At 69.6% G+C, this 57671-nt stretch carries 30 protein-coding genes (1 of these 30 running past the window's edge); 17 read left to right on the top strand and 13 right to left on the bottom strand.

Features of this window, described 5'->3' with window-relative positions:
* Nucleotides 1-41, bottom strand: the start of a protein-coding gene (locus tag KEG57_RS45430; protein WP_272422966.1) for a M16 family metallopeptidase. 1414 nt of this gene lie to the left of the window's left edge; 41 of the gene's 1455 nt are visible here — the first part of the coding sequence; it begins with the start codon at nucleotides 39-41; its stop codon lies beyond the left edge, outside the window.
* A 138-nt stretch (nucleotides 42-179) separates the two neighbouring features.
* Between KEG57_RS45430 and KEG57_RS45425 the strand changes: the two genes are divergently transcribed.
* Both KEG57_RS45425 and KEG57_RS45420 read left to right on the top strand, forming a co-directional pair.
* Nucleotides 180-1886, top strand: coding sequence for a hypothetical protein (locus KEG57_RS45425; RefSeq protein ID WP_272422967.1), 1707 nt, complete (start codon nucleotides 180-182; stop codon nucleotides 1884-1886).
* Nucleotides 1887-2113: 227 nt separating this feature from the next.
* Nucleotides 2114-6361 (top strand): GAF domain-containing protein, encoded by a 4248-nt coding sequence (locus KEG57_RS45420; protein ID WP_272459686.1) that lies wholly within the window; start codon nucleotides 2114-2116, stop codon nucleotides 6359-6361.
* A gap of 340 nt (nucleotides 6362-6701) precedes the next feature.
* On the opposite strand, the gene KEG57_RS45415 is transcribed toward KEG57_RS45420, so the two are convergent.
* On the bottom strand, nucleotides 6702-10226 hold the full coding sequence (locus tag KEG57_RS45415; RefSeq protein WP_272422969.1) for a WD40 repeat domain-containing serine/threonine protein kinase: 3525 nt from the start codon (nucleotides 10224-10226) through the stop codon (nucleotides 6702-6704).
* 182 nt (nucleotides 10227-10408) lie between these two features.
* Here KEG57_RS45415 and KEG57_RS45410 point away from each other — a divergent pair, with 182 nt between their 5' ends.
* A complete protein-coding gene (locus KEG57_RS45410) occupies nucleotides 10409-11764 on the top strand; it encodes a dicarboxylate/amino acid:cation symporter (RefSeq protein WP_272422970.1) in 1356 nt (451 codons plus the stop codon).
* Here the strand turns inward: KEG57_RS45410 and KEG57_RS45405 are convergent.
* Nucleotides 11669-12103 carry an acyl-CoA thioesterase gene (locus tag KEG57_RS45405; RefSeq protein WP_272422971.1) on the bottom strand — a complete coding sequence of 145 codons (435 nt, stop codon included), beginning with the start codon at nucleotides 12101-12103 and terminating at the stop codon, nucleotides 11669-11671. The genes KEG57_RS45410 and KEG57_RS45405 overlap by 96 nt on opposite strands.
* A gap of 144 nt (nucleotides 12104-12247) precedes the next feature.
* Between KEG57_RS45405 and KEG57_RS45400 the strand changes: the two genes are divergently transcribed.
* Nucleotides 12248-12757 carry a MerC family mercury resistance protein gene (locus KEG57_RS45400; RefSeq protein WP_272422972.1) on the top strand — a complete coding sequence of 170 codons (510 nt, stop codon included), beginning with the start codon at nucleotides 12248-12250 and terminating at the stop codon, nucleotides 12755-12757.
* A gap of 314 nt (nucleotides 12758-13071) precedes the next feature.
* On the opposite strand, the gene KEG57_RS45395 is transcribed toward KEG57_RS45400, so the two are convergent.
* Together KEG57_RS45395 and KEG57_RS45390 are read right to left on the bottom strand one after the other, a co-directional pair.
* Nucleotides 13072-13788 carry a hypothetical protein gene (locus KEG57_RS45395; protein ID WP_272422973.1) on the bottom strand — a complete coding sequence of 239 codons (717 nt, stop codon included), beginning with the start codon at nucleotides 13786-13788 and terminating at the stop codon, nucleotides 13072-13074.
* A 440-nt stretch (nucleotides 13789-14228) separates the two neighbouring features.
* Nucleotides 14229-16478 carry a DUF4215 domain-containing protein gene (locus KEG57_RS45390; protein ID WP_272422974.1) on the bottom strand — a complete coding sequence of 750 codons (2250 nt, stop codon included), beginning with the start codon at nucleotides 16476-16478 and terminating at the stop codon, nucleotides 14229-14231.
* Nucleotides 16479-16985: 507 nt separating this feature from the next.
* Between KEG57_RS45390 and KEG57_RS45385 the strand changes: the two genes are divergently transcribed.
* The 8 genes from KEG57_RS45385 (at nucleotide 16986) to KEG57_RS45350 (ending at nucleotide 33890) form a co-directional block, all read left to right on the top strand.
* Nucleotides 16986-20957: an acyltransferase domain-containing protein gene (locus KEG57_RS45385; RefSeq protein WP_272422975.1), complete on the top strand. Its 3972-nt coding sequence runs from the start codon at nucleotides 16986-16988 to the stop codon at nucleotides 20955-20957.
* Complete coding sequence (locus tag KEG57_RS45380) at nucleotides 20954-21259, top strand: acyl carrier protein (protein ID WP_272422977.1); 306 nt, start codon at nucleotides 20954-20956, stop codon at nucleotides 21257-21259. The genes KEG57_RS45385 and KEG57_RS45380 overlap by 4 nt, the downstream gene beginning before the upstream one ends.
* Nucleotides 21260-21266: 7 nt before the next feature.
* Nucleotides 21267-22349 (top strand): glycosyltransferase family 4 protein, encoded by a 1083-nt coding sequence (locus KEG57_RS45375; protein ID WP_272422978.1) that lies wholly within the window; start codon nucleotides 21267-21269, stop codon nucleotides 22347-22349.
* Nucleotides 22350-22358: 9 nt separating this feature from the next.
* On the top strand, nucleotides 22359-23312 hold the full coding sequence (locus KEG57_RS45370) for a polysaccharide deacetylase family protein (RefSeq protein ID WP_272422979.1): 954 nt from the start codon (nucleotides 22359-22361) through the stop codon (nucleotides 23310-23312).
* Nucleotides 23309-30886 (top strand): type I polyketide synthase, encoded by a 7578-nt coding sequence (locus KEG57_RS45365; protein ID WP_272422980.1) that lies wholly within the window; start codon nucleotides 23309-23311, stop codon nucleotides 30884-30886. The genes KEG57_RS45370 and KEG57_RS45365 overlap by 4 nt, the downstream gene beginning before the upstream one ends.
* Nucleotides 30887-31035: 149 nt before the next feature.
* On the top strand, nucleotides 31036-31323 hold the full coding sequence (locus KEG57_RS45360; protein WP_272422982.1) for a hypothetical protein: 288 nt from the start codon (nucleotides 31036-31038) through the stop codon (nucleotides 31321-31323).
* A gap of 59 nt (nucleotides 31324-31382) precedes the next feature.
* Complete coding sequence (locus KEG57_RS45355) at nucleotides 31383-31712, top strand: hypothetical protein (protein WP_272422983.1); 330 nt, start codon at nucleotides 31383-31385, stop codon at nucleotides 31710-31712.
* Between the two features lie 132 nt (nucleotides 31713-31844).
* Nucleotides 31845-33890, top strand: coding sequence for an ABC transporter ATP-binding protein (locus KEG57_RS45350; protein WP_272422984.1), 2046 nt, complete (start codon nucleotides 31845-31847; stop codon nucleotides 33888-33890).
* Between the two features lie 7 nt (nucleotides 33891-33897).
* On the opposite strand, the gene KEG57_RS45345 is transcribed toward KEG57_RS45350, so the two are convergent.
* From KEG57_RS45345 to KEG57_RS45320, 6 genes are read right to left on the bottom strand one after another with little or no spacing between them, the layout of a single operon-like run.
* Complete coding sequence (locus KEG57_RS45345; protein ID WP_272422985.1) at nucleotides 33898-34929, bottom strand: methyltransferase; 1032 nt, start codon at nucleotides 34927-34929, stop codon at nucleotides 33898-33900.
* A gap of 28 nt (nucleotides 34930-34957) precedes the next feature.
* Nucleotides 34958-35806 (bottom strand): TauD/TfdA dioxygenase family protein, encoded by an 849-nt coding sequence (locus tag KEG57_RS45340; protein WP_272422987.1) that lies wholly within the window; start codon nucleotides 35804-35806, stop codon nucleotides 34958-34960.
* Nucleotides 35803-36900, bottom strand: coding sequence for a class I SAM-dependent methyltransferase (locus KEG57_RS45335; protein ID WP_272422988.1), 1098 nt, complete (start codon nucleotides 36898-36900; stop codon nucleotides 35803-35805). Before KEG57_RS45335 ends, KEG57_RS45340 begins: the two co-directional genes overlap by 4 nt.
* A gap of 15 nt (nucleotides 36901-36915) precedes the next feature.
* Entirely contained in the window at nucleotides 36916-41067 is a 4152-nt protein-coding gene (locus KEG57_RS45330; protein ID WP_272422990.1) for a non-ribosomal peptide synthetase, read from the bottom strand.
* Nucleotides 41064-46688 (bottom strand): type I polyketide synthase, encoded by a 5625-nt coding sequence (locus KEG57_RS45325; RefSeq protein WP_272459685.1) that lies wholly within the window; start codon nucleotides 46686-46688, stop codon nucleotides 41064-41066. Before KEG57_RS45325 ends, KEG57_RS45330 begins: the two co-directional genes overlap by 4 nt.
* Nucleotides 46685-47467: a glycosyltransferase domain-containing protein gene (locus tag KEG57_RS45320; protein WP_272422993.1), complete on the bottom strand. Its 783-nt coding sequence runs from the start codon at nucleotides 47465-47467 to the stop codon at nucleotides 46685-46687. Before KEG57_RS45320 ends, KEG57_RS45325 begins: the two co-directional genes overlap by 4 nt.
* A gap of 1026 nt (nucleotides 47468-48493) precedes the next feature.
* On the opposite strand from KEG57_RS45320, the gene KEG57_RS45315 reads away from it, so the two are divergent.
* Nucleotides 48494-51718: a fused MFS/spermidine synthase gene (locus KEG57_RS45315; RefSeq protein ID WP_272428752.1), complete on the top strand. Its 3225-nt coding sequence runs from the start codon at nucleotides 48494-48496 to the stop codon at nucleotides 51716-51718.
* On the opposite strand, the gene KEG57_RS45310 is transcribed toward KEG57_RS45315, so the two are convergent.
* Entirely contained in the window at nucleotides 51630-52697 is a 1068-nt protein-coding gene (locus tag KEG57_RS45310) for a D-alanine--D-alanine ligase family protein (protein ID WP_272428753.1), read from the bottom strand. The two genes, KEG57_RS45315 and KEG57_RS45310, sit on opposite strands and share 89 nt — an antisense overlap.
* Before the next feature lie 365 nt (nucleotides 52698-53062).
* Here KEG57_RS45310 and KEG57_RS45305 point away from each other — a divergent pair, with 365 nt between their 5' ends.
* Both KEG57_RS45305 and KEG57_RS45300 read left to right on the top strand, forming a co-directional pair.
* Nucleotides 53063-53434 carry a response regulator gene (locus KEG57_RS45305; protein ID WP_272428754.1) on the top strand — a complete coding sequence of 124 codons (372 nt, stop codon included), beginning with the start codon at nucleotides 53063-53065 and terminating at the stop codon, nucleotides 53432-53434.
* Between the two features lie 122 nt (nucleotides 53435-53556).
* A complete protein-coding gene (locus tag KEG57_RS45300; RefSeq protein ID WP_272428756.1) occupies nucleotides 53557-53946 on the top strand; it encodes a chemotaxis protein CheD in 390 nt (129 codons plus the stop codon).
* A gap of 368 nt (nucleotides 53947-54314) precedes the next feature.
* Here the strand turns inward: KEG57_RS45300 and KEG57_RS45295 are convergent, their stop codons facing one another.
* Nucleotides 54315-55979 carry a chemotaxis protein CheA gene (locus KEG57_RS45295; protein ID WP_272427973.1) on the bottom strand — a complete coding sequence of 555 codons (1665 nt, stop codon included), beginning with the start codon at nucleotides 55977-55979 and terminating at the stop codon, nucleotides 54315-54317.
* A 123-nt stretch (nucleotides 55980-56102) separates the two neighbouring features.
* On the opposite strand from KEG57_RS45295, the gene KEG57_RS45290 reads away from it, so the two are divergent.
* Entirely contained in the window at nucleotides 56103-56603 is a 501-nt protein-coding gene (locus tag KEG57_RS45290; protein WP_272427972.1) for a chemotaxis protein CheW, read from the top strand.
* Nucleotide 56604: 1 nt separating this feature from the next.
* Nucleotides 56605-57537 (top strand): CheR family methyltransferase, encoded by a 933-nt coding sequence (locus KEG57_RS45285; protein WP_272427971.1) that lies wholly within the window; start codon nucleotides 56605-56607, stop codon nucleotides 57535-57537.
* The last annotated feature ends 134 nt before the right edge of the window (nucleotides 57538-57671 follow it).

Raw genomic sequence — 57671 nt, 5'->3', positions numbered from 1 at the left:
ACGAGCCCGAAGGCGACCCTCCTCGGTGTTCGGCGCAGCATCGCGGCCCTTGTAGCAAATTCTCGGGCCCGCGGCCCTCGGGATCCGCGCCCTCCCGGCCTTCCGGGAACTCCGCACAGCAAGCTGTTGTCGCGCTCCGAAGACCAGCCTAAGCCAGGCACAACGAGAGCGAGATACCCATGCGCAAGCTCTTCCCCCTGTTTCTTCTCGTCGCCATGGCCGGATGCAGCGCGAGCGCCGCGTCCCCCACCCCCGGCCCCCAGACGCCCGCGGACACGGGCAAAGAACCTCCCACCCCCGACACTTCGAAGACGCCCCCGCCGGACACGACCGCAAAGGCCGAACCCAAGACGAAGCCCGACGAGGCCAAGCCCGCCGGCGGTGCCAAGGCGGCCTACCGCGAGGAGGAGCTCGCCGAGCCGAAGTTCGATCTCGTGATCACGCCCCTGCCCGCGGCCCCGAAAGGCCTGGCCGCGGCGCCCAAGGCCTGCGACGCGTTCGTGAAGAGGAAGCCCGCGGCCACGCCCGTGTGCGCCGAGCGGGCGCAGGCGCTCGAAGCCCTCGACAAGGCCCTCGCCGAAGGAAACGCGGACAAACGGGACGCGGCCCTCGCGGGCCTGGAGTCTTGCGGGGGCCTGCCGCCGGGCCTCACACGCGCGCTCCGCGCCGAGCTCGCGCCTACCGCGTGCGCCGACGTGATCCTGGAGCCCGTGATCGCCGCGCCCCCGAAGGGCATCGACGGCGGCGTCTACACCACGATGCGTGGCCTCGCGACGGCAGCCCGGCTCTCGCGCGCCGGTGACGCGCCCCCCAAGATCCAGGCGCCTTACGACAAGAAGAAGCTCGTCGCGTTCATCAACGGGCCCATGAAGGACTGGGTCGCCGAGCAGGCGACGGCCATCCAGGCGCTCTCGAACGAGGGCGCGGGCCTGCGCTACTACGCGCGTGGCGTCGCGGCGATCGAGGCCGGCATGGCCGATCTCCGGCTCGTCGAGGCCGTCCGCGCGGTGCCGCTTTCGCCCGAGCTCGCGAAGGATCCCGAGGCCCGGAACATCTACTACGCCGAGCTCGATCAGACGCTCGACCCGCGCAAGGATCGCGGCCGCGACGCCGTGCTCGTGGGCCTACGGGACCTCGCGGCCGTGGGCGTCTTGCGCGACGCGCGCATCGATCGCGCCCGCGCGCTGCTCTCGCGCCTCTACGGCGGACGGCGCATCGACGCGCTCGACGGGCTCGTCGTGCCGCCGCTGCCGAAAGCCGCGCCCGCGGACGCGACCGAGCGGCTCGCGACGAAGCTGCCCACGTTCTACGCAGGCCAGCTCCTGCCGAAGGACGCCGCGACGAAGCCCGGCGTGCTGCGCGCCCTCCTCGAGCGCGGCGTGCCGCTCCCGTACCGCGCCGCGTTGAAGAACGAGAAGCTCGCCGATGACACGCGTCGCATGTATGCGCGTGCACGCGTCGAGCTCGGCCGCGTCTACCTGCGCGCTGTCGATTTTGATCAAGCGGCGGCGCTGTACGCGGGCCTGCCCGAGGGAGCCCGGACGGACGAGGACGCATTTTTCGCGGCGCTCGTCGCCGCGTTGCGCAACGGGCCGGAGGACGCGGCCACGATGGTCCGATCGGCGCCCGTGTCCATGCTCGGCATGGGGCAGATCGCCGGCCTCGACGCGGTCGCGAAGGCCAAAGGCCCCTTCGCGGGCGCCGCGGCCTTCGACGCCGCGCTCATCAAACAGATCACGGCCCCCATCGGCGCGGACACAGCTTATTTCCGCGATGTCGCCGCGCGATTCCGCGAGGCCGCCTCCCTGCTCACCGACGCCGCCCAGCGCAAGACCGCCGAGGACCGCGCCAAGGCCGCCGAGGCCACGGCGAGCGCCATTCACTGAAGCGCTTTCCCTCCCAATTCTGTCCTACCTCCGCCAAAGCCGTCCCCACGCGAATTTGAGATGATTCGCGGGGGGCGAAAACGATTACGCACGCCAGCACCGTTGACGCGACGTTGACGCGAGCGTGACGGGCTCGATACCGTACGAGTCCTCCTCGCTTACACGCAAGCCCACAGCTCGCCTGTGATTGGGTCGAACAGCGCGTGGTGCGGCCCAGGAAACATTTCGTGGAATCGACAGCGTCCCACCGCAATGCGACGCCGCCCGCCGCGGCACACCCGAATCACGCAGCGTTCCTCCGTCTCGAAGGCGCGATGCTCCGCGTCGCGGCCGGCGGCGCGCCCGAGTTGGTCCTTGTGGGCGGCGGCACCCACGCCGCGCGCGCGGAGCTCCTGCGCTCGTTCTGCGAGAGCGCGATCGGGCAATGCACGCTCGTACTCTCCGGCGAGGGCAACCTGACCCACGCGGGCGAACCCTACGGTCCACTCGTCACCGCGCTCCGCCGCGTCGCCCCGACGCTCGGCCAGGAGCCCGGCTCCCTCGGTCCGCTGCTCCGCCAGCGCGCCGAGGAGGCCATGCTCGGCAACGGCCGGCTCTTGCTCGACCTCTGCCCGGCGCTCGCCTCCTTCGTGCCGGACGATCGTCTCGCCGAACCCCTGCCCCCCGCGTTCGCCGACGAACGCACGACCACGACCCTGCTCCGCCTGTTCGCAGCGCTCGCCGTGCCCGAGCGGCCCATCGTGCTCGCGCTCTCGCACATCGACGCGGCCGACGCCGCGACGTTACGCCTCCTCACGCGCCTCCTGCAGAGCACGGAGTGCCGGTACTTGCTGATCGCCGCCACAATCTCGGACGGCGCGCAACCGGCCTGGAAGGAGACACTCGGGCCATGGCTCCAGACGAGCAACGGGCCCCGCGTCGACACCCTTCACCTCGACCCGCAGGACGACGCAGAGACGAAGGCGAGGCGCGCCGCCGTCGCGGCCCTCCCGGAGCCAGCGCGCCTTGCGCTCGCGGCCGCCGCTTGCCTCGGCCCGACGGCCGATCTCGAGGTCGTCGCGGCCGCGCTGGGCACGACCCCAGACGAGGCCGCCGCGCGCCTCGCGCCTGCCGAAGCAGCCGGTCTCCTCGGCCGCGAGGGCGCCGCGTACGTCTTCGCCAACGCGCTCACCGCACACGACCTCCGGCGCGAAGCCACGAAAGGCGACCCCGCGCTCCTCGCGGGGATCCACCTGCGCATCGGCGCGTTTCTCACCCGCGGGATGGGCGAGGACGAGCCGAATGCGCGGCTCTACGAGGCGGCCGGGCACATCCTGCTCGGCCGAGCCGTGATCTCGAGCGCGACGCTCACGGCCCGGGAGAGGGCGCGGCTCTGCACGCTCACCTTCGCCGCCGCCCGGCGCGCGCGGGCCGCGGGAGCTTCGAGCGTCGCGGCCGACTACCTCGGCGCGGCGGGCGAGCTGCTCGAAGGCCACGACGATCCCGCGGAGATCGCGCCCGACCTCGCCTGGAAAATCCTCCTCGCGCAGGCCGAGTGCGCCGCCAAACGCGGCGATCGTGACGCGACCGAATCCCGCGTCGCCGAGCTCCGGCAGCGCGCCCGAAACGAGCTGGAAGGACAAACCGCGTCGCGGATCCTCATCGATCTGCACGCCGGCCTCGGCGAGCACGAGCAGGCGTATGCCTGCGCCGCGTCCTGCCTCGTGCCCCTCGGCGTGCGTCTGCCCGAGCGGCCGGGTCCCGATGACGTCGCGGCGGCGTTCGAGGCGACCTGGAACGCGCTCGGGGACCACGCCATCGAGGAGATCGCCGACCTCGAGCCCATGACGAACCCCGAAACGCTCGCGGCCATGGCGGCGCTCTTCGCGGTCCATCCGTCGGCGCAAGCGCTCGGGCCGGATGTCGCCGACATCGTCGCCTGCCACCTCGTCCGGCTTTCGCTCCTCCACGGCAATGCGCCCGCGTCGGTGGTGGGGCACGTCGCGTTCGGCGCGGCGCTCGTGGGTCGTCAAGGCGATCACCGGGGCGGCTACCGCTTCGGCAAGGTGGCCATGGATCTCGCCGAGCAGATGGGCTCGGCGCTGCTCCAGGGCATCGTCGGCGCGTGCTTCGCCACGAACATCTCCGTCTGGACGCACCACCTGCGCGCGAGCATCGGCTATTCGCGGCGCGCCCACGCGGCCGCCCTCTCCTCCGGCAACACCCCGTGCGCGCGGCGCAGCGGCGCCCTCGTCGCGCTCTTCATGCTCCTCAAAGGCGACCCGCTCGACGACGTCGCCCGCGAGGTGCGAAACCACGAGGAGGCGCGGCGCGATCCCCACGATCCCGAAGGCATCGGCGAGCTGCTCGACGCGATCGAGCGATTCGTGGGACAACAAAAGGGTCGCGCCGCGCCGCCGCCCACACGTCGCGAAGAGCTCACGCCCGAGCCGAACCTCGGCACCCGCCGCCCCCCGGCCCCGATGCGCTTCGGCACGCTCGCGCGGCGCGTCCTCGATCTCGGCGCCCTCGTCCTCGCCGGCGAGAACGACGACGCGCTCCACGCGAGCGCATCCCTCAGGGCCCACGCCCCCGCGTTCGCCTCGCAGGTCCTCCTCCCCGAAGAACGGTACTTCGCGGCCCTCGCCGAGGCCGGCCGCCGCGCGCCCGCGACGCTCGCGGCCCGCCTCTCCACGCTCGACGAGCTCGCCGCCGACCTCGAGCGCTGGGCCGACCGTTGCCCCGAGAACTTCCAGCACAAGCACGCCCTCGTCCTCGCCGAGCGCAGTCGCCTCGCCGGCCGCGACGTCGACGCGATGCGCCTCTACGACCAGGCCATCGCCGCCGCCCGCGACAACGGCTTCACCCACGGCGAGGCCCTCGCCGCCGACGCCGCCATGCGGTTTTACCTCGACCGCGGCTTCCCCACGATCGCCGCGGCCTACCTGCGCCTCGCGCGCGCCGCGTACGCCCGCTGGTGCGCGGGCGGCAAGGTCGAGAAGCTCGATCGACGCTACGCCAAGCTCTTCGAGGACGCGGCCACGGGCACGTCGAAGCCCCCGCTCCGCGGCGCATCGAGCCTCGACATCGACGTCCTCGCCGCAGTCCAGACCGCGCACGCCGTCTCCGAGGAGATCGTCCCGCAGCGGCTCATCGTCACGCTGATGCGCATTGTGATCGAGCACGGCGGGGCCCAGCGCTGTCACGTGCTGCTCGCAACGGAAGCCGGCGATCTCTCCCACGCGGGCCGGGCCCTCGTCACGTCGCAGGGCCTCGACATCGAGGTCCCCGGCGGCCGTGCCCGCGAGCTGTCCACGCTCCTGCCCGCGTCCGTCGTCGGCTACGTCCGCCGCACACGCGAGCCGATCCTGCTCGACGACGCGACGGCCGAGCCGATGTTCTCGGCCGATCCCTACATCGCGCGCGCCCGCCCGCGCTCGGTCCTCTGCATCCCCATCACGAGGCAAGCCGAGCTCATCGGCATCTTCTACATGGAGAACAACCTCGTCCCAGGCGCATTCACGCCGCGGCGCCTCTCACTGCTCGAGTTCCTCGCCGCGCAGGCCGCAATCTCGCTCGATCACGCCAAGCTCTACGCCGACCTCGCCCGCGAGAACACGGAGCGGCGGCGCACCGAGCAGACGCTCCGTCGCAGCGAAGAGCGCATGCGCCGTCTCGTCGAGATCGCCGGCGTGATCCCCTGGGAGGCCGACGCCGAGACCGAGCGCTTCACCTACGTCGGTCCGCAAGCCGAGGAGGGGCTCGGCTGGCCCACGAGCGCCTGGTACAAGGCAAACTTCCTCCGAGACCACGCGCACCCCGAGGATCGAGACCTCGCCCTCGCAGCCTTCACCCGCGCCTCCGCCGACGAGAACCCCGGCGGTGTCGAGTACCGTCTGCGCACCAAGGACGGCCGCGCCGTATGGCTGCACATGGTCGTGAGCGTCGCCGAGCGCGAAGGCGGGCAAAGGCTCCTGTCAGGCTTCTTCTTCGACGTGACAGCGCGCAAGCACGCCGAGGAGACACTGCGCGAGCAGCTCGAGATCATCCACCGCCAACGCGAGGACATCCGCACCCTCTCCACGCCGCTGCTCGACGTGTGGGACGGGGTCGTGGCCATGCCCGTGCTCGGCGCCCTCGACGAGTCCCGCGCAGCACGCGCCATGGACGTCCTGCTCAGCACAATCACGCAGCGCACCGTGCATTGCGCCATCCTGGACCTCACAGGCGTCGCAAGCGTCGACGCAGTGACAGCCGAGCACCTGCTCCGGATCGTGCGCGCCGTCGAGCTGCTCGGCGCACGCGCACTCATCGTAGGAATCCAGCCCGAAGTCGCACGCACGATCGTCTCCCTCGGCATCGGCCTCGGTCGCGTCGAGACGCGCGCCACGCTGAAAGACGCGCTCCAAACCCTGCGGCTCCCCTCCCCACACGGCATGCGCGCCGCGGAGAAGAATCCGCGGCGGCTCGCAGCGCTGGGGCGCATGCCCGAGTGAGCGTAGCGCCCCCCCGGGGTTTCACCCCGGACCCCGACCAGGGGTTGTCCACCCCTGGACCCGGACCAGCCAGGGGCTGGACCCAGGGTCGATGAACTGCGCGATGCGCAGTTCATCGAACAGGCCGAAGCAAGACCAGCGACGGGCTGGCCAGCCAAGACAGCGGGGCTGGCGTGTCTGCCGAGGGTGGGCAACACCGCTCGTGGTCTTGCCACGGGCCCGTCGTATAAACTGCGCATCGCGCAGTTTCTACGCCCACGGTCCAGGCCGTGCCTGGTCCGGGGTGCAGGGGGCGGACAGCCCCCTGCTGGGGTGCGGGGCCAAGCCCCGCGTCCCCCTCTCACGGCACGAGCATGTTGCCGGTGAAATGCTCGACCGTATCGGGCACGGATCGGGCGATCCATGCGCGGAGTGCTTCGGGCTCGCGGGGCAGATCGTCTGGCCAGACTCGCACGGTGCCGTCTCGGCCTACGGACACGGCCCAGCTTCCGTCGGGTGCGATGTCCACGTCTCGCACGACACCCTCGTGTGTGCCGAGCACGCGACCCTCGCCGATGGCGAGGTCCCAGAGCCGCACGGTCTTGTCGTCGCTTCCCGTCACGAGTGCCGCTCCGTTTGCCGCGAGCGCGAGCGTCCGGATTGGACCGTTGTGGCCACGGAGCACGCTGCGAATCGTGCCTGTTGCGACGTCCCAGACTCGCACCGTCGCGTCTTCGCCCGAGCTCAGCAGCGTCTTGCCGTCCGGCGTGAATGACAAACCGACGACACGGTATCCGCTTGCGTCGTAGGTCCGCGGCGTGTCGGCGCCCTCGTCCCAGAGCCGTAGCTTGTGGTCCAGACAGCCCGTCGCGAGCACCTTGCCGCTCGGTGAGAATGCGACCGACTCGACGGCTTCTTCGTGACCGCTGAGCACGCGGCTCTTGCCTGTGGCGAGGTTCCAGATGCGCGCAGTCTTGTCGTGGCTGCCCGTCGCGAGCCTCGATCCATCTGCGGAGAATGCGAGCGTGAGGACCGACGCTTCGTGCTTGCCGATGGCGCGGATCTCGCCGGAATCGACGTCCCAAAGCGCCACCTCACCCGTCGTGTGGCCGATTGCGATCGATGCGCCGTCGGGGGAGAACTCGATCACCGGCGCCCGCGCGCCCTCTGTGTGACAGGCCCGGATCTCGTGCCCTTGTGTGTCCCAGAGCCGGATCGTGCCGTCCTCGCCCGCGGTGGCGAACACGTCCCCGCTTGGGGAGATTTCTGCGTGGATCACCCGACCCACGTGCCCTGTGAGTGTCACGGGTGACCCGCTGCCATCGCCTCGCGTGGGCCAGAGCTGCGCCACGCCGTCGGCTCCGGTGGAGAGCACGTGATCGCCTTCGGGTGAGATCTCGACCTCGAATGCGGTCCCTTCGTGCTGACCGATCACCCGGCCTGGCGTCGTGTCGAGTGGGAACACGCGCGCCGTGCCGTCCACGCTTGCGACGACGAGACGCGTCCCGTCGCCCGAGAACAGCACGTCCGACACGTTGTCGCGCATCCCCACGAACCGGCGCCGCTCTCCGGTCGCGAAGTTCACGAGCCGCGCTGCGTGATCGTTGCCGCCGTACGCGAGCATCCGCCCGTCGGAGGAGAACGCCATCGCGAACACCGAACCGTCGTACGTCGGCAGCGTCGTCGCGGAGCCCGTCGCGAGATCCCAGATTCGGATCGTTCCATCCAGCGCGGCGGTCGCGAGACGTTTGCTGTCGGGCGCGAAGGCGAGCCGCAGGATGGCCGAGGCTTGCCCTTCGAGCTTTCGCGGGATGTCCCTCTTCTGGATGTCCCACAGCCACACGGTCCCGTCTGGACCGCCGACCGCGAGCATTCGTGAATCTGGCGAAAACCCCATCGGGAATCGCGGCACCTGCTGGGCCGTCGCGTCGTGCACGCGCATCTCGGGCAGCGTGAAGGACTCCCCGCTCGCCCGATCGAACAGCGTCAGGATGCCGCTGTCCCCTGCGGTCACGAAATGGCGCTCGTCCGGCGAAAACGCACCTTTTCGGTTGATGTTCGCGTTCGACGCGAGGATGCGGTGCGCGCCCGTCGCGACGTTCCAGGCTCGCACGGTCCCGTCGCCGGCATGGCTCACGATCTGTTTCCCGTCGCGCGACGGCAGGGCGACCTCGATGGGGCGCGTGTGCCCGCGCAGCGTGGAGATCGTCACGCCCGTGAGCGCGTCCCAGATACGAATCGTCCGGTCCTTGCCCGTCGTGAGCACCCGCTGTTCGTCCGGGAAAAACGCCACGACCCAGACCTCGTCCTCGTGCCCGCGGAGCTCGATCGACTGGCCCGTCGTGAGATCGTAAATGCGCGCCGTGTGATCGTCGCTCGCCACCGCGAGCCGTTTCCCGTCCTTCGAGATATCGACCCGATTGACGGCCCCTTTCTGATCCCGCAGCACCTGCGCCGGCCCGTGCACCCACGCATCCGCGGCCACGACCCGCGCCGAGCTCCACTGATCGAACGTCGTCGACAGCGTCTTCAACCACGCGAGCGCCTCGTTCGGATCACGCAGCACGGCCGCGCGCGCCTGGACCAGCGTGAGCACGTCGGCGTGCGCGTGGGCTCGTTGCTCGGCTTCCACCGCTTTTTTGCGCGCCTCCTCTGCGACCGCGTGCTCCCGCGTGACGCGATCCCGCTCCATCCAGACCTTCGTGACGAAGAGCCCCGCTGCCGTCACGAGCACGCAAGCCGCCGCCGCCGCCACGGACAGCGCCGCGCGGTGCCTCCGCGCGAACCGCCATGCCTTCTCGCGGGTCGTGTACTCGTGCACGCCCACGAGCTGCCCCGCGAGAAACCGCCGCAGATCCTCTGCCAGCGCCTTCGCCGTCGGGTACCGCGCGGCCGGCTCCCGGGCCATCGCCTTGTCCACGATCGCCAAAAGATCCAGCGGGATCCCGCGCTGCATGTTGGGCAGCGGCGTCGGCGGGCCTTCGAGCACCCGCTGCAGGATCTTCATGCCATTCACGCCGGCATACGGCGCGCGCCCCGCGAGCAGGTGATACAGGATCGCCCCGAGCGCATACACGTCCGCGCGCTCGTCCACGGGCTCGGCCGCCGCTTGCTCGGGCGGCATGTACGCGGGGGTCCCCATCACCGAGCCTACGAGCGTGATCCCGTCGCCGAACGTCTGGGAGACGGGGGCCTCGTCGTCATCGCCCTCGGCGCTCGGGGTTTGCGTCACCTCCACCACGGGTTCCGACAGGTCCTTCCCGAGACCCCAGTCGATCACGAGTGTCTCGCCGTGTGCGCCGACGAGCACGTTCGCGGGCTTCAAATCACGGTGGATGATGCGTTTTTCGTGCGCGTATGCGACCGCGTCGGCCACCGCGAGCACGTGCGTGAGCAGCGGCAGGCGCTCGTCGAGCTTGCGGGCGCCGTCGATGATCTCGGACAGGGGGCGCCCGGAGACGAGCTTCATCGAATAAAATGGTTCGCCTGTCGGCCAGCGCCCGGCCTCGTAGACCGGCACGATCGACGGGTGCTGGAGCCGCGCCGTCAAGAGCGCCTCGCGCACGAACCGATCCTCGGCGGCGGTGCCGGTGTCGATCAGCTCTTTCAGCGCCACCCGCCGATCGAGCCTCTGGTCGCGCGCCGACAGCACCCGCCCGATCCCGCCCTGCGCGACCTCGCACTCCACCGCATAACACGACCGGTCGACGAGCGGCAGCCGCGCCGCGCTCCACCGCCCCGACGACGGCACGTGTGTCGTGAGCCCCGACGGCGCCTGGCCCATCGAGAGCGTGTTCGCGGTGTCGTGCGTCCGGGGCGCGCTCGTCGCGGGTTCACCTCGCTCCGCCTCCCCCTCCCCCGATCCTCGCGATGGCTCCCCGTTCATCGCCCGATCCTCTCCACGACTCGCCGCAAAAACATGGGCGAGCATGGCACCATGCTAGCCGTCATGCATGGGGCTCACCATGACAATTGACGGCGCTCCGGACCCGCGTGAAGACAGTGGGGGCCATGGGGGAGCAAAAAAGCCGCGCTGGGGCGCAACCTAACAAACGAATTCCACTCTACGTGCGCGTGCTCTCCGGTGTCGTCCTCGGCATCGTGCTCGGGCTCGCCTTCCGGGAGCAAAAGTATCTCTTCGGCAGCATCGGCAACGCCGAGCTCGGTCGCCTGGGGCTGCTCGTGGTCAAGCTCCTCAAGGCGCTCGCCGTTCCGCTCGTGTTTTTCGCGATCCTCGACGCGTTCGTCAAGACGGACATTTCCCTCCGCAAAGGGACGCGTCTCATCGTCATTTGCGCGATCAATGCGACGGTGGCGCTCGGCATCGGCCTTGCGATCATGAACGCTTTCACGCCGGGCCGGCACCTCGCGGGCACGCTCGCCGAGCTTTATCGGCCGGGCGCCACGCCCACGGACGCGGCGGCGCAGGAGCTCCTCGCGGCCTCGAAAAAGGGAAGCCTCGGCCTCCTCGACAACATCGCGAGCTACGTCCCGCGGAGCCTCGTCGATCCATTCTCGGAAAACAGCGTCATCACGGTCGTCCTTCTCGGCCTGCTCGTGGGCGTCGCGCTGCGGCGCGCGCGGGCGCGGGGGGCCGAAGGGAGCATGTCGGTGGTCGAGCAGGGGATCGGCGGGATCTATGCGATCCTCGTCGAGGCGCTCGATATCGTGGTGGGCATCGTGCCGTTCGGGGTGCTCGGGGTCGTCGCGGACGTCGTGGGCAAGGCCGGACTGCGGGTCTTCGCATCGATCTGGATCTTCCTGGTCACGGTGCTCGCGGCGATGGCGCTGCATTCGCTCGTGTATTACCCGCTCGTCGCCTGGCTCGTCGGAAAAAAACCGCCGCGCGTCTACCTCGGAATCGGCGCGGACCCCATCTTGACGGGGCTCTCGACGAATTCGAGCCTGGCCACGGTGCCCGTCACGCTCAAGGCGCTCGATCGCATGGGTGTATCGCCCGCGTCGTCGCGCCTCGCGGCGTGTATCGGGACGAACCTCAACAACGACGGCATTCTCCTTTACGAGGCGATCACGGCCGTCTTTTTGACGCAGGCGATGGGGATGCCGCTCGGGCTCGGCAGCCAGGTCACGATCGGGCTCGCGTCGGTGATGGCGGCGGCGGGGATCGCGGGGATTCCGGAGGCGGGGCTCGTCGTGCTGCCGCTCGTGCTCGCCGCGGCGGGGCTGCCGGACGCCTTGATCGCCACGGCCATTCCGCTCGTGATGACGGTCGACTGGATCATTGCCCGCCTCCGCACGGGCGTGAACGTGATGAGCGACATGCTGGTCGCCGTGCTGCTCGACGTGGGCGACGGGGAAAAAAAAAGCTCAGGCGCCACGCCCGAGGGCGGCGGGGAAGGCGTCGCGGATCTCCTGGGGAATCCGGGTGGGTCTCTGGGTGGCGGTCGCGACGAAAGCCCATGACGTGACGGCGCGAACGACCTCGACGCCGTCTCCGGCGCGCACGAGGCGGGTCTTGCGCTCGCACGTGGCGGCGCCGAATTTCGTGACGTGGGTGCGGACCTCGATGCGATCGCCCTCGAACACGGACGCGAGGTAATCGATCTCGTGTCGCCGGACGACGAATACGGCGCCGGCGCGCAGATACGCCGCCCGGTCCCAGCCGACGGCCTCGGAGTGGGCCTTCGCCGCGTCCTGCACCCAGCGCACGTAGACGACGTTGGAGACGTGCCCGAGCTCGTCGATGTCGTCGACCGCGGCGACGACGGGGAACACGTATTCTTCGGAGGAGACGGTCGTCATGGAGAGCGAACCTTCCGCGGACGGCGACGAAAAGCAACCGCCATCGTCGTGGGCTCCGCTTTCCCCTCGATTTTCCGGCTCCCATGTTTCATCTCGCGCCCCTGACGGCATTGCATCGACGGGTCCCGGGGTCATGATCGGATCGTGGACCCACGAACGAGCCTGCCCGAGCACACCGAGAAACATCACGAAGGTTGCTGCGGAGGCCACCATCACAAAGCGCGGGCCACGAAGCCCGGCCGCTCGTCGCTCCTCGGCGTGGTCGTTCCGGTGCTCGCGTGCGCCGTGTGCCCGACCTGCCTCGGCGCATGGGCGCAGGCGCTCTCGGCGGTCGGCGTCGGATTCGTGGTGACGGAGACGCAGCACGTCGTTTTGCTGGTCGCCGCGGTCGTGATCACGCTCGTGGTGAGTGTCCGTCGTTATGCCCGCTCGCGGCGCACGGGCCCGCTCGCGCTCTCGCTCGCCGGCTCGGCCGGGCTCGTCGCGAGCCACGTGCTCGGCGAGATTCAGGTCCTCGCATGGGCATCGATTGCAGTGCTGATCGCGGCGTCGATCTGGCAAGAGCGCGCGCGGCCACGCACGTCGAACCGTGGGAAGGTTCCCGAGCCGCGGCGCGCAATCCGAGGCGTCGAGGTCCCGGCCGGCGTGGACTGAACACGCTCGCTCGCGCGCCGCTGCCTCGACGCCCCAGGCACCGGCCGTCCACCTGCCCGACGCCGCCTCGGCCGCGAGGCGCGTGCCGCTCTCCCGCCGATGCCGACCTCCGCCGCCAAGCCCGTTCTTGCCGCGGCGTCCGTCCCTCCCTTGGGTGACGAGCTCACAAATTCACGGTTGCCGAGGTCGCCCTCGCCAGCCGTGGCGACGCTGATCCAAGTTGCACGGCGCACTTTCAGCGCCGAGGGGGTCGTCGTCGAGCTTGCGGGCGCGGACACGCGCCTCCGAGGGTGGTGCTGTCCATGCGACGGGCTTTATTTGGGCGAACGAGGCGGAGCGTTCACCTTTGCGGGCGCGTCCGATACGCCCTCGGCGCGATGCACCTCGGCGAGATCATCGAAGATCTCAGGCATCATCGCGGTCTTGCCGAGCGGCTTCAGGATCCCCTCGACGATCAGTTTCGTGGCCGAATAACGCCGCAGCCATTTGAGGCGAGCCGCCTCGGTCTCCGGCGTGGCCTCCCTGCGATCCACGCGCGCCTTCCGCACGCCTTCATTGAGCGCAGCGAGCGCGTCCCTCGCGGCCGCGACGTGATATGCCCAATTCGCGTACTCCGGCAGGTTCGCCTTGTGCTTCTCGATCGCGGTGAGCGCATGGTCGAGCGCCGCGACGAGCTTGACGGGCCTGCGCCGGAGCACAGTGCTCATGTTCTCGTGGTGAAGGATGTCCGCCACGATGGCCTCGCCCTTCTCTCGCGACTCGGCATACGCCACGAGCCGCCGCAGCGCGCCCTTGGCGTTACCCACGACGTCCGGCTTCCCCTCGACCACCTTGTACGTCACCGCATCGAGCGCACCGGCCTTCTTCAGCACGACTTCCATCGTGTCCGTCTCCACCGCGAGCCGATCCGCGGTGAGCTTGACGAAGCTGTTCGCCTCGGGGTCGAGGCCGATGACGAGCGCGAGGATCTGCGCCACGGCAAACCTGCCATAGGCGAGGGTTTCATATTGATCGATATAGGGATCCGCCACGCGGGAAGCATCGGGCGAGAGGGGCTCGACGGGCAAGTGTTTGGCAAAAATGTACGGACGGCTGGTGGAGAGCGCGACCGCCCTCCGCGCGGCGGCTGAGCAGGAAGGCGCTTCGCTGGGGCTTTGCCCCAGGCCCCAGCAGGGGCTATCCGCCCCTGCACCCGGGGCCTGCGCAAGCGCTGGACCCGGGGTCGATGAACTGCGCGATGCGCAGTTCATCGAACAGGCCAGGTCAAGACCAGCGACGACCCTGCCTGCCAAGACCGCGGCGCTGCCCTTTCGACTGGCGACGCGGTCCAACGGGCCCGTTGGAAGAACTGCGCGTTGCGCAGTTCTTCCACCCCGAGTCCAGGGCTTGCCCTGATTCGGGTCGAGGGGCGAACAGCCCCCGCGGGGTCCGGGGCAGCGCCCCGGCGCGACGCCTCGCGATACGAGCGCGCCTACTTCAGCACCTGCGCCACTGTGACCCAGTCGCGCAGATCGTCGGGTACGCTGTAGACGATGAGGAGCGCGCCGGCGCTGTCCTCGGCGGAGGCGAATTGCCACGGAGGGCCTGACCCATCGAGGCGCCTGGCGTCGCCGAAGAGCCACGTGCGCGGCGCGGCGACGGAGCCGCCCATCGTCAGGCGAACGAGGCTGGCGTCGTTGTTCCCGTCCACCTCGAAGAGCCAGAGGGCGTCGGTCGAGATGCTTTGCAGGGAACGCCCTCCGAGAGATGCATGAGCCTGTGACAGCTCCACCTGGGACCACGTGCTGCCACCGCTTTCGCCGCGGTGGATCACCACGGCTCCGGTGCTCGACGACGTTTGCGTGAGTAGCAGCGTGTCCGGGGCGAGTACCTCGACTGCGCTGGGCTCGTTGCTGGTGGAGGTCATGAATGTGGCCCCCGTGTCGTGGAAGGACCATGCCCCGCCGGGCGCGGGTGCGACGGCGCAGCGCGCGGACACGGCATCGCTCGCATCGGTCCCCGTGATGCAAACTCCGAGCGGGCCACGCGGCCCGGGCGACACGAGCACCGACGATGCGACGCTCAGACCGGACGCCGCGACGAGGTCGACGGCCGGGCCAAACGAGGCGCCGCCGTCCGTGGATTCAATGGTTCCAGCGATTTGCGTCAACTTGCCGTTGACGACGCAACGCTGGCCTGCGGTGACTTGCAGGTGGCTCCCCTCATGGTGCAGGTGTACGCCCGTGGCGTATATCGCCTCGAGGCGAGGCGAACGCCACCGGAAGGTGCAGTCGCTCGCGCCCGGCTGCGACAGGTGCAGCGAGCCGGTCGTTTTCCATGTCATCGTCCCAGGTTCGCGCCGCGATACGAGCACGCCGTCCGGGATCGCCACCAGGGCAAGGAGACTGCCGTCGGGCGCATACATGAGCTCGAGAGTCCCGTTATCTTCAACCTCCACGCCGTGGGCGTTACCCTCCGGCAAGGTCTGGAACGTGGCGAGCGGGAAGGTCGCCCCGCCGTCGGTGCTCTCGGCCAACCAGAAACCTGTCGCCTCGAAGCCACCGACGAGCCCGACCGCCACGCGCGCGCCGTCGGCGGCGATGGCGCCGAGCTGCGCAAACGCCATGACATCCGGCGCGACGATGGTATCGGTCCAGGTGGCGCCGCCGTCGACGGTGCGCGCCACGTACGCTTGGTATGCCATGTTCTGGGCGAATCGATTGACCGTGCCCCCCACGAGGAAACGTCCCGTGCCATTGGAGGCGGCGGTGATGCCGAAGGCGTCGATCGGGAGGGGCATCGATAGCCCGGCGGGCGCGTCGAGGGTGCACGCCGCCGTGCATGTCAGCCATTCGCCAGGGGCCTCGGCCTCGCAGACCTCTCCTTGCTCGAGCATCCCATTGCCGCACGACTCGTCGGAGCTGCAGTCGGCGGAGCAGCCGTCGCCGTCGACTTGATTGCCGTCGTCGCACGCCTCCCCGTCATCGACGATCCCGTTGCCACACACGGCGCGCCACGGCGCGCAGTAATAACCCTCCGCCGCGCCATCCCAGCCCTCGTCCGCCCACAGGCACATGAATCCATCCGGGCAGCCGGCCTGCGGCGTGCAAGGCTCGGTGCACATGGTTTGCAAGAACGGATCGGTATCGAGGAGGCAGACGCCGCTCGCGCATTCGAACTGCGACCCGAATGCGCAACGCGTGCCACTGCAGCCGACGGGCCCGCATGAGTCGCCGAGCGGCGCGCCCGCGGGCGCCGGGCCTGTGCGCGTCGCGTGCACCCGGATGGTGGCGTCGCAGGTATGGCCCTCGGAGTCGGCGCCGTCGAGGGCGTCCTTGATTTCGGCGGTGAGGTTGTCTCCGCTGACCTCCAACGCGAGCGAGCGCGTGCGGAAGGTGTTGTTGTAATACCAAGCGTCGGGGCCCTGGAAGCTCGCCTTGCAGCCGGGTTGCCGTGCCGCCGAGTCCCAGTTCGTGTCGTCGAAATCGAGGAGATACGTCTCCCCGACGCGGCGGACGGCCATCGTGGCATCGGCGATTTCCAGGTCGCACGCCCCCTCGATCACCTCGATGGAGCTGACGGTGAACGTGCCCTCGAGCTCGCAGGTCCCCCCATCGGGCACGGGCTGATCGATATCGGGGTCGGGCGGGGGTTCGACATCGTTGCTCGAGCAGCCCGACACGAGCAAGGAAAGGGTTACGGCAAGCGTGTGCATTCGCCGGTGAAAGAAAGATCGGTGCATGGGTCTCCTCGGGACGCGGCGCCAGGCAATCGGTGTGCCATGCGGATGAGCGTCGAATCCGCGGGGGCTGGGCGGAATGTAAACACACGTTCACGTGGACCGTGGCCATTCCCTCGACCCGGATTTGGGGGTCCAAGGTGACGGGCTCCGTCGAAACGGTGGATGACGGGCTCCGCGGTTCCATCGACCCTATCGTCGCCACCTTGCACCGGCTGGCCCGGCGATGAGGCGTACAGCGGGCGCCCTTCGAGGCGGCCCGTTGCTTTCTGCCAAACTCAGGACTGGAAAAACGTTTGGCTCCGCCTACCGCACGGGTGACAAACTCCAGCAACATAGGTCGGCGCACGCATCCCGACGTCCTGAAAGACACAGCTGGTAGCCGTGGAATCCACCTCATGTGACCAACCACCAAAGATCCGCTTGCTGGCGCAAGTTTGGCCGTGGTAGGGCAACTCAGTGTCCTGGGCGTATGCGCGTGCACGCAGTGCGTCGAGGAGGCGGGGTGTGATGGGTGTTCTTTTTGCGATCGTAGGAATCGAGCTGCGCGTTCCCGAGGCGTCTTCCCCCGAGGCACTCTGGGGCGCATTCGAGGGGAACAGAGCAGCCGGCACCCTCTCCGCAGGCGAGGAAGACGACGGCGAATCGCGGCGCGCCTGGCTCGTGGATCGACCCGCCGGGCGCCTCGGGTTGTTCGTGGCCGGGGCCCAGCAGATCGCCGATGACGCGCTGCTCACGCAGATGGACGTCTCCCCCACGTTCCTGGAGCGCCTGCCCGCAGGCCACGTCGTCGAGGCGCTCGCGCTGCTGCGCGCCATGGACGCGCTGCACACGGGGCGCTGCGATCTGGCCGCCGTGGTGAGCATCGCCGAGGGCCGATCCGCCGCGCGCGCAGGGCTGCTGCTCGGCAGGTACGAGGAGATGCTCGCGCAAGGCAAGCCCGTCTACGCGTTGCTCCGCGGGGGAAGCTCGCTTCCCGGCAGCGCGCCGCGCGACTGCGTCGAGCTGCTCGAGCGCGTGTGCGCGGCCGAGGGGATCGAGCCCCAGAGCGTGGGCCTCGTGGATCTCCTGGTCGAGGACGCGCCGCTCGGGCCGATCCTCGCAGCACTCGGCGACGCGCTGCGCAGGAGCGACGAGACTGCGCCTGGCTGCACGCTCGGGCCGCTCTCGCCGGCGAGGGCGGACCTGCCGGCGCTCGGCGGCGTGGCCGTTGTGGCGCTCGCCCTGCACCAGCACCTCTTTCCGCCGCTGCGCCGCAAGGAGCTCGACGCGCTCGCCGCGCCCTTCGTCGCCGCGCCCTCGGTCCGGCCGTGGATTGCCGGCAACGCGCCGCGGCGCGCAGGCTTCTTCGCCCTGGGCGAGGAGGGCGCCGGCTTCTTGCTGCTCGAGCAGGTGCCCCGCCGCTACGACGAGGTACCGCCCCGCCTCTCCGTCCCCTGGCCCGCCGAGCTGCTCCTCATCTCGGCAGACGATCGCGCCTCGCTGCTCGCGCGGCTGCGGGCCGTGCGCAGCGCGCTCGAGCTCATGCCCGACGCGCCGCTCGGCGAGATCGTCGCCTGGAACGGCACCGGCGGCCAAGGTCGCCATCGCGTCGCCTTCGTGGCGCGCGATCGGGCAACGTTCGAGGCCCAGCTCGGGCGACTCCTCGCGCGGCTCGAGTCCTCGCGCGCAAGCTCGTTCAACGCGCCGGATGGCATTTTCTACGCGGACTCCGCCTCGCCCGACCGGCGCCTGGGGATGATGTTCCCCGGTCAAGGAGCGCCCTACCCGGGGATGCTGAGCGATCTGCTCTGCCACCTGCCGCGGATGCGGGTGTGGATCGAGGGGCTCGAGGATCTGTACGCCCGCGCCGGCCTGTATCGGCCCTCGAACTTCTTCAGCGCGCCCACGCTCGGGGTCACGGAGGCACGGCGCAAGGCGCTCGAGGAATCGCTCGTCGATCTCGAGCGCGGCGCGATGTACTGCCTCGTCGCGAGCCTGTCGCTGCACGAGATGCTCACGGCGGCCGGCGTGCGCGCCGACATGATGCTCGGCTACTCGAACGGCGAGAACGCCTCGCTCGTGGCCTCGAAGACGCTGCGCGCGCCCGGCCCGGGCGGGGTGATCTCGTTCGTCGAGTACATCCAGCGCACCTTGCAGACCTTGTTCGCCGCAGGCAACGTGCCGGGGACGAGCATCGCCGTGAACCGCGCCTCGCCCGCGCTGGTGCAGAGCGTGCTCGATGCCTCGGGCGGCGAGCTCCATCTGGCGCTCGACAACTGCCCCGAGCAGGTCGTGCTTTTCGGCTCCGCGTCCGCGATCGCGGCGGCAAGCACGCGGCTGCGGCAGGAGGGCGCGGTGTGCGTGGAGCTGCCCTTCATGCCCGGGTATCACACGCCCCTCTACGGAAAGCACGCAGACCTGGCGCGCGCGGGCTTCGAGGGCAACGAGCACCACTTCGGCCCGAGCGAGCTGCCGCTCTACAGTTGCTCGACGGCCGCCCCTTTCCCGGCCGAGTCGCGGGCCATCTGCGATCTGACCGCGTCGCAGTGGCGAAAGCCGGTGCGCTTCCGCGAGACGATCGAGCGGCTTTACGCGGAGGGCGTGCGGGACTTCGTCGAGGTCGGTCCCGGCTCGATGCTCACCGGCTTCGTGCGCAACACGCTGCGCGGCAAGGAGCACCTCGCCGCGGCGAGCAACTTGCCCGCACAACCGGGGCTCGAACAGCTCTTGAAGCTCCTCGGGCAGCTCTACGTGAAGGGACAGGACATCGACGTGTCCTCGCTGCGCCCCCGCGCCCCCGCCCCCGCCCCACGCGCCCCCGAGCCCACCCGTACCGCCCCTCGGCGCGAGCCGCGCGTGCAGAAGCAACCTCCTCCCGCGCCTTCGCCGCTTCCAGCGTCGCCTCCTGCGCCGGCCGCGCCGGCGTACGTCCCCGAGGCTTCGCTGCACATGGCGTCGCAGCTCATGCAGGCGCACGGGGCGCTCGCGCGGGATTTCCTGGACCACCAGCAGCGGACCCTGGAGATCTTCCTGGCCGCGATGCGCGCCGGCGCTGGCCCCCTCGCGCACGCCGCGGCAATGCCCGAGGTGCAGCCCGCCGAGCCCGCGCCGGTCGTGGAGGCGCCGGGGGCCTTCCCGCTGCTCGGGACGATGATCCTGCGCGACGAGCGCTCGCTCGTGTCGCGACGCACCTTGTCCATCGAGACAGATCCTTTCCTCGTGCATCACGCCTTCGGGGGACGGCTCGGCAAGCACGGGGCGGAGCCGGTCGGCTTGCCGGTGGTGCCGCTCGTGTTCAGCATGGAAATCGTCGCCGAGGCGGCGCGGGCGCTGCTCGGGCACGACGCGACGGGCCTCGTGCTCACCGAGGTGCGTGGCTCGCGCTGGCTGGCGCTCGATCGCGGGCAGCTCGAGGTGGAGATCCGCGCCGAACGGGACGAGGCCGGGGTGCGCGTGCGCATCTTCGACCGCACGATCGGCACGATCCAGGGCGGGATGCTCGCCTTCGAGGGCCGTGCCCAGAAGGGATCAGCCGAGCCGCTCACCCCCGCGCTGCCAAGCCCGCGCGAGCGGCCGCGGGTGGACATCGACGCCTTCAACAAGTGGCTCTTCCTCGGCCCCCTGATGGTCACGACCCGCCGCGCCCTCGGCATTGACGCCGAGCACGTCGAGGTCGAGCTCGAAGCGCCCTCGGGCGAGGGGCTTTTCCGTGACGTGCGGGAGCCGTCGCTCGAGCTGCCCGCCGTGCTGCTCGACGCGATCGGGCACATCACCGCCTACTTCCTCCTGCACCACCGCGAGCGCAGCACCTTCGGCATCTTCCCCTTCGGCGAAGATCGTTGCGCGTTCACGGGTCGCATGCCCGAGCCCGGCAGCCGCGTGCGCCTGCGCGCCCGGATCCGCGTCGCCGGGAACATCACCACCACCGACGCCGAGCTGATCGACGAAAGCGGCGAGGTGTTCGTGCGCGTCGACGGGTTGCGTCACCGGCTCTTCCCGTTCCCGGATCAGTACTTCGTCTGCTGCGTCAGCCGCCGCGATCGCCGCACCAACCTCTCCGACATCGAGCCGAGCTCGACGGCCGCGGCGCCCTGCCGGCGCATCGAGGCGATGGACGAGGACCTGCGCGAAGCGGGCCAGGGCATCTGGGTGCGGGCGCTCTCGCATTACGCGCTCACCGAAGCCGAGCGCGAGGCGTTTTACGCGCTGCCGCCCTCGCTCGAAGCGCGCCTCGGCTGGGTCCTCTGCCGCGTCGTCGCAAAGGAGACGCTGCTCGACTGGGCGGAGCCGCGGGTGGGTCCCCTCGAGCTATCGGCGATCGAGACCCACGAAACCGCGACCGGTTTCTCCTTCTCCGGCGCGGCGCTCCGGGGCCTGCCGGAGGTCCCCGCGGTCCAGATCCAGGGCGATGGGCGCGCGTTCGTCGCCGCGCTGGCCGCTCCAGCGCCGACACACGAAAGCCACGTTTCCACCTCGAGCCTCGCATCTAGGAGCGCATGAAGCCTTCCGAAGCAGACATCCTGAAGATCGTGCAGACCGTGGTCGGAGAGATCATCGAAGACTGGCACCTCGACGTCGAGATCACGCCCGAGACCCAGCTCGTGGCGGACATCGGCTTCACGTCGATGGACTTCATCGATCTGTTCGCCTCCATCGACACCCAGCTCCGGCGCAAGATCGCCTACGAGCCGCTGCTCCAGACTCCGGGCGGCAACTACCGGGCCGACATCACCTCGGGTGAGATCGCCTCGTTCATCTGGAAAAACTACGACGTCGAGCCCGCCGCGCTGAAGCCGGCCTGAGCAAGCCATGAAAGTCGCGATCGCCCGAGGCGCACACGAGTACGGCGGGATCTACCGGCGCTTCCGCGAGCTGTGCGCCTACTGCAACGGGCGACACGAGCTTCTGGGGCTGCTCCTTCTCGGCGAGTCCGACGCCCCCGTCGCCACGCCCGTGCGCACGCTGTCGTACGCGGCGAGCCACGTGGAGATGTCGACCTTGATGCACGCGCGCTCGATCGACGAGGTCCTCGGGGCCTGCGAGGGCATCATCAAGCGCGTGGTGGCGGATCTCGAGCGCGAGCGCCCCGACAAGGTCATGGCCACGGACACCGACCTCAAGGGCCTGTGCGTGATCGCCGCGTGCCGTCGCCTGGGCCTCAAGGCCACCGCCTTCGTCGCCGGCCTGTCCAGCCTCGAAAGCGCTTACGGCGGCCACCGCGTGCTCAGCGCGGTCATGACCCTGGTCGAGCGTTATTGCCTGGAGAAGGCCGACGCGCTCATCTTCCCCTCGCGCCGCACCGCCGAGCTCTGCGCGGGCCGCTACCCGGAGATGGCGCCTTACCACGTCATCTACAACGGGATCGCCGAGCCGTTCCTGCACCACCCGGGACCCGCGCCCGAGGGGCGGCGCATCGGCGCGGTGATGCGCCTGTACGCCATCAAGAACCCCGAAATGCTCGGCAAGATCGTAGGTCCTCTCGATGAGCGCGGGTTCTCGCTCGAACTCGTCGCCGACGTGAAGGGCAAGCAGCGCGCCTTGCACGCGCTCGGCGCCACCAAGATCCGCGAGCCCATGCTCGACACGCCTTCGCTCGCGAACTTCTACGCGGGCTGCCACGCCGTCGTCGTCCCCTCCCGCTTCGAGGTCTCCGGCAACGTGCCGATGGAGGCCATCGCGGTGGGCACGCCGGCGGTGATCACCGAAGAGGTGGGGATCGCCGAGATCTATCACACGGTAGGGCTCTCGCACCTGATCGTCCCGGTGGACGACGTCGCCGCGACGGTCGAAAGGCTCGTGCACGCCGAGCCGGTGCCCCCCGCGGCGCGCGAGCACCTGCGGAAGAACTGCTCTTGGACCGCGGCGTGCGAGCGGATCCTCGACGTGCTCTGAGCCAACGCGATGCGAGCCGTCTACTACCACAACGTCGTCGACGAGGCGCTCGACCCCTTCGATCGCAGCCTCTCGCGCGCCCACCAGAACCGCTTCCGCCGCGAGATCGAGGAACTCCGCCGCCAGTTCGAAATCGTCCCTCTCGACGAGGCGCTCCGGCGGCTCGAAGCGGGCGAGCGTTCGGACCGCACCCTGACGATCACCTTCGATGACGGCTACGCGGGCGTCTACGAGCACGCGCGGCCCGTGCTCGCGGAGCTCGGCCTCACGGCCGCGGTGTTCGTGTGCACGCAGGATGGCGCGCTCGTGCCGCCGGATCGGCTGCTGCACTTCGAGCGGCTGGAGATTGCCTTCCGGCTCTCCGAGCGCGCCGAGATCGATCTGTCGTACCTCGGGCTCGGTCGGCGCGCGCTCGGCGCGCTAGCCGCGCGCCTGCCCACGCTCAAGCAAGCCAAGGCGATCCTCAAGACGCTGCCCGAGGACGAACGCCACCGCCACACGCAGCGGCTCTTCGCCGAGCTTGGTGTGGACGAGGCCGCGATCGACGAGCAGGGCGCGCGCTCCCCGAAGTTCCGCAAGCTGTCGCTCGCGCAGGCCCAAGATCTCGTGCGCGCGGGCTGGGCCCTCGGCGGCCACGGGCGCACCCACCGCACGATGAGCCGGCTCCCGGACGACGAGCTGCGCCGCGAGATCTTCGACAACGCCGCCGAGCTCACCGCCTCGCTCGGGCTCGAGGGCGCGCCGTTCGCGTACCCCTACGGCGGATCCGAGCACGTCGACGAGCGCGCCGCGCGCTTCGCTCGCGAGGCGGGTTTTTCTTGTGCGTTCACCACCGAGCCCGGGACGAACGAGCGCGCGACGCCGCGCTATCGCCTGCGCCGCTTCGTCTCCCTCGAACTGCTTCGAGACATGGCCGTCACACCTGCGCAAAGCCCAGAAGATCAGGCAGGGAATCTCCGATGAGCAAACCGACCCGACACTTCGAGTGCATCGCTCTCTGCCCGCCGACCAGCACGCGCCCCGGCATTGCCGCCGCTGCGGCACGCGCCGGTGGCATCGGCGTCCTCGATCTGGAGTTTGCCGGCCCCGGAGAGCAGATTCCCGAGCACGCGGCCGCGCAGGTGCGCTGGCTCCGCGAGCGCACCCGCCCCGACGAGATCATCGGCGTCCGCCTCCGGCCCGCGCAGCACGAGCGCTTCGCCGCCGTGTTCGAGGCGCTCGCCGGGCGCGACTTCGTGGTGGTGTGGACGCGATCTCCCTCGGCCGAGCTCTTCGCGCGCACGCCCGCGAGCCGCGTCTTCGTCGAGGTGCGCTCGCTCGACGAGGCCCTCGCGATCGAAGCCACAGGCCTCGCGCACGACGGTCTCATCGCCTGCGGTCACGAGTGCGGCGGGTTCGTTGGAGAAGACACGACGTTCCTCCTCGTGCAGAAGCTCCTCGGCGCGACACGCGCCCCGGTGTACGCGCGCGGCGGCATCGGCATCCACGCCGCGACGGGCGTTCGCGCGGCCGGCGCGGCCGGCGTGGTGCTCGACGATCAGCTCCTGCTCACGCGCGAGTCGCCGCTCTCGGACGTGCATCGCCAGAAGCTCCGCAGCATGAGCGGGCAGGAGACGGCGATCCTCGGGGCGTTCGGCGCGAAGCCCTGCCGGGTCCTCGATCGCCCGCTCTTCGGCGGCCTCGCGCGGCTCAAGGATCTCGAGGCGCTCGTCGCGGGCGACGCCGCCGGCGCAGAAGCGTGGGCGCGCGCGGTGGACGAGATCGTGGGCTTCTCCGAGCCCGAGCGCGCCGCGTGGCCCGTGGGACAAGCGGCCGGGCTCGCCGAGCTCGTCCGCGACAAATACGTCACCACCGGCCGGTTTGTCCGAGCGATCCTCGAGCAGAGCGCGCGTCTCCTCGCGCGCGCGCAGGAGCTGAAGCCGTTCGCGCCGGGCGCGGAGCTCGCGCGCGCGCACGGCACCGAGCTCCCGATCGTGCAGGGCCCGATGACCCGCGTCAGCGATCGACCCGCCTTCGCGCAGGCGATCGCCGAGGGCGGGGCGCTGCCGCTCATCGCGCTGGCGCTCTCGACGGGGGCGCACGCGCGCCCGATCCTGGAGGCGACACGCGACGCGCTCGGGGACAAACCCTGGGGCGTGGGCATCCTCGGCTTCGTCCCGCCCGAGCTGCAGCGCGAGCAGATCGACGAGGTCCTGCGCGTCTCGCCGCGCTTCGCGCTCATCGCGGGCGGCCGCCCGGATCAGGCGGCGGACCTCGAAGCGAAGGGGATCAAGACCTACCTCCACGTGCCGGTGCCGGCGCTCCTGCGACGCTTCGTCGCGCAGGGGGCGCGGCGCTTCGTCTTCGAGGGCCGCGAGTGCGGCGGGCACGTCGGTCCGCTCGCGAGCCTGCCCCTCTGGGAGGTGATGATCGAGGCGCTGCTCGACTGCGCGCCGACCTCGGGCGAGCCGATCCACGTCCTCTTCGCGGGCGGCATCCACGATGCCCGCTCGACGGCGATCGTCTCGGCCATGAGCGCGGCCCTCGTCGATCGCGGCATCCGCTGCGGCGTCCTGATGGGCACCGCGTACCTCTTCACGCGCGAGGCGGTCGACTCGGGCGCCATCGTGAAGCGCTACCAGGACGAGGCCCTCGCGTGCCGCGAGACCGTGCTGCTCACGAGCGGCCTCGGCCACGCCAACCGCGTCGCGCACACCGCTTTTGCCGATCAGTTCGAGCGCCTGCGTCGCGAGCTCGTTGCCTCGGGCAACCCGCCGGGCGAGGTCAAGAAGGAGCTCGAGGGGCTCGGTCTCGGCCGGCTGCGGATCGCCGCCAAGGGCATCACGCGTGATCCCTCGGGCCAGATCGTCACCGTCGACGAGGCGCAGCAGTCCGAGCAGGGCATGTACCTCATCGGCCAGGTGGCCACGATGCGCTCGTCGGTCTGCACCATCGCCGAGCTGCACGCCGACGTCGCGGAGGGCGCGACGCGCGTGCTCGCGGCGGCCGATGCCTCGCCGCCCTCCGAGAAGGTGGGCGACGACGAGGGCGTAGCGATCGTCGGCATGGGCGTGCTCTTGCCCGGCGCGCAGAGCCCGGCAGAGTACTGGCGCAACCTCCTCGACCAGGCGGATCAGATCCGAGAGATCCCGCGTGATCGCTGGGACGTGCGCCTCTACTTCGACGCCGACAAGGCGGCCCGCGACAAGATGTACGGCAAGTGGGGCGCCTTCGCCGACGACATCCCCTTCGAGCCGCTCTCCTACCGCATCCCGCCGAACGTGATGAAGAGCATCTGCCCGGCGCAGCTCATCACGCTCGAGGTCACGCGCTGGGCGCTCGCCGACGCGGGTTACGCGCAGGGCGGGTTCGATCGCGAGAACACCGCCACCATCGTCGGCAACAACGACACGGGGGGCTTCTTCGGCCAGCAGATCCTCACGCGCAGCCTCTTGCCGATCCTGTCGGAGTCTCCCACGCCGGAGGTCCTCGGCCGCCTGGTGGAGTGGTCGAGCGAGCTGTTCCCGGGCGTGCTCTCCAACGTCACCGCGGGGCGCGTGGCCAACCAGCTCGATCTGGGCGGCCCCAACTACTCACTCGACGCGGCTTGCGCCACCTCGCTCATCGCCATCGACCTCGGCGTGCGCGAGCTCGCCACGGCGCAGAGCAACGTGGTGATCGCGGGCGGCACCGACGGCTCGCAGACGCCGTTCATGTACCTCGCCTTCTCCAAGACACAGGCGCTCTCGCCGCAGGGCCGCGCGCGGGTCTTCGACAAATCGGCCGACGGCATCGTGACGAGCGAGGGCTCGGGCTTGCTCATCCTCAAGCGGCTCGAGGATGCGCGCCGCGACGGTGATCGGGTCTATGCCGTGATCCGCGGCGTCGGCGGCTCGAGCGACGGCGGCGGCGTCGGCTTGACCGTGCCCAAGGTGGAAGGCCAGCGCCGGGCCCTCGACCGCGCCTTCCGCAGCGCGGGCGTGACCATCGACTCCATCGGCCTCTACGAGGCCCACGGCACCGGCACGCCGCTCGGCGATCGCACCGAGGTCGAGACCTTGACGAGCGCCATGAAGCGCGCGGGCGCGCCGCCGCAGACCTGCGCCGTCGGCTCCGTGAAGAGCCTCATCGGGCACACCAAGCTCACCGCCGGCGTGGCCGGTATGATGAAGGCCGCGCTCGCGCTCCACCACCGCACGCTGCCGCCGCATGCGGGCGTCAAAGATCCCATCGATGCCCTTGCGGACGCCGAGTCCCCCGCGTACCTGCTCGACCAGCCTCGGCCCTGGCTCCACCACCCCGACCACCCGCGCCGCGCGGCGGTCAGCGCGTTCGGGTTCGGTGGGACAAACAGCAGCGCCGTGCTCGAGGAGTACACCGACGGCCTCGATGCGCGGCCTGCGGGCGCCGACGAGTGGCCCTGCGAGATCATCCCGCTCGCGGCCGCCGACGAAGCGGGCCTGCTCGCGCGGATCGAAGGCCTGAAGCGTGATCTCGCGGGCGGCGCCAAGCCGCGCCTGCGAGACCTCGCGTACACCTGCGCGCGCGCGCTCGCCACTGCGCCCGAAGGGCCGCGCGTGGCGCTCGTCGTGCGCAGCCTGGACGAGCTCGCCGAGGCGCTCACCGTGGCCGAGAAGCGCCTGCGGGGCGAGGCCGCCACGGGGCCGCAACGGCAGGTGCTCGTCTCGCGCCGCGAGGAGCAGAACCCGGGCCGCATCGCCTTCCTCTTCTCCGGCCAGGGCGCGCAGTACGTGGGCATGGCGCGCGAGGCCACGGTCTACTTCGACGAGATGCGCGCCGCCCTCGAGCTCGTCGATGATGCGCTGCGTGATCGCTTCCCGCGCGGGCTCAGCTCGTTCATGCACCCGCCCGCGACGTTCTCGGACGCCGAGGCGGATCGGCAACTCGAGGCGCTCACCCGCACGCACCGCGCGCAGCCCGCCATCGGCGCCGTCTCGCTGGGCCTGCTCGATCTGCTCCGCAAGCTTGGGCTCTCGCCGGACATGGTTTCTGGTCATAGCTTCGGCGAGCTCACGGCGCTGCACGCTGCGGGGGCGCTCACGCGCGCGGAGTTCGTGAGGCTCTGCGAGGTGCGCGGGCGGGTGATGGCCGAGGCCTCGCAGGGCGGGAGCATGAAGGCCGTGCGTGGCCCGCGCGAGCGCGTCACCGAGCTCTTGCAGGGCATCGCGGACGTCGTCGTGGCCAACCACAACGAGCCCCAGCAAACGGTGATCTCCGGCAGCCTCGAAGGCCTCGCGCGGGCGTCGGAGGTGCTCGAACAGGCGGGGCTGCGCACGCAGTCGCTCCCGGTGGGCGGCCCGTTCCACTCGCCCCTGATGGCGAGCGCCGCCGCGCCCCTCGACGAGGCCATCCAGGCGCTCTCCCTCGCGGCTCCCGTGGTGCCGGTGTACTCCAACATCAACGGCCAGCCGCATTCCACCTCGCCGGAGGTGCTCCGCGCGCGCATGCAAGAGCACCTCTTGCGACCGGTGGAGTTCGTGGCGCAGGTCGAGGCCATGTACGAAGGCGGCGCGCGCACCTTCGTCGAGGTGGGCCCGAGTGATCTGCTGTCGCGGCTCGTCTCGCGCATCCTCGAGGGCAAGCCGCACGCGAGCATCGCCCTCGACGCGCGCGGCGGCGGCCTGCGCAAGCTCCTCACCTCGCTCGGCGAGCTCGTGATCCGCGGCGCGAAGATCGATCTCGCGCGGCTGCACGAGGGGCGCGACGTCAAGCTTCTGACGCTTGATCGGCTGCTGCAGGAGACGCGGCCCGCGGAGGTGTCGGCGTCGGTGTGGTGGGTCAACTGCACGCACGCGCGGCCTGCCTCGGAGGCTGCGCGCGAGAAGCTGCTCCCCAAGCCCCTCGTGACCCTGGAGATGCGTGACCAAAGGGCCAAGGAGGCCACGAAGGAGCCGCCGCGCGCTGCCCCGAGCGCCGCCGCTGCGCCGCCGCCGGCAGCCCCCCCTGCCCGGACGCGAAGCGCGCCCGAGGTGGAAGCGTTCGCCGCGCCAACCGCGCATCACGGTGCGAATGGGGGCCACGGCGCGAATGGAACGAACGGCGTCCATGGCGCCCATGGCGCGAATGGGATCAATGGTACGAACGGGACAAACGGGGCGAACGGCGTGAATGGAATGAATGGAACGAACGGCAGCAAGCAGAACGGCTTGCACGCGTACGCGGCTCCGCAGAACGGCACGCACGTGGCGGCGCCGCTCGCGCCGACGGAGAGCGCGAATCCCATCGTCACCGCCTACCTCGCGTACCAGGAGACGATGCGGCGCTTCCTCGCGCTCGAGGAGCAGGCGCTCGCAGGCTTCCTCGATCTCGCCCGCCAGGGCGCTCCTGCCGGCTTGCAAGCGTACGTCCCGGTTCCGAGCACGCCGGCCGGAATGACGCGCCCCGCGCCCGCGCCCGCGCCTGCCTATGCGCCCGCGCCCGCGCCTGCCTATGCGCCCGCGGCCACGCCTGCCTATGCGCCCGCGGCCACGCCTACGAACACCGCCGTGCCCGTGCCTGCGCCCGTGCCCGAGGTTGTCTCGCTCAAGAATGGCCACGCCGCAGAGCCTCCGCCTGCGCTGCCCGAGATCACCCCAATCGCGCAGAAGCCAGCCGAGGAGAGCGCTGCGCCCGCGCTCGACGCCGCCGCGCTCGAACAGATGCTCGTCCGCGCTCTGAGCGACCAGACCGGCTATCCGATCGAGGCGCTCGGCGTGGAAATGGACCTCGAAGGCGAGCTCGGCATCGATTCGATCCGGCGCGTGCAGTTCCTCGAAGAGACCCTCGCCACCCTCCCCGCCTCCACGCGCACCAACATCAAGGCCGCGCCGGACGGCCTCTTCCGCGCGCGCACCCTCCGCGAGGTGACACGGCGCATCGTCAGCGCGCTCGACGGCGCCGCCGCGCGCGCGCCCGTGCCTCCCGCGAAGGCAGCCCCCGCGCCCGTCGCCGCCCCCGCTGCCGCCGCCCCGAACGGCGTGGAGGCGGCCTCCTGCGCGCGTTGCCTGCCCCGCAGCGAGCGCGCCCCTTTGCCCTCCGGCGCGCCGCTCTCGCTGAAGGGAACGGTCATCCTCACCGAGGACGAGCTCGGCATCGCGCCGCTCGTGCAGCGGGCCCTCGAGGCGCGGGGCCTCCCGACGCTCCTCGTTCGCCGCGCCGATCTCGCGGATCCCGAGGCCCTACGCCGCCTCGGCAAGGTCGCGGACGCCGCCGCCATCCTCCACCTCGCGCCCCTCTCGCGTGGCCCGGTCCCCTCCCATTTCGAGGAGTTCCGGCGCGCCGCGCAGATCGACGCGAAATCGCTGTTCTTGCTCCTGACCCTCAATGCCGAGCGCCTGCAAGCGCTCGCCGCGGTGGGAGGCGCGCGCGTCGTCGCGGCGAGCTTCCTCGGGGGGCAATTCGGGCGCGACGGCGCCATCGGCCCCGGCCTGCCCACCGGCGGCGCATCGGTCGGGCTGCTCAAGAGCCTGGTCCTCGAATGGCCGGGCCTGCATGCCACAGCCGTCGATTTCGCGGATTCCCACGAGCCCGCGGCGATCGCGGCGGCCCTGGTCGAGGAATTCTTCCACCCCGATCGCCACGTCGAGGTCGGTTATCGCGCAGGCACGCGCAGCGCCTTCCACCTCGCGCCCGTCGCCCACGCCCCCCGCGCCGGCACGCCCCTCGAGCCCGGTGCGGACTGGGTCCTGCTCGTCACCGGCGGCGCGCGCGGCATCACGGCGGAGATCCTCGCGCGCTTCGCCAAACCGGGCGCGACGGTCCTCATCACGGGCCGCTCTGCGGAGCCCGCCCCCGAGGATCCGGCGACCGCCGGCCTGAAGGACGTCCCGGCCCTGCGGCGCCATCTCCTCGCCCAGGCCAGCCAGAACGGCGCCGCCGTGGCGCCGGCGCGCATCGAGGCCCTCCTCCAACGCATCCTCGTGGACCGCGAGATCCGCCAGAACCTCGCAGCGCTCGCCGGCGCGGGCCTCAAGGTCGTGTACCGGACCTGCGATGTGCGCGATCCGGCGGCGGTCGATGACCTCTTCACCTGGATCCGCGGCACCTTCGGGCGCCTCGACGCCGTCATCCACGGCGCCGGGGTCATCGAGGACGCCTGGCTCGCGAGCAAGGATCTGCGCTCCTTCGACCGTGTCTTCGATACCAAGGTCGACAGCGCATACCTGCTCGGCCGGCACCTGCCTGCCTTCGCGCCGAAGGCCGTGGTGTTTTTCGGCTCGATCGCCGGCCGGATCGGTAGCCCCGGACAGACCGATTACGCGGCCGCCAACGAGGTCTTGAACCGCTACGCCTGGTGGCTCGGCGCGCGGCTGCCGGGCGCGCGCATCATGTGCATCAATTGGGGGCCGTGGGCCTCGGTGGGCATGGCCAAACCTGCGGTCCAGGCGAAGCTCCGCGAGCGTGGAATCATCCCCATCGAGACCGAGGCTGGCTGCCGATTCTTCCGCGAAGAGGTCGAGCTCGGCGGCGCCGCCGAGGTCGTGGCCGGCGATGGCCCCTGGGCGACTGCGAGCGCTGGCGAGCACACGGCGCGAAGGGAGGCCGAGATCGCGCCCTGAAGCGCGCCGAGGAGCGACGTCGGCACGTGCTGCACCGTTGTTCCTCTTTTGCCAAGGTTGTGCTATAGGGGGCGTACTCCGCATCAGGGGATCACGATTGCGGAGAGCTGTCGTCCCTTTACGTTTCGCTACCATGATGGAAGACGACCATGCTGCAATTTTTGCTCGGCCTCGGCTCGGCGATGGTCCTCGCGGCCAATAGCGAAGCCGTCAAGCGTACTGCGCACACGCTGGCCGTGAAGACGGTGCAAGGCACGATCGTTGCCGGTCACGAAGCGGTGAGGTTCGTGGCCAGGGCCAAAGAGGAATTGGAAGACATCGTCTCTGAGGCCCGCGCAGCGCTCGAGGCCGAGGCCGAGGCCGAGGCGAAGGTTGCCCAGGCCAATCCCGAGACGTCCGAGACGAACGGCGTCGCGGAGACGAAGACAGCGAACTGATCAGCGTACCGAAGTTCACCGGGCCCCAGGGCGCCCCGAATACGAAAGGACAAGCTCATATGATGTGGTGGGTTACGAAGGTCGTTGGGTGGAAGTTCTTCGTCGCCGGTGCCGCGGCGGCGCTGATCGGTGAGCGCGTGGCGCGCCCCGCGGCCGTGGGCACCGTGAAGGGCGGGCTCTTGCTCAAGGAAAAGGCCGTCGGGCTCAAGAATGCGGCCGCGGGCGTGGTCGATGACGCGAAGCAGGGGCTCGCATCCATCCATCAAGAGGCCAAGAGCGGGCTCGCGGCCGACGCCACCGCGCCGGCGACCGCGGAGGCCCTCGAAGCGCTCCGCAAGGAGATCGCGCAGCTGCGCGAGCAGGTCGCCGCGAAGCCCACGCTGGGCTGATAGCCGTTCCCCCTTTTCGAGAGCGCACCCCACGATATGACTCTTCGCATTCGTTCGGCGGTGCCAGGACGCGCCCGCTGGGAAATTCCCGAAATCCTCGACCGTCCCGACTTTGCCCTAGAGCTCGCCCGCGTGCTCGTGGGGCACGCGAGCCTGGCTTCGGTCGCAGTCAATGCGCTCACCGGGCGCGTCCTTGTCCATTTCGATAAAAAGACGCCCCTCGCCGAGGTCGAGAAGATCCTCCACGAGGCCCTGCACCTGGCGCGCGAGGCGCACGCGCTACGCAAGCATGATCCCGCGAGCGCCCCTGCCGAAACCGGCACGTCGTCCTCGCCTGCGCTGCCCGCGGGCAAGGCGACGACCGCCCGGACGCAGCCGCTCTTCCGCTTGTTCGAGCGCTCGCAGCATCACCGCCGCCTCTTCACCCTCACGCTGGCCACGACGATCCTCGATCGCGCCTTCGACGCCGCGCCGAGCCTGATGATCAGCGCCGGCCTCGACATCGTCACGCGCGGCCCGCAATCGTCGATCGCCCGCCTCGGGTTCAAATCGACCGCGTCGCAGCTCAGCGTGCTCGGCGCCGCCAGCCTCGGCGCCTGGACGCTCGACTCTGCCACGGGGTACGCGCACGCGCGCCTCTCGAGCCGGCTCGCCAACGTCGTCCAGCACGACCTGCGCAAGGACGTCTACCGGCACATCCAGACGCTCGACCTCGCCGAGTTCGAGGGCCGCCAGATGGCCGAGTGGCTGAGCGTCCTCCAGGAGGACATCAATCGCCTCGAGGAGTTCCTCAAAGAGGGGATCGACCCGCTCATCACCATCCTCGTCAACATCATCATCGTCGGCGCGGCGTTCGTCACGACATACCCTCCGCTCGCGGCCGTCCAATTCCTCATCTTCCCGGCCATTTATTACGTCTCGGCGGAATTCCTCGGCCCGATTCGCAAGCGCCTGATCGCCTCGCGCCGCGCTCAGGCGCTGCTCGACAACCTCATGGTGGGTAACCTCTCCGGCCTCGCCACGGTCCTCGGCTTCAATGCCCAGGAGCGCGAGGCCAGTCGCGTGGAGCAGGCGAGCCTCGAGTTCGTGGCGAGCTCCGATGAGGCCACCGCCTTGAGCTCGGCCTACGTGCCCGCGATCCGCACCGTGGCTGGCTTCGGGTTCCTCACCACGCTCGTCTGGGGCGCCGGGCTCGTCGTGCGCGGCCGCATCGCCGCGAGCGCCTACAACTTCCTCGCCTACACCTCGCTGCGGCTGCTCGGCACGCTCGGCTGGATAGGCCTCGCGCTCAATCAGTACCAGCGCACCATGGTCTCCCTGGAGCGCGTCCTCAATGTCCTCGACAAGCGCCCCACGATCCTCAGCGGCCCTCGGCCCTTGCCCACCGAACGCGTGGTCGGCGACCTGGTCCTCGACAACGTGGTTTTCGGCTATACCCCCGAGCACCCCGTCCTACGCGGCATCAACATGCATTTCGCCGCCGGCAAGACCACGGCCATCGTGGGCTCGAACGGCGCGGGCAAGAGCACGGTCCTGAAGCTGCTCCTGCGCTTCTACGACGCGAACGCCGGGGCGGTCCGCCTCGATGGAATCGACGTGCGCGAGCTCGACCTCGCCGATCTGCGTACCTCCATGGCCCTGGTCAGCCAGCAGATCTTCCTCTTCGCGGGCTCGATCCGCGACAACATCGCCTACGCGCGGCCCGATGCCACCATGGCGGAGATCGAATGGGCCGCGAAAATGGCCGAGGCCCACGATTTCATCACCGCAATGCCCGCGAAATACGACACCGACGTCGGCGAAGGCGGCTCGCGCCTCTCGGGCGGCCAGCGGCAGCGCATTGCCATCGCGCGCGCCCTCCTCTCGCAGCGGCCGATCCTCGTCTTCGACGAGGCCACCTCCGCGATGGACAACGAGACCGAGGCCGCGCTGCAGCGCTCGCTCCGCGAAGCCACCCAGGGCCGCACCACCGTGATGGTCGTGCACCGCCTCTCCACCGCGCGAAACGCCGATTACATCTACGTGCTCGACGCCGGCGTCGTCTGCGAGCAGGGGCGCCACGAGGATCTCGTCGCCCAGAATGGCCTGTACGCCAGCTTCTGGCGGATCCAGACGGGGGAGGCGGCGCTCCCCGCACCGCCCTCCGACCCGTCCGGTTCGTCCTCGCCCGCGTCTTGAAGCGACGTCAGCCCGCGCCCGCGAGCGTGCACTCGATGACCGCGAGCTCCGTCGGGAGCTGCTGAATCGCCACCACCCCGAGCCCCGCCTCCCCGAGCAGCCCCCGCATCTCGGCCTCGGTGCGCTCGCGCGTGCCTTCTTCGCAGAGTGCCACCTGAAAGAGCGCGTCCACGAGCTTGCGCAGCGAGGTATCGGTCCCCTCGACCAGGGCTTCGATCACCAAGAGGCGCGGCGCGCGCCCGCCCGAGGCCACCTTGCGGCGCATGGCCTCCGCAATCTGGCGGAGGATCCGCAGCGAGCTGTCGTGACCCCAGTTGTGGAGGACGTTCTTCAAAATGTATACGTCCCCTCCCTCCGGGAGCGACTCGAAGAAGCTCTGCCCATGAAAGGACAGTCTGTCCGCGAGATCCTCGTCGCCCGACGCGCGCAGGGCCGCGGCGGCGCGCGCGCAGACATCCTCGCGGTCGATGCAGGTGCCGCGCAGGTGCTTGTGGGCGGACAGGAGCCCCGCGAGCATGGTTCCGCTGCCGCCGCCGACGTCGATGATCGTCGATACGCCCGAGAAATCGTGGCGCGCGGCGACGAGCGCGGCGACCGGGCGCGTGAGATCGGCCATGGCCTTGTCGTAGACCAGGGCCGCCTCCGGGTCCTTCATCATCACGTCGTAAATCGAACCGCCGAACACGTGCCGGAACGCGGGCTCTCCGGTCTTGACCGTGTGCAAGAGCGCGCCGCAGGCGTCGTAATAATGCTCGCCGGCCAGCATGCAGAAATGGCGCATCGATTGCGGGTGGTTCGTCCGCAAGCGCTCGGACTGCTTGGAGTTCGCGACCTTGCCCTCGGCGTCGAACGTAAAAACCCCCGCCGCGGCGAGCACCCGCAAGAGCCGCAGCAAGGCCTCCGGATGCGCCCCCGCAGCCCGGGCGATCTCGTCCACCGGCAAAGGCTTTTGCTCGACGAGATCCGCCACACCCAGCCGCGCCGCGACGGCGATCGACTTCGAGATCCACGACGCTCCCACGAGCTGGAGCACGTCCATCGAATTTTCCTCCCTTTCGTATCGGCTGTCAGGCGGGCCGGTCGCCCTCGATCGTCACCCGCAGGGCCGCGCGCCGCATGCCGTGATAATCGTTCATTGCGTAATGCTGTGTGCAGCGGTTGTCCCAGAAGGCGATCGTGTCCTTCTCCCAGCGCAGGCGGGTCGTGAACTCGCCCTTGACGGCGTGGCTGTAGAGGAACTCCAGGATGGCCGTGCTCTCCTCGAGACTCAGGCCCTTGATGAAGATCGTGTACGCCAGGTTCACGAACAGCGATTTGCGGCCGGACTCCGGGTGTGTCCGGACGATCGGATGCGCCGCGTGTTGCCCGGCGTTGTCGATCTTGGCGGGCGCGCCGGTCTTGCCCTTGCTATGCGCGTACTTCCCCCAGGGCCCGTACACCTTGGCCGAGGTATGGATCGCGGTGAGCCCTTCGAGGAACTTTTGCATCGCGGGCGAGAGCGCCTCATAGGCCGCGACCATGTTCGCGAAGAGCGTGTCGCCTCCACGCGCGGGGGTCTCCGTCACCCGCAGGATCGAGCCGAGCGGCGGCCGTTCCAGGCAGGTGAGGTCCGCGTGCCAGCCTCCGCCGACGTTCACGCGATCCTCGGGCTCCTTGACGAACGCGACGACCTCCGGATGGCCCTCGATCGATTCGAAGAGCGGGTGCACGTGCAGCGTCCCGAAGTGGCGCCCGAGGGCCTTCTGGTGCTCGACGTCGATCGGCTGCCCGCGGAACACGAGGAGATGGTGCTCGACGAACGCTCGCTTGAGCTCCGCAACCGCCTGATCCGCGAGCGGCTTCGTCAGATCGATCCCGCCGATCTCGGCCCCGAGGGCGCCTACCATGGGCTCGACGCGAATGAGTTCGTACTTCATGTGCTTACCTCTTTCGTGGCCTCCACGAACAGCGAGTTTGCGACGTCCTCGTAGGAGAAACCGGTGGACGCGCTGTGGTCGTCCATTCCGCGCAATGCCTCGTGCCGGCTCCCGCGGTACTCGGACCGCTCGATCGTCGAGAAGCCCGCGCGCCGGAGGATGTCCGCCAGCGTGTCGAAATCATACCCCATCTTGTGCTCGAAGAACCACCCCGATTTCACCGCGGAGCCGGCCATGCGCATCACCTTGGCGAGGTCCGTCCGGTACCCCGCGGGACCTGCGAACTCGGGGCGCGTCCGGTCGTACTCGCGGAAAAACGCCTTGTTCTCGGCGGCGTACTGGCGCACGAAGGCCCCGATGTCGGGCACCACGATCCGCGCCGTCCCTCCCGGCGCGAGCACGCGGTGGATCTCCTTCACGAGCCTCCGCGCAGCGGTGTGGAAATCGAAATGCTCGAGCGTGTGCGCCGAGTAGAGATACCGCACCGAGGCGTCCGCGAATGGCAGCTCCCAGCACAGGTTCAGCCGCACGTCGCCGCCCGTCAGGTCGACGTTCGTCCAGCCCGGCACCCGGGCTGTGCCCGACCCGAGGTGCACGAAAAGCTCGCCCTCCGCGGTCCGCACCACGCCCTGCATCTGCTCGGCGACGAACCGCGCCCGCGCATCGCCGAGGCCCTTGCGCAGGGCGTCGAGCTTGCTCCGCACGGACGAAAGCACGGCGAGCGGATCCTCGCCGTCGATGCGCACCTCGCGCTGCGCGAAGGCTCCCATGGCCCCGAGATCGCCTGCGAGCGCCTCCACGACCTGGGCAAGCGTGGACGCCTCGCTCCCGAACCGCGCGCACGCGCCGTCCATGTCCGCGGCGTCCCCCACGGGCACCAGAACTTCCTCGGCAATCAAGGTCTCGAGCGTACGCCGCGCCTCTTCTCGCGGCGTATTGCCGTCGCCGAGCGTCTGCTCGAAATCGTCGCCGATGACGCGCTCGGCGTCGCGGGGCTCCTTGAAAGCGAGCACCATTCGCAGGTCGAGGGCCGTCACGGCCCGCGACACCAGCACCTTCCGCGCCCTCTGCACGTTCAGCCGCAGCACCGCCATGCCTCGCCTCCTCTCTCAATCCCGACCGATGATCTCGGCCATCCGGCTGCCGAGTGCCCGCACGTGGGGCTCGGTCATCATCGTGATATGGGTTCCGGGCATCTCGAACACCTCCACGGAATGGCGCGTGAAGCGCTGCCATCCCAGGGTCGCGTCGCCCGCGACAGCCTCCCGCTCGAGCTCCGGATCCTCCTCGCGGGCCCGGAAGAGCCGGATGGGCACGTCGATCGGCCCGCCTGCGGATCGGTACGTGGCCGCGGCGATCGCGTTTGCCTTGTACACCTCGATGAACCGCGCGAAATGCGCCCGGTTCGTCCCGCTCGGCAAGAGCCCCACGACCAGCATTTTCTCGACCAGGCTCGCCACTTGCTCGCCGTACGAAAGCGCCGAAAATGCCTCGCTCCGCAGCGCGAGGTCCACCCCGTAGAGCTTTCCGATGCGCGTCGCGATGTGCAGGAGCCATTGCGTGTCGTCCCGCCGGGCAGCCCCGTCGTCCACCGCGCTCGGGGCGGGGTTGTCGATCACGCCCAAGAATCCCACGCCGCGCCCGGCCTCACGAAGGAGCCGCGCCATTTCGAAGGCCACGAGGCCCCCGAACGAATGCCCCACGAGCAGATACGGCTCCGCGGAGGGCAACGTTCGTCCGAGCTCCTCCACATACCGCGCGGCGATGTCCTCGATGCGGGTCGGGATCGGACCGCCGTCGTCGAGGCCAATGGCCTGCAGGCCCCACACCGGGCGCTCCGCGCCGAGAGGCCGCGTGAGGTCGTGGAAATACATGACGTTTCCGCCCGCGCCCGGCAGGCACACGAGCGGCTGCAGGCGTCCTCGGGCGCGAATGGGCAGGAGCGTCGCGCGGCCGAGGCTCGTACCTCCCGCGCGCAGCGCGCCCGCCACGCCTTCCACCGTCGGATTCGCGAGCAGCGTCCCCAGGGCCACGCGCTCGCCCAGGCGCTCGTGAATACGATCCACCAGGCGCACGGCCAGGAGCGAATGGCCGCCGAGCTGGAAGAAATCGTCCCGCGGCCCGACGCTCGGCGCACCGAGCACATCGCCGAAGATCGTGCACAATTCGAGCTCCAGCGCGTCGCGGGGCAAGGCTCGTTGCGCCTCCTCGGCGGGCCCCGTATCGAGCGCGCGCAAGGCTCGATGATCGACCTTGCCATTGGGCGTGAGTGGCATGTCGGGGACGAGCACGCAGCGGCTCGGCACCATGTAACGCGGCACCTGCTGCTCGACGAGCGCCCGCAGCTCGGCCCAGAGCTCCTCGCCGCTCGGCGCGCCCTCGCCCCGCGCCTCGCCGGCGGGCACCACGTATGCAATCAGCCGGCTCGCCCGCGGCCCGTCCACGTCGGGCAACACAGCACATTGCTGCACACGCGGATCCTTGCGCAGGATGGACTCGATCTGCCCGAGCTCGATGCGATACCCGCGCAGCTTGATCTGCCGATCCTGCCGGCCGAGAATCTCGATATCCCCCGTGGGGAGCTGCCGCGCCAGATCCCCCGTGCGATAGAGCAGCGCGCCGCTGCCCATTGGATCCCGCACGAAGCGCTCGCGCGTGCGCTCGGGGTCATTGATATAGCCCCGGGCCACGCAGGTGCCGCCCACGTAGAGCTCGCCGGCTACCCCGGGCGGCACGGCTCGCATGCGCGCGTCGAGCAGATGAATCGTCGCGTCCGCGACCGGCGTACGCAAGGGCAGGATCGCCGCCGGCAGGGGCATCTCGGCGGGCTCGAAGCGGTACGTCAAAACCCCTACCGTGGTCTCCGTGGGGCCGTAATGGTTGAAGAACCTGCATTCCGACAGCGACGCGAGCCGCTCGACCCACCGCAGCGGCGAAGGCTCGCCGCCCAGGAACACCGCTTTGCGCGGCAGCCCCGCGAGGCTCGCCTCGGTCAGGGCGGCGAGGTGCGAGGGGACGATCTTCAGGTAATCGATCTGGTTTTCCGTGACATACCGCCCGAACCCCGCGCTGTCGACGAGCGCCTCCTCGGGCACCACGTGCAGACATCCGCCCGTGCACAGCGAGGGAAACACCACCGTGTTCCCGAGATCCGCGCTGATCGTGGACACCAGCGCGAAGCGGCTCCCCGGCTCCATCGCGAGATCCTCGATCATGCTCAACACGTAATTCGTGAGCGAGCGATGCTCGATGGCCACGCCCTTGGGCCGCCCCGTCGACCCCGAGGTGAACATCACGTAAACGAGGTCCTCCGGACCGGAGAGCGGCTCCGGGTTTGTCTCGGGATACCCGCTCACCTCCTCGACGCACACAACGCGCGCCTCGCTTGCCGGCAGGGCCCCGACGAATGCCCGTTGCGTGAGGACGACCGTGACGCCGGCCTGCTTCAGCATGTACGCGAGCAGATCGCCGGGATATCCCGGGTCGAGCGGCACGTATGCGCCGCCGGCCTTGAGAATGGCGAGGATGGCGATCATCACCTCGGCCGAGCGGCCCGTGCACACGGCCACGCGGGCGTCGCGCCCCACGCCGAGCGCGCGCAGGTGATGCGCGACGACATTGGCGCGGGCATTGAGCTCGGCGTAGGTCAGCGTCACGCCCCCGGCCGAGAGGGCCGGCGCGGAGGGCGAACGCGCCACCTGCTCCTCGATGAGCGCGTGCAAGGGCAACCGCGCCCGTGGATCACGCTGCGGTCGTCCCCGCAGCACGGCCGGCAGCCCGCCTGTGCCCTCGCCGAGCAGATCGATATCGTCGAGCGCGCGCTCGGGATCCTCGACGGCGCTCGCGAGCAGGCGCACGAGGTGCTCGGTGAAACGAGCGGCCGTCTCCCTGCGGAAGAGATCCGAGTTGTAATCGAGCGAGCCCGCGATCGTCGCCTCGCCATCCATCACCGTGAGGGTGAGGTCGAACTTGCTGCCCTCGTGCGGCCCCTGCAGGATCTCCAGGGCCCCGTCGCGCCCTGCGCCCTTGGTGCTCAGGTGATTGAAGGCCACGTCGAAGAGCGGCGAGCGGCTGGGATCACGCTCGGGCCGTAGCCTTTCCACCAGCAAGGGAAATGGGAAATCGCGGTTCTCCAGGGCCCGCTGCGTCGTGCGCTTCACGTCCTGCAAAAAGGCGCGGAACGTGCGGCCCTCGGAGACGCCCACCCGGATCACCACCGGATCGACGAAATACCCCACGATGGGCAGGAGCTCATTGCGGCCGCGCCCGGAGGTGTGCGTGCCGATGACGAGATCCTTTTGCCCCGAATATCGGTACAGGAGCGCGAGGAACGCGGTCAGAAGCGTCGCGTGCAGCGTCGCGCCCTCCTCACCCGCGAGCGCGCGCAGGCGCGCGGCGAGCTCGTCCGGCACCGTGAAGGGGCAAGAATCGCCGCGGTACGTCTGCATCGCGGGGCGCGGAAAATCCGTGGGCAACGAGAGCGGCGGCAGGGGGCCCGCGAGGTCCTGCTTCCAGGCTTGCCACAGGCGCTCGCCCTCCGGCCCCGCGAGCATCTCCCGCTGCCAGCGCACGTAATCGTGGTACGAGGAAACGAGCTGCGGCAGCGGCGCGCCGCGGCCCTCGATTTCGTCGAGCAGAACGGGCAGGTCGTGCGCGAGAATGGCGAAGGACCAGCCGTCGCAAACGATATGGTGCATCGTCACGAACAGGAGGTGCTCATCCGGGGCGCGCGTATAGCAGCGGAACCGCACCACCGGACCCCGTTCGAGATCAAAGGGCGCTCGGTGCGCATCGCGCATCACCTCCCCGAGCCGCGCCTCGTCGAACGAGGAGGCGTCGATCTCGGCCCAATCGATGTCCCCGGCGGGCCCCACCTCTTGCATCGGCTCGCCCCGGTGGGTACGGAACGTGGTCCGCAGCATGGGGTGGCGCGCGACCAGCGCGCGGCAGGCCTTTCGCAGGACGGCGAGATCGACCGAGCGCCGGATCCGCAAGGGCTCGGATTGGTTGTAGGTGCTGCTCTCGGGCGAGAGCCGCCACAAGAACCAGAGCGCCCGCTGGCCGTGCGAGAGTGGGCAGACCTCGAGTTTTTCCGGGCAACGCCGGAGGACGTCCAGGATCTCGTCCTTGTGCTGCCGCAGCTCTGCGAGACGCGCCTCGGTGGCCGCCTCGCGGGGCGCGCGATAACGCAGCCGCTCGCCCTCGATCCAGAAGCGGAAGCCCTCGAGCACCCGCTCCCGCAGCATCTCGATCACGCTCATAACTCTCCCTCGACCCACCGCGCGTCCTCGGCGGCCTTCGCCTCCGCGGCCTCGGAGAGCCCGCGCAATGCAGCCTCCGTCAGCCCCACGAGCGTCGGTCGCTCCACGATCCGCGCGATCGGGATCTCGATCCCCAGGTCCCGCTGGATCCGGGCGCGGAGCTGCACGATCATCATCGAATCGAGGCCCAGCGCGAGCAGGGGCCGATCCGCATCGAGCGTTTGGTTCTGTGCGAGGCGCAGAATCTTGCGCACGAGCAGCTCGAGATAATGACGCATCACCCCGGGCTGCTCCGCGGCCGGCGCGTCGCGTAGCCTCTCGACGATCGACGCGCCCTGCGCGCCCGCCGCCTCGCCCTCACCACGCGGCTCGTCCACGAGGGCGCGCGCCGTGCCGTAATGAATGCCGTCGATGTCGAGGACCACGCGGCCCCCGTCTGCTTCGCATGCACGCAGCGACGCCTTCCCCTCGCGCGCCGCGCCGAAGACCCGCAGCCGCTCGAACGAGCCGCCGTGGAAAAACAATCGCGAGACGGATTCGAGCAGGAGATCCTCGCCTCCCTGGGCAAACAGGGCCGCGCCCATTGCCTGGAAGCACCCGTCGAGCATCGTCGTGCGCCGCGCATCCTCGCGCGTCGCCGGGTCCGTGACCTCGCGCGCCGCGAGCGTCACCACGACCTCGGAGGCGCCCACCGAGAGAGCCTCGATCACACGGAAAACCTCGCCATACACGAGGCCGAACCTCTGACTTGCCTCGTAAAACCTCTCCGGCGGAACGGCGGCCGCCCCCTCGCCCGCCGCCCGCTCGACGGGGAGATCGCTCGGCTCGCCCGACGCGAGGGCTCGCAGCGTGGCCTCCGCGTGGAGGACCCACTCTGACGCGCCCCCCTCGCTCCCTTCGCGCAGGGCGAAGATCTGCATCCGGTAGGCGCCGTCGTCCTGCGCATCGAGCGTGGTATGCACGACGGTGCTCGCCTTTTCGTGCAGCCAGAGCGGCGCGCGAACGGCGAATCCCTCGATGGCGAGGGGCGCGGATGCAAACAGCGTAGCTCCGGCGGCGAGCGCCATGGCCAGATACGCCGCGCCCGGCAACGCGCGCCGGCCGGCGAGCCGATATCCGTCGAGGAAACGCTGCACCGAGGTGCGCACGTGCGACTCGAAGCGCACGGTCCGGGAAGGTCCGGGCAAACGCATTCGATCGCCGAGCAGCGTCCGCGAAGGCGTGGCCTCCGCGCGATAAGGATGCCCCTCCTCCCGGACGGGCCGGCGCTCGATCCAGTATCGCTCGCGCTGGAAGGGATAGGTAGGCAGCGAGGCCTTGCGGCGCGTGTGTCCTTCGTGCAGGCGCGCCCAGCGGATCTCCAGGCCATGCTCGTAAAGCTTGCCGAGGCTCTCCAGGAATTGCGCGCGCTCGTCGCGCGGCGGGCGGAGCGTCGCGATGAAGCTCCGTTCGTCCGCGCCCGGCAGGCATTCCAGCCCGAGGCCGCTCAGCACCGCCTTCGGTCCGATTTCGAGGAAAACCCCCGCGCCCTCGCTCCGGGCCGCGCGCATGGCCTCGAAAAACCGCACCGGCTGCCGCAGGTGAACGGTCCAGTGCTCGGGGGAGGTCGGCTCGTTCTGTACCCGCTTGCCATTGAGGGCCGAGATCAGCGGCAAACCCGGGCGCCGATAGGTCACCCGGGACGCGATGGCGCGGAACTCGTCGAGGATGGGATCCATCAGCGACGAATGAAAGGCATGCGAGACTGAAAGCTCGTTCGTGCGCAGCCCCGCGTCGCGCAGCGCCCCGGCCGCGGTGCCGAGGGCCTCGAGCGCGCCGGAAAGCACCACGCTCCGCGGACCATTGACGGCGGCGAACGACAGGCCCATCGCCCCCTCGGGCAGGCGGGCGCGCACCTCCTCTTCCGAGGCCGCGACGGCGAGCATCCCGCCGCCCGCCGGTAGCGATTGCATGAGCCGCCCCCGCGCCGCGATGAGCCCGAGCCCCTCCTCCAGGCTGAATACCCCGGCGACACAAGCCGCCACATACTCTCCGACGCTGTGACCCAGGACCAGATCCGGCTCGATCCCAGAGGACGAGAGGAGCTCGAACAGCGCATATTCGAGCGCGAAGATGGCCGGCTGCGCGTATGCGGTGCGATCGAGCAGCGGGCGCCCCTCGGGCGCGGCGCTCTCGCCGAACATCACCGCGAGCAATGGCTCTTCGAGGTGCGGGCGGAGCATCTCTTCGCACGTGAGGAGCGCTTTCCTGAAGACGGGCTCGGCCTCGAAAAGCGCCCGCCCCATGCCCACGTATTGCGAACCCTGGCCGGTGAAGAGGAACGCCGTCTTCGCCCGCGCGGGCGCGGCGCGCTCGCCCGGAGGCTCGCGCAGGGCCGCCACGAGCTCCGCGTGGCTCGCGCCAACCACCGCGATCCGGTGCTGGAAATGCGCGCGCCCGACCTGGCTCGTATAGCAAACATCGCCGAGATCCGGCGCCGGCTCCTCCGTGAGCCTATCCGCGACCGCCGCGCAAAGCGCGCCAAGGGCGGCCGGCGACTGCGCCGACAGGGCCAGCAGATGATGAGATTTGTCCGAGCCCGCCTCGTTCGCCTCCGCAGACCGCACGGGAGCCTCGGCGAGCACGACGTGCGCATTGGTGCCGCTGATCCCGAAGGAGCTGAGCCCCGCGATGCGTGGGCGCCCTTCGCTCTCCCACGGCTCGCCGCCTGTGGGGATCCGGAAAGGCAGCCGATCCCAATCGATGCGCGGGCTCTTTTCACGCAAATGCAGGTGGGGCACGATCTGCCGGTGCCCGAGTTCGAGCACCAGCTTGAGCAGCCCCGCCGCGCCCGCCGCCGCCTCGAGGTGGCCGATGTTCGTCTTCACCGAGCCGAGGAGCAGCGGCGCGCGCGACCGGGACGCCGCAAATACGTTTCCGAGCGCGCGCACCTCGATGGGATCCCCGAGCGCCGTCCCCGTCCCGTGGGCCTCGATGTGGCTCACTTCCTCCGGCAAAACCCCCGCATCGGCGAGCGCGCGCCGCACGACCGCCTCCTGGGAGGGCCCGCTCGGCACGGTGAAGCCACTCGTGCGTCCGTCATGATTGACGGCCGAGCCCCGGATCACGGCGAGGATCTCGTCCCCGGCGGCAAGCGCATCGCGCAGGCGCCTGAGGACCACCATCACGCAGCCCTCGGAACGCACATACCCGTCCGCCGCCGAATCGAACGTCTTGCAGCGCCCGTCCTTGGCGAGCGCGCTGGCTTTGGCCAGAAAAACGTGGCTCTCCGGGGAGAGGAGCACGCTCACCCCGCCCGCGATGGCCCGATCGCTCTCGCCCCGCCGGAGGCTCTGGCAGGCGAGGTGCACGGCGACGAGCGAGGACGAGCACGCGGTATCGACGGCCATGCAGGGCCCGTTCAGCCCGAGCACGTACGCAATACGCCCCGCGGCGGTGGAGTGGGCATTGCCGGTGCCGATGTACCCGTCGATGTGCAGCCGCTCCCGCGGAGAGAGCCGCGCCGCATAATCGTTGTTGCTGATTCCTAGAAAAACCCCGGTGGGCGAACCGGCGAGGCCACGCGGATCGAGGCCCGCGCGCTCGAGGGCCTCCCAGGTGACCTCGAGCGATAGCCGCTGCTGCGGATCGAGCGTCGTGGCCTCGAGCGGGGAGATGCCAAAGAACAGGCTGTCGAATCCGTCGATCCCGTCGAGAAAGCCGCCATGACGCAGGCACGACGGGGCCGGGACGTCGTACTCGGCGCCGCGGAGCGCGTCGGGATCCCAGCGATCCCGTGGGACCTCGGTGATTGCGTCGCGGCCCTGCCGGAGCAGATCCCAGAAGGCCTCCGGCGTGCGCACGCCGCCGGGCAGCCGGCAGGCGACCCCGACGATCGCAATGGGCTCGTGCAGGTCCGCGCCCTCGCCGCCGCCCTCTCGGGGCGATTCTTTCACGGACTCCCCGCCGAGCAGACCACTCAAAAACCCGGCGAGCGCCTCGGGGGTCGGATGATCGAAGGCAGCGGTCTTGGGAATCGAAATGCCGAGGCTCGTTTCCAGCCGATCGACAAGCTTCAAGGACGAGAGCGAGCCCATCCCGAGCTCGAAAAAGCCCCGGCGGGGATCGATGAGGTCCGCTCCCCCGAGCTCCAGCACCTCCGCCGCGCGCTCGACGATGAGCTGCACGAGCGCGCGGCGCCGATTCGCCTGCGGCAGGGAGAGCAGATCCCCCGTGGCCGCGACCGGCGCGGGCAAACTCGTCTCCCGAGCGCGGCTCCCCTCCGGCATGACAACCGGAGCGCGCCCCTCCCAGAGGCGAGGGAGATCGACCCGATGGCCACGCACGAAGAGCTGCGCGAGCAGGATCTGCAACTCGACCAGCGCGCCTCGGCTCCCCTGGTACACAGGCAGCGCGAGGAACTCCTTGCCCCGCAAGGTATCTCGGACGAACCCGGTCAGACGCCCGCCAGGGCCGACCTCGATGAAGATACGGACCCCGTCGGCGTGGAGCCGCTCGATCGTCTCGCGGAGCCGGACCGGGGTATACCATTGCGCGGCGAGCAGATCGCGGATCTCGTCGGGCCGGTCAGGGAAAGGCGCGGCCGAGGAGCAGCTATAAGGGCGCACGGCCGAGGGGCCGATCTCGATTCCATCGAACACGCGGCGGAGCTCGTCGCGGGGAATGGCGAGCGCCGGGGTGTGCACGGGGTATTCGAGGCGGCTGATGCGGAAGCAGATCTCGCCGCGTTCGCGCACGGCCTGCTCGACGCGGGTGATGTCCGCGGGTTTGCCGACGAGAACGGCTTGCTGCGGGCAGTTGTCGAGCGAGAGGAACACCGTGGCCGATTCGCCCGTCCAAAGGTGCGACAGCGCCTTTCGCGAGGCGTCGGTCAAAGCGAGCATGGTATACGCGGGCTCGCCGTCGTCGGAGGCCCCCTGACCGTACTCGCGCAAGGAGCGCGTGATGCTGCGCAAAAGCCGCATCGCCTGCCGGTCGTCCTCCACCATCCCCGAGGCGAGCAGGGCGGCGATCTCGCCGAAGCTATGCCCGGCCATGGCGTCGCACCCGAGGCCCAGGTGCGCGACCAGCCGGTACATGGCGAGATCCGCGACGAGCACCGAGTTCATGATGTCCTCGATGTCGGGCTCGCGCGGGGTCTCTCCCTCCCGGCCGGCGGGCGCGGGGAAGAGGAGCGGATTGCGCATCAGCGCATCGCGGCTCTCGGGCTCCATGTGGTCGAACCACGCCCGGACAACCGGAAAATGCGCGTGCAGACCGGCGAGCATGGCGGGAAATTGAGCGCCGAAGCCCGGAAACAGGAAGGCCGTGCGCCCGAGCGCCGCGGCGTCGTCCGCGCGCCCATAAAAAGCCCCGTTGGCCAGGTTGAAGGGGCGATCGGCGCCGGCGAGTTGCTTCTTCGCGCGCTCGATCTTGGCGGCGAGATCGGCGGAATCGGCGGCGATGATCGCCACGCGGTGGGGCTCGGGGGCGAGCCCAGCGAGCTGCTGAGCGAGGCCCGGGAACGCGCCCTTAGGGTCGCATGCCGTGAGTTTGTCGAGGAGCGCTTCGCGCGAGGGGGCGGAGAAGACGAACAGCTCGGTCGCGCCCGGGGCGGACTCGTTCTTTTCAGCCGGGCTCATACCGTGGGCGCCGACTCGGGCACGATCTCGAAGGGATCCTCGGTGACGAAACCGAGGTTCTGGAAGAGCTCGCAGCGGTAATCGAGCTTCACGTGGGGATAATGGCGGCTGAAGATCTTCTTGAGGACGCCCTGATCGGCATCGGGCATCTCGGCGACTGGCTCGGTCGCGACCGCGTCGGCGTAAAAGGTGCGGCAATACGCGGTGCGCCCGATGAACCCGCCGCTGTTGAGGTAGCGGAACTCGGACTCCTTGGCCCCCGGCAGGGAGGACTCGAACTGGCGGAACTCCTTGAGCGAGGGCCAGTTGATGCGGTCGCCGCTGAAGAGCAAATCGCAGTCGAACAGTTTTTCAAAGCGCTCGAGGGCGAGGTGCGGATCGTCCACGAGGATGGCGTCGCGGGAATCGGCGAAAAAGACGTATTCAGTGTCGATTTCCTGGAGAGCCTGGTGAATCACGAGGGGCTTGTGGCGGCTGTTGACCCAGGGGAAGATGCCCTGCCCGCGCACCAAACAAGGGACGCCGAGGTGCGCGCAGCTCCGCTCGAAGAGGCCCATCGCCTCATGGCCGTTATTGCATGTGAGGATGGTGAGTCGCGGGACGGGCCCAATCTGCCGCGGCGGCTGCGCGAAGAACGCATCGCGAGCCCGGATCCAGCCGGGCTTCGCGTCCCGGATCCCGTTGGCGTGGATGAGCAGCGGGCGCGTGCCGAACGTGCGCTGGATGAAGGCAACTCTCTGTTCGGACGGGGCGTCGACGTGCGAAGGTGTGCTCAGCATCTCGGGGGAACGCCTGGGCCGCGCGGGCCAATCGAGGGTCGGGGTCTGTCGCGAACGGCGCCGATGAGAACATGGCTTTCGGGCCCTGACAACCCCCCACGTGGCAGACAAACCGCCGCGCCGGGGCGCTGCCCCGGACCCCGCGGGGGCTGTTCGCCCCTCGACCCGAACCAGGGCAAGCCCTGGACTCGGGGTGGAAGAACTGCGCGATGCGCAGTTCTTCCAAGAGGCCGGTGGCAAGACCAGGAAGGTGTGTTGCACGCTGGCGACGGGGACGTTGCCGGTTGAATGATGGGCAGGGTCGTCATTGGTCTTGACCTGGCCTGTTCGATGAACTGCGCATCGCGCAGTTCATCGACCCCGGGTCCAGCGCTTGCGCTGGTCCAGGTCCAGGGGCGGATAGCCCCGGTGGGGCCTGGGGCAAAGCCCCAGCGCAGCGCCTCCCAAGATATGAGCATTCCTTGTCGCAATAGCGGCCATGTACGTCGTGGTTTCACGCCGTTTCCGTCGCTTCCACGTCCGCTGGAGGGGTCCAAAACCGACCCCGAGCGCGCCGACCTCGCGTCGCGCCCCTTCCAAGACGACCTCCCCGCGCGCCGACCTCGCGTCGCACCCCTTCCAAGGCGACCTCCCCGCGCGCCGACCTCGCGTCGCACCCCTTCCAAGGCGACCTCCCGGCGTGCCGACCTCGCGTCGCGCCCCTTCCAAGACGACTTCCCCGCGTGCCGACCTGTCTCCGCGCCCCTTCCAAAGCGACCTCCCCGCGTGCCGACCTGTCTCCGCGCCCCTTCCAAAGCGACCTCCCCGCGCGCCGACCTCGCGTCGCGCCCCTTCCAAGACGACCTCCCCGCGCGCCGACCTCGCGTTGCACCCCTTCCAGGACGACCTCCCCGCGCGCCGACCCCTCTTCCCGCCCTTTCCGCGGGCATGCCGCTTCTTTCCCGATCGTCCCGCCCCTCCGTTTTGCCTTTTCCGCTCCCGCTTCCACCCCCTCGTGATCCCGATCTAGGATGCGCGCCCCACCCGATGACCCAACCACGCCCCTCCACGCCGAGCTCCTCGGCCCATCCGCTCAAGGTCGCGCTCTTGCTCTTCGGCTCGGGCCTCTCGGCGCTCGTCTACCAGACCGCCTGGCAGCGCGAGCTTCGCCTCGTGTTCGGGTCCTCGACGGCGGCGAGCGCCGCCGTGCTCGCGATTTTCATCGGCGGCGCGGGCGCGGGCAGCTTGCTCTTCGGCAAGCGCAGCGACGCCTCGCCGCGGCCGCTCCGCCTGTATGGGCGGCTCGAGCTCGCCATTGCCGCGCTCGCGGCCGCGAGCCCGTTCGCGATCGACCTCGCGCGCATCGTGTATCGCGCCGCCGGCGGCACCTTTCTGCTCGGAATGACGCTCGGCACGGCGCTACGCCTCGCGCTCGCCGCCCTCGTGATCGGCGCGCCCACGGTCCTCATGGGCGGCACCTTGCCCTCCGCCGCGCGGTCGGCCGAGAGCCCAACCGATACACAAAGGCGCGCCGTCGGCTGGCTTTACGCGGCGAACACGCTCGGCGCGGTCGCGGGCGCCACGCTCTGCACGCTGCTCCTCCTGGAGACGCTCGGCACGCGCGGCGCGCTCTGGGTCGCCGCGCTGCTCAATGCGATCGTCGCGGGCCTCGCGCTCCTCGTGGACAAACGTCTCGCCCCCATGACGGAGGAGCCGGCCGCCACGACGAACGAAAAGGAGGGCGCCGCGGCCACGCCGTCGAGCCTGCCACGGGGGTTCGGGGGCGCAGCTCCGCTTGCCGGAGCGAAGCCCCCGAGCATCGACCCCAGGTTCGTCCTCGCATTCGCGGCCCTCTCGGGGTTCCTCTTTTTCTGGCTCGAGCTCGTCTGGTATCGCCTCCTCGGCCCGCTGCTCGGCGGCACGGTGTACACGTTCGGCGTCATCCTCGCCGTCGTGCTCCTCGGGATCGGGCTCGGGGGCCTCTTGTATCCGATCCTCTTCCGCAAGCGCGCTCCGTCGGCGCGGGGGCTCGCGCTCACGGCGGCGCTCGAAGCGCTCTTCGTGGCCGTTCCTTTTGCGCTCGGCGACCGGCTCGCCGTGCTCGCGCTCGCGGTCCGACCCGAGGCCGGCGCGGGGCTCTTCCATTACGTGCCCGGCTGGATCGCGCTCACGGCCATCATGGCGTTCCCGGCTGCGCTCGTGGCCGGCGTGCAATACCCGCTGCTCGTCGCGCTCCTCGGCGAGGGCCGCGCGCGCGTCGGCTCGCACCTCGGCACCGTGGGCGCGCACAATACCCTCGGCGCCATGGTCGGCTCGCTCGCCGGCGGCTTTTTCCTCGTCCCCTCGCTCGGCGCCCTCGGATCCATGCGCGCCGTGGTGTTCGGGCTCCTCTCCATGGCCGCCGGCGCGGCGTTTTTCGCGATCCGTGTCCCTGCCTTGCGGCGCATGATCGCCGCCCCGCTCTCGGCCGTCCTCGCCTTCGTCGCCATTCTCTCGCCGGGTCCCTCGGCCGTCCTCCGGCACACGCCGATCGGCGCGGGCCGCGTCGATCGGGTCTTGCTCGACACCCCCGCCTTCACGCGCTCCTGGATCGAGGACGCCAAGCGCGCGATCCTCTGGCAAACCGAGGGCCGTGAGAGCAGTGTGGCCATCGACGGCACCGACGGCATCGCGATGGTCGTCAATGGCAAGATCGACGGCAATGCGCGCGGCGACGCCTCCACGCAGGTGATGGGCGGCCTGCTCGGCGCCTTGCTCCACCCCGATCCGAAGCACGCCATGGTGATCGGCTTCGGCACCGGCAGCTCGGCTGGATGGCTCGGCAAGGTGCCTGCAATCGAGCGCGTGGACGTCGCCGAGCTCGAACCCTCCATGCTCGAAATCGGCCGCCGCTGCGCGCCGGTGAACGAGGACGTCCTTTCGAACCCCAAGGTTCGTGTCCTCCTCGGCGACGCGCGCGAAATCCTCCCGACCGTGCCGGCCCAGTACGACGTCGTCTTCTCCGAGCCCTCGAACCCCTACCGCGCGGGCGTCGCGAGCCTCTTCACGCAGGAGTATTACCGCGCCGTCCGCGGCCGTCTGAAGCAGGGCGGGCTTTTCCTGCAATGGGTGCAGATCTACGAGATCGACGAAGGCACGCTCCGCACGATTTACGCGACCCTCGCCTCGGAATTTCCGGCGGTCGAGACGTGGTATCTCGGCTGGAGTGATCTCGTCCTCGTCGCGTCCGAGGCGCCGCTCGTGCACGATCCGGATCTCCTCCGGACGAAGCTCGCCGCGGAGCCCTATCGGCGCGCGATCTTGAATGCCTGGCGCACCGAGGGGATCGAGGGGCTCTTCGCGCATTACGTCGCCGGCCCTCCCTTCGCGCGGGGCCTCGCCGACGTGCCCGGCGCGGTCTTCAACACGGACGACCGGAACCGCGTGGAGTTCGGCTTCGCGCGGGCCGTCGGCAATTTCGGCTCGGTGTCCACGTTCTTCGAACCCGTCCGGAAACGCAAGGAGGATCGACCGACGCTGAAATCGGGCACGCTCGATTTCGTGCGGGTCGCCGAGGACCGCGCCGCCCAGGTCGCGGGCGACGGCTCGGACCCGTCCATGCCCGAGTACCTCACGCCCGACGCCGAGGTGCGCGTGCAAGCGCTCGTCAATTACGCGGCCGGCAACCTCGAAGGCGCGCTCGCGAAATGGGGATTCCAGGAGCAAGCCCCGATCGGCCCGGTGGAGACGACGCTCGTCGCCGAAGGGCTCGCGTGGAAAGGCGACGACGCCGTCCTCCCGCTGCTCGAACGGCACGCCCGTGATTTCCCGATCGAGGCCGACGTGATCCGCGCCCGCTACGAATACGCGAAGGGCCGGCGCGCCGAGGCCGTGAAGCTGCTCGAAGGGGCATTCACGGCCTACCGGCGTGATCCCTGGCCCTCGACGGTGGTCATGAACCGGGCCATGGAGCTCGCGCGTGAGCTCGGCCAGAGCGCGCCCGCCGATGCGCGGCGCCTCTTCGCGGCGCTCGACACGCCCTTCTCGGTGCTGGTGCTCGAATCGACCCGAAGGAACGTGCGGGTCGATCTCGCCGAGGTGCTCCCCGAGGAAAACGCGTGCGTGGCGGCGTTCTCGGTGCTCGAACCGCATCCGCCGTGGGACGAGCGGATGCTCGGCCTGCGGCGCGATTGTTACGCGCGCTTCATGCACCCGCTCGCGGCGGAGGCATCTCGCGCGACGGAGCGGCGGGCGGCGTGCGTGGGATGGCGGGGATGGCTGACCTGTCTATGACCCGTTCGCCCGCGGCCTTTCGCTCGTTCCGCGTGATGGCGCATCGGAGGATGTGATCGAGAAAGGCCCGAGGCCCGATCGGGTCGTATCGCAAGATCATGTCCGCGCTGCCTTCTTCCACGTAAAACATACCGCAGGGGAGATTGATCTCGAGGAACCAGGCCTCCCCTCGCGCGTCCACCCGGAAATCGCAGCGGGCGTAGCTCACCCCTTGCAAACCGACGAAGATCCGCCGGGTGAGCTCCGTAAGCCGCGCGGCCAGGCGCTCGTCGGTGCACGGCTTCCATTCGAGCGTGGCGTACGTCTTCCATTTCAGGTCGAAGTGCTTGAACGTCTCGCCCTGGGGAAAGGCACAACGGACCGGCGTGAACACGAGCGGCGCGTCGGGCTCTTCCGGGTTTTCCGCCACGAGCACCGTGTATTCGTCGCCCTCGATGAACTCCTCGATCAGCGCCTCGCCGGCGAGGGCGAGCATGTCACGGACCTGGTGCACGAGCGCGTCGTACGTCTGGACACACGACGCTCGGGTCATGCCGATGCTGCCGCAGCTATCGAAATGCTTGACGATGAGCGGGAAATGTAGGGTCCGGGCTGCTCGCTCGACATCCGCATGGCTCTGGGCGAAGACGAACGCCGGCGTGGGGACGCCGAGGTCGACGGCGGCTTGCTTCATCTGCGCCTTCGTGAGGTTGTAAAGCTGCGCGGTGGGGCCGGTGAACGGCAGGCCGAGCCGCTCGAGCTCCTCCACGACCTCGACGCCCGCGATCTCTTCGAGCCAGGTCCCGTCGCAGAGGTTGAGGAAGACGTCGTAGCCCCTCCCGGCGAGCGCTTGCACCTGAGCCGTCGCGTCTTGCTTGTGGACGAGGACGACGTCGACCTCGTGTCCGTCGAGCCAGCGCGCCGGGTCTGGCAGCGGGTCGAGGTCAGCGAGGGGAGAGGAGCCCGCCTGATAAGGCGAGAGCAGAACGCAGATCCGCACGATGCGGAATCTCGCATGGTCCGCGCCGATCGCCAAGGCCCCCTCTCGCCGGTTTTTCACGTCGGTGCGAGCGTGACGTCGACCGGTAGGCAAACGCGCACGAGAGGCGCAGGCGAGCCCTGAGAACGCACCGGCTTGCCATTTCGCATGGGTATGCCCTGGCTATTGCCTCGTTTCGGATTCTCTCGACAGCGCGCTTGAACCCGCGGAGGAAGCCTCGCGCACAGCAGGGACATTCCGACCCGCGTGACCCGCCGTGACATCGCTTTTTGTCTTGACGGGTCCACGTGGTTCCCGTCTACTCGTTCGGTCTACGCGCGCTGTCCGACGTTTCAGCGACTCATCCTCGGTGATGGAGAGTGTGCATGCCGGCGCGAAAGAAGATCCTGCTCATCGACGACTCCGAGATCACGCTCGGGGTCGAGGAAATCATCCTGCGGCGCAGCTACGACATCGTGATGGCCAAGGATGGTGAGGAAGGCGTCCGCAAAGCGCGCGCCGAGCGGCCGGACCTCATCCTCTGCGACGTCGTCATGCCCTCGATCGATGGTTTCGAGACCTGCAGGCGGCTCCGTGCAGATCCCCTGACCGAGGCCGTGCCGATCATCCTCGTCACGAGCCAGTGCAGCGAGGGGATGATGGTGAACGGATTCGAGAGCGGCTGCTCCGATTACGTCACCAAGCCCATCCAGCCCATCGAGCTCCTCGAGAAAGTCAAAAACTGCATCGGTGATTGAGGACCCTGGAGCCCGGCATGTCAAAGCCGCCCCCCATACCCCCCGGAACCCCGCCGGGCTCCTCTCGCGCGCAAAGGTTCCTCCCTCCCGGCGATCTCTTCGCATCTCCAGAGCCGACGATCGTGACGACCGTCGTCGGCTCCGGCGTGGCCATCTGCCTCTTTCACGCCGACCGACGCACGGCAGGGCTTTGCCATTACACGCTGCCCCTCTGCCCCCAGAGAACCGCGTCGTCCGCGCGATTCGGTGATTCGGCGTTTCGAACGCTGATGGCGCAGCTCGAGGAGCTCGGCTGCACGGCCGAAGGCATGGTCGCGCGGGTCTTCGGAGGCTCGAACATCAGCCTGCACGCCTCCCCCGTCCGGTCCCTCGGCGATGAAAACGTCGCGGTCGCGCTGAAGCTGCTCGAGGCCACCGGGATCCCCATCGTGGAGCAGGGCGTCGGCGGGAACAAGGGGCGGCACCTCGCCTATTGCACCGACGACGGCACCATCTCCGTTCGAACGCTTTGAGCCTCCATCAGCGGCCTGAGCATTGGTCTCATCTCGAAGCGCGGCGCTGGGGCGTTGCCCCAGGCCCCAGCAGGGGCTATCCGCCCCTGCACCCGGACCAGCGCAAGCGCTGGACCCGGGGTCGATGAACTGCGCGATGCGCAGTTCATCGAACAGGCCGAGGCAAGACCAGGGAAGGCCCTGCCAACCAAGACCGCCATGACTGGCAACGCTGTCTCTGGTCTTGCCACCGGCCCGTGGAAGAACTGCGCATCGCGCAGTTCTTCCAACTCGAGTCCAGGGCTTGCCCTGGTTCGGGTCGAGGGGCGAACAGCCCCCGCGGGGTCCGGGGCAGCGCCCCGGCGAAGCGCCTCCGACCAATGCTCAGATCAGCCGCCTGGCTGCGCCCGTTCGCCCAGGGCCAATGCATGGCGGCAAATGTCCGGAATGCTCAAGACCAGGGCGACCCTCCCATCCCCCAGGATCGTCGAGCCAGAGACGCAAGGGACGTGGCCGAGGAAGGGCCCGAGAGGCTTGATGACTGCCTGCCGCTCGCCGAGGACGGCGTCCACGACGAGGCCGAGCGTCGTCTCCTCGTGCTGGACCACGACGACATGCTCGCGCGCGGGCGCCGCGCCGGAAACACCAAAGAGCGACCGCAATCGCAGGTAGGGCAATACGGTGCCGCGCACGTCGAGGAGGCCCACGGCGTCCGATTTGCTTCGTTCGGCCGCTGGGAAATCGAGGCACTCGCTGACGGCCTCGATCGGAAGGACATACGTCGTCCCCTCGAGCGCGACACCAAACCCGTCGATGATCGCGACCGTGAGCGGGATTCGCAGGGTGACGGTGCAGCCGTCGCCCGCGCGGCTCTCGATCCGCAGCGTCCCCCGAACGGCCTCCACGTCCCGACGCACGACGTCCATTCCAACGCCCCGCCCCGAGGTCTGGGTGAGGGCGCGCGCGGTGGAGAACCCGGGGGTCAAGACGAGACGAAGCATCTCCTCGTCCGAGAGCTCGGGCCGCTGCGTGACGAGGCCCGAAGCAATCGCTCGTTCGAGGATCTTCGCGCGGTCGAGGCCGGCGCCGTCGTCGACGATCTGGACGACGACCGCGCCCATGTCGTGGCGCGCGCGCATCACGATGCGCCCGCACGCGTCCTTTCCCTTGGCCACGCGCACGCGCGGGTGCTCGATGCCATGATCGACGGCATTCGAGACGAGGTGAATGAGGGCGTCGCGAATATGATCGACGATCCGGGTATCGACCTCCGCTCCCTCGGCTTCGACGACGAGGTTCACGAGCTTGCCGCTCGCCCGCGCGAGGTCCCGAGCAATGCGCGCATACCGCCGAAAGACCTCGTCGAGACGCACCATCCGAGCCCGCATGATGAGACCCTGGAGCTCGCGATAAGGGCGATCGGCCTGCTCGTGCGCCTCGCGCAGCTCGTACCCCGTGGCGGGCGTCTCGCCGTCGAGCAGCTCCGTGAGCCGGTTTCGTGCGACGGCGATCTCGCCGAGGAGCGTGAGCATCGTATCGAGTTTGTCGAGATCGATCCGGAGTGTACGTGGCCCCGATTCCGCGCCGCGGGCCGGCGCGACGACACCGGAGATCGAGCTCGGCCCCGTCGAAAGCCCCTCCTCGCCGCCCGGAGGCGGCGGCGCCGCGCCCTCGACGGCGCGCCCGAGCCGCGCGCGCACGGAGAGAGATTGGGCCGCGAGCGCTTCGCTCTGCGCGGACGGCGCTTCGACCATCTTCCGCAGGACATCGACGCTCTCGAGAAGCAGCGTAATCGGTTCGTCCTTGGGCGAGAAGGAGCGCGCGCGCATGCGCTCGAGCGCGGTCTCCATGGCGTGCGCGAGCTCGGCGACGTGAACGAAGCCGAGCGTCCCGGCGTCGCCCTTCAACGAGTGCACGGCCCGGAACACCCTGTCGAGCACCGCGCCGTCGTCGGCGCTCACCTCGCGGCCGAGCAGATCCTCTTCGATTGCGTCGAGGCTCTCCTTCGACTGGCCGAGGAACCGTTCGACGAGCGCTTCGAGATCAGCGTCCACGTCCGCAGGAGCATGCCTCGGGCGCGAATGCCTGTCAACGAACCGACGCCGCCGCCTGCGCGCACGTGGAACTTGACGGACGCGGCTCTTTTCGCTTTGCTGACGGGGATACGGAGGTCTCTCATGGGAGACGTCGAGCAGGCGGGCACCTCCCAGTACATCTCGTTCCACGTGGCGGGGGGCGAGTACGCGGTGCGTATCCTGGGAGCCCGGGAAATCATCGAATATACGGACATCACGCGCGTGCCCATGATGCCTCCCGCAATCCTGGGCGTTTTGAATCTGCGCGGGCACGTCGTGCCCGTTGTCGACCTCGCGGAGCGGTTTGGAATGCCTGCTTCGACCATCACCCGCCGGACGTGTATCCTCGTGGTGGAGACGCACATCGACGGGGCCCTCACGAGGGTGGGGATCTTGATCGACGCGGTGGGAGACGTTCTCGAACTGCAGGCGAGCGAAATCGAGAAGGCCCCGCCCTTCGGGACGAAAATGCGTCTGGATCATCTCCTCGGGCTGGGGAAGGTGGACGGGAAGCTGGTTCTCTTGCTCGACATCGATCACGTCCTCTCCCCGGACGAGCTCCTCGCCGCCCGTTCCCTCGAGCCAGCCGCCGCGAGCACGTGACGTGAATTCGTCGCGCAATGCGTCGCCGGCGGGGCTGTTCCTTTCGATCCCCGACGACGAGTTCAAGCTGTTCCAGGAGCTCGTCCGCCGGCACTCCGGAATATCGCTCGGCCCCCACAAACGCCCGCTCTTGCTCTCCCGGCTCGCCCCCCGGCTGCGCGCACTCGGGCTCCATTCCTTCGCAGAATACCACCGTCGTGTGACCGGCCCCGGAGGACAGGCGGAGCTCGAGCAAATGCTCGATTGCATCTGCACGAACGAGACCCGCTTTTTCCGGGAGCCCCGGCAATTCGAGCTGATCCGCCGCACCCTCCTGCCGGAATGGACCTCACGCCTCGGGCAAGGAGGGGCCGCGAGCGCGGCGGCGACGGTCCCCGCGACGCACCGGCGGCTGCGGGTCTGGAGCGCCGCCTGCTCGACCGGCGAAGAGCCCTATTCCCTGGCCATGACGCTCCTCCATGGCCTCGCGCCGCTCCCTCCGGATCCACGACACGCAATCGAAATCCTCGCCACGGATCTCTCGACCCGGGCGCTCGATCGAGCGCAGCGGGCAATCTATCCCATCGAGCGAGCCCCCGAAATCCCGCACGACTATCTGTTCGCCTACATGCTCCGCGGCCAGCGCTCGCACGCCGGGGAGATGAAGGCAGGCCCAGAGCTCCGAGCGCTCGTGACGTTCCGCCGGGAGAACCTCATCCAAGTCACGTCCCAGAAGCTCGGGCGTTTCGACCTGGTCCTCTGCCGCAACGTGCTCATTTATTTCGACGCAGCAACCAAGGCCCTGGTCCTCGACCGCATCGTCGATTGTCTCAACCCCGGCGGGTATCTCTTTCTGGGTTATGCCGAGAGCCTGAATGGCCAGGTGCGCGGAATGGCAAACGTCGCGCCCTCGGTCTACCGGCGCGAAGCTCTCAGAGGGGGGTCCACAGCGTAGCGCCGGGGTTTCACCCCGGACCCCGACCAGGGGTTGTCCACCCCTGGACCCGGACCAGCGCAAGCGCTGGACCCGGGGTCGATGAACTGCGCAATGCGCAGTTCATCGAGCAGGTCGAGGCAAGACTGGCAACG

It is taken from the genome of Polyangium jinanense (assembly GCF_028435365.1).
This window is presented reverse-complemented; position numbering and strand designations above follow the sequence as displayed.

What these genes read in the sequence shown, in the direction of transcription:
- KEG57_RS45425 (WP_272422967.1), top strand. Translation starts at nt 180, where the DNA reads ATGCGCAAGCTCTTCCCCCTGTTTCTTCTCGTCGCCATGGCCGGATGC.
- KEG57_RS45415 (WP_272422969.1), bottom strand. Translation starts at nt 10,226, where the DNA reads ATGAACGGGGAGCCATCGCGAGGATCGGGGGAGGGGGAGGCGGAGCGA.
- KEG57_RS45405 (WP_272422971.1), bottom strand. Translation starts at nt 12,103, where the DNA reads ATGACGACCGTCTCCTCCGAAGAATACGTGTTCCCCGTCGTCGCCGCG.
- KEG57_RS45390 (WP_272422974.1), bottom strand. Translation starts at nt 16,478, where the DNA reads ATGCACCGATCTTTCTTTCACCGGCGAATGCACACGCTTGCCGTAACC.
- KEG57_RS45385 (WP_272422975.1), top strand. Translation starts at nt 16,986, where the DNA reads ATGGGTGTTCTTTTTGCGATCGTAGGAATCGAGCTGCGCGTTCCCGAG.
- KEG57_RS45380 (WP_272422977.1), top strand. Translation starts at nt 20,954, where the DNA reads ATGAAGCCTTCCGAAGCAGACATCCTGAAGATCGTGCAGACCGTGGTC.
- KEG57_RS45375 (WP_272422978.1), top strand. Translation starts at nt 21,267, where the DNA reads ATGAAAGTCGCGATCGCCCGAGGCGCACACGAGTACGGCGGGATCTAC.
- KEG57_RS45370 (WP_272422979.1), top strand. Translation starts at nt 22,359, where the DNA reads ATGCGAGCCGTCTACTACCACAACGTCGTCGACGAGGCGCTCGACCCC.
- KEG57_RS45365 (WP_272422980.1), top strand. Translation starts at nt 23,309, where the DNA reads ATGAGCAAACCGACCCGACACTTCGAGTGCATCGCTCTCTGCCCGCCG.
- KEG57_RS45360 (WP_272422982.1), top strand. Translation starts at nt 31,036, where the DNA reads ATGCTGCAATTTTTGCTCGGCCTCGGCTCGGCGATGGTCCTCGCGGCC.
- KEG57_RS45355 (WP_272422983.1), top strand. Translation starts at nt 31,383, where the DNA reads ATGATGTGGTGGGTTACGAAGGTCGTTGGGTGGAAGTTCTTCGTCGCC.
- KEG57_RS45345 (WP_272422985.1), bottom strand. Translation starts at nt 34,929, where the DNA reads ATGGACGTGCTCCAGCTCGTGGGAGCGTCGTGGATCTCGAAGTCGATC.
- KEG57_RS45340 (WP_272422987.1), bottom strand. Translation starts at nt 35,806, where the DNA reads ATGAAGTACGAACTCATTCGCGTCGAGCCCATGGTAGGCGCCCTCGGG.
- KEG57_RS45335 (WP_272422988.1), bottom strand. Translation starts at nt 36,900, where the DNA reads ATGGCGGTGCTGCGGCTGAACGTGCAGAGGGCGCGGAAGGTGCTGGTG.
- KEG57_RS45330 (WP_272422990.1), bottom strand. Translation starts at nt 41,067, where the DNA reads ATGAGCGTGATCGAGATGCTGCGGGAGCGGGTGCTCGAGGGCTTCCGC.
- KEG57_RS45325 (WP_272459685.1), bottom strand. Translation starts at nt 46,688, where the DNA reads ATGAGCCCGGCTGAAAAGAACGAGTCCGCCCCGGGCGCGACCGAGCTG.
- KEG57_RS45320 (WP_272422993.1), bottom strand. Translation starts at nt 47,467, where the DNA reads ATGCTGAGCACACCTTCGCACGTCGACGCCCCGTCCGAACAGAGAGTT.
- KEG57_RS45315 (WP_272428752.1), top strand. Translation starts at nt 48,494, where the DNA reads ATGACCCAACCACGCCCCTCCACGCCGAGCTCCTCGGCCCATCCGCTC.
- KEG57_RS45305 (WP_272428754.1), top strand. Translation starts at nt 53,063, where the DNA reads ATGCCGGCGCGAAAGAAGATCCTGCTCATCGACGACTCCGAGATCACG.
- KEG57_RS45290 (WP_272427972.1), top strand. Translation starts at nt 56,103, where the DNA reads ATGGGAGACGTCGAGCAGGCGGGCACCTCCCAGTACATCTCGTTCCAC.